41 protein-coding genes (1 of these 41 running past the window's edge) are annotated in these 57,671 nt (G+C 62.2%); 22 read left to right on the top strand and 19 right to left on the bottom strand.

Annotation, left to right across the window (positions count from 1 at the left end; genetic code table 11):
• The 3 genes from PMI24_RS19670 to gloB all read right to left on the bottom strand — a co-directional run.
• A protein-coding gene (locus PMI24_RS19670; RefSeq protein WP_007956941.1) for an extracellular solute-binding protein crosses the window boundary here: on the bottom strand, positions 1-1,512 show its 5' portion. It extends 321 nt beyond the left edge of the window; 1,512 of the gene's 1,833 nt are visible here — the first part of the coding sequence; its start codon is at positions 1,510-1,512; its stop codon lies beyond the left edge, outside the window.
• Positions 1,513-1,677: 165 nt separating this feature from the next.
• A complete protein-coding gene (locus PMI24_RS19665; RefSeq protein ID WP_007956939.1) occupies positions 1,678-3,156 on the bottom strand; it encodes a transglycosylase SLT domain-containing protein in 1,479 nt (492 codons plus the stop codon).
• A gap of 99 nt (positions 3,157-3,255) precedes the next feature.
• A complete protein-coding gene (gene gloB / locus PMI24_RS19660) occupies positions 3,256-4,023 on the bottom strand; it encodes a hydroxyacylglutathione hydrolase (RefSeq protein WP_007956937.1) in 768 nt (255 codons plus the stop codon).
• A 65-nt stretch (positions 4,024-4,088) separates the two neighbouring features.
• Between gloB and PMI24_RS19655 the strand changes: the two genes are divergently transcribed.
• The 5 genes from PMI24_RS19655 (at position 4,089) to PMI24_RS19635 (ending at position 9,284) form a co-directional block, all read left to right on the top strand.
• Positions 4,089-4,847 carry a methyltransferase domain-containing protein gene (locus PMI24_RS19655; protein WP_007956935.1) on the top strand — a complete coding sequence of 253 codons (759 nt, stop codon included), beginning with the start codon at positions 4,089-4,091 and terminating at the stop codon, positions 4,845-4,847.
• A 94-nt stretch (positions 4,848-4,941) separates the two neighbouring features.
• Positions 4,942-5,403: a ribonuclease HI gene (rnhA, locus tag PMI24_RS19650; RefSeq protein WP_003224162.1), complete on the top strand. Its 462-nt coding sequence runs from the start codon at positions 4,942-4,944 to the stop codon at positions 5,401-5,403.
• An 82-nt stretch (positions 5,404-5,485) separates the two neighbouring features.
• Positions 5,486-6,244: a DNA polymerase III subunit epsilon gene (gene dnaQ / locus PMI24_RS19645; protein ID WP_007956932.1), complete on the top strand. Its 759-nt coding sequence runs from the start codon at positions 5,486-5,488 to the stop codon at positions 6,242-6,244.
• 155 nt (positions 6,245-6,399) lie between these two features.
• Entirely contained in the window at positions 6,400-8,655 is a 2,256-nt protein-coding gene (locus tag PMI24_RS19640; RefSeq protein ID WP_007956930.1) for an Orn/Lys/Arg decarboxylase N-terminal domain-containing protein, read from the top strand.
• Between the two features lie 14 nt (positions 8,656-8,669).
• On the top strand, positions 8,670-9,284 hold the full coding sequence (locus PMI24_RS19635) for a GNAT family N-acetyltransferase (RefSeq protein ID WP_007956929.1): 615 nt from the start codon (positions 8,670-8,672) through the stop codon (positions 9,282-9,284).
• Here the strand turns inward: PMI24_RS19635 and PMI24_RS19630 are convergent.
• Both PMI24_RS19630 and PMI24_RS19625 read right to left on the bottom strand, forming a co-directional pair.
• On the bottom strand, positions 9,250-10,143 hold the full coding sequence (locus PMI24_RS19630) for a LysR family transcriptional regulator (RefSeq protein WP_007956928.1): 894 nt from the start codon (positions 10,141-10,143) through the stop codon (positions 9,250-9,252). The two genes, PMI24_RS19635 and PMI24_RS19630, sit on opposite strands and share 35 nt — an antisense overlap.
• Positions 10,144-10,228: 85 nt before the next feature.
• Positions 10,229-10,465 (bottom strand): hypothetical protein, encoded by a 237-nt coding sequence (locus tag PMI24_RS19625; protein ID WP_007956926.1) that lies wholly within the window; start codon positions 10,463-10,465, stop codon positions 10,229-10,231.
• A gap of 185 nt (positions 10,466-10,650) precedes the next feature.
• Between PMI24_RS19625 and PMI24_RS19620 the strand changes: the two genes are divergently transcribed.
• Together PMI24_RS19620 and PMI24_RS19615 are read left to right on the top strand one after the other, a co-directional pair.
• Positions 10,651-11,208, top strand: a complete 558-nt coding sequence (locus tag PMI24_RS19620; RefSeq protein WP_007956924.1) for an NADPH-dependent FMN reductase — start codon at positions 10,651-10,653, stop codon at positions 11,206-11,208.
• Between the two features lie 171 nt (positions 11,209-11,379).
• A complete protein-coding gene (locus PMI24_RS19615; protein ID WP_007956922.1) occupies positions 11,380-12,663 on the top strand; it encodes an arsenic transporter in 1,284 nt (427 codons plus the stop codon).
• Here PMI24_RS19615 and PMI24_RS19610 read toward each other — a convergent pair.
• The gene (locus PMI24_RS19610; protein WP_007956920.1) at positions 12,660-13,610 is read right to left on the bottom strand and encodes a DUF1853 family protein; all 951 of its coding nucleotides are present in this window, start codon (positions 13,608-13,610) and stop codon (positions 12,660-12,662) included. The two genes, PMI24_RS19615 and PMI24_RS19610, sit on opposite strands and share 4 nt — an antisense overlap.
• Positions 13,611-13,725: 115 nt before the next feature.
• On the opposite strand from PMI24_RS19610, the gene PMI24_RS19605 reads away from it, so the two are divergent.
• The 6 genes from PMI24_RS19605 to pepN are packed head-to-tail and all read left to right on the top strand — an operon-like array spanning position 13,726 to position 20,239.
• Positions 13,726-14,616, top strand: coding sequence for an NAD(+) kinase (locus PMI24_RS19605; protein WP_007956919.1), 891 nt, complete (start codon positions 13,726-13,728; stop codon positions 14,614-14,616).
• Positions 14,613-15,587, top strand: coding sequence for a metallophosphoesterase (locus PMI24_RS19600; protein WP_431768361.1), 975 nt, complete (start codon positions 14,613-14,615; stop codon positions 15,585-15,587). Before PMI24_RS19605 ends, PMI24_RS19600 begins: the two co-directional genes overlap by 4 nt.
• Entirely contained in the window at positions 15,584-16,453 is an 870-nt protein-coding gene (locus PMI24_RS19595; protein WP_007956915.1) for a rhomboid family intramembrane serine protease, read from the top strand. Before PMI24_RS19600 ends, PMI24_RS19595 begins: the two co-directional genes overlap by 4 nt.
• A gap of 30 nt (positions 16,454-16,483) precedes the next feature.
• Positions 16,484-16,744, top strand: coding sequence for a YeaC family protein (locus PMI24_RS19590; protein ID WP_007956913.1), 261 nt, complete (start codon positions 16,484-16,486; stop codon positions 16,742-16,744).
• On the top strand, positions 16,741-17,571 hold the full coding sequence (locus tag PMI24_RS19585; RefSeq protein ID WP_007956911.1) for a DUF2797 domain-containing protein: 831 nt from the start codon (positions 16,741-16,743) through the stop codon (positions 17,569-17,571). The genes PMI24_RS19590 and PMI24_RS19585 overlap by 4 nt, the downstream gene beginning before the upstream one ends.
• 10 nt (positions 17,572-17,581) lie before the next feature.
• Positions 17,582-20,239, top strand: coding sequence for an aminopeptidase N (pepN, locus tag PMI24_RS19580; RefSeq protein ID WP_007956910.1), 2,658 nt, complete (start codon positions 17,582-17,584; stop codon positions 20,237-20,239).
• A gap of 67 nt (positions 20,240-20,306) precedes the next feature.
• On the opposite strand, the gene katG is transcribed toward pepN, so the two are convergent.
• Positions 20,307-22,574 carry a catalase/peroxidase HPI gene (gene katG / locus PMI24_RS19575; RefSeq protein ID WP_007956908.1) on the bottom strand — a complete coding sequence of 756 codons (2,268 nt, stop codon included), beginning with the start codon at positions 22,572-22,574 and terminating at the stop codon, positions 20,307-20,309.
• Between the two features lie 326 nt (positions 22,575-22,900).
• Between katG and PMI24_RS19570 the strand changes: the two genes are divergently transcribed.
• Positions 22,901-24,937 carry a TonB-dependent receptor gene (locus tag PMI24_RS19570; protein WP_007956907.1) on the top strand — a complete coding sequence of 679 codons (2,037 nt, stop codon included), beginning with the start codon at positions 22,901-22,903 and terminating at the stop codon, positions 24,935-24,937.
• A 49-nt stretch (positions 24,938-24,986) separates the two neighbouring features.
• Here the strand turns inward: PMI24_RS19570 and PMI24_RS19565 are convergent, their stop codons facing one another.
• Positions 24,987-27,197: an LTA synthase family protein gene (locus PMI24_RS19565; RefSeq protein WP_007956906.1), complete on the bottom strand. Its 2,211-nt coding sequence runs from the start codon at positions 27,195-27,197 to the stop codon at positions 24,987-24,989.
• A 287-nt stretch (positions 27,198-27,484) separates the two neighbouring features.
• On the opposite strand from PMI24_RS19565, the gene PMI24_RS19560 reads away from it, so the two are divergent.
• On the top strand, positions 27,485-28,516 hold the full coding sequence (locus tag PMI24_RS19560; protein WP_007956905.1) for a sterol desaturase family protein: 1,032 nt from the start codon (positions 27,485-27,487) through the stop codon (positions 28,514-28,516).
• On the opposite strand, the gene PMI24_RS19555 is transcribed toward PMI24_RS19560, so the two are convergent.
• Positions 28,497-28,940, bottom strand: coding sequence for a GFA family protein (locus tag PMI24_RS19555; RefSeq protein ID WP_007956904.1), 444 nt, complete (start codon positions 28,938-28,940; stop codon positions 28,497-28,499). The genes PMI24_RS19560 and PMI24_RS19555 overlap by 20 nt on opposite strands.
• Positions 28,941-29,067: 127 nt before the next feature.
• On the opposite strand from PMI24_RS19555, the gene PMI24_RS19550 reads away from it, so the two are divergent.
• Both PMI24_RS19550 and PMI24_RS19545 read left to right on the top strand, forming a co-directional pair.
• Positions 29,068-29,958, top strand: a complete 891-nt coding sequence (locus PMI24_RS19550; protein WP_007956903.1) for a LysR family transcriptional regulator — start codon at positions 29,068-29,070, stop codon at positions 29,956-29,958.
• 103 nt (positions 29,959-30,061) lie between these two features.
• Positions 30,062-31,075: an ABC transporter substrate-binding protein gene (locus PMI24_RS19545; RefSeq protein WP_007956902.1), complete on the top strand. Its 1,014-nt coding sequence runs from the start codon at positions 30,062-30,064 to the stop codon at positions 31,073-31,075.
• 60 nt (positions 31,076-31,135) lie between these two features.
• On the opposite strand, the gene PMI24_RS19540 is transcribed toward PMI24_RS19545, so the two are convergent.
• From PMI24_RS19540 to PMI24_RS19525, 4 genes are all read right to left on the bottom strand, one after another.
• Positions 31,136-31,333, bottom strand: a complete 198-nt coding sequence (locus tag PMI24_RS19540) for a helix-turn-helix transcriptional regulator (protein ID WP_007956901.1) — start codon at positions 31,331-31,333, stop codon at positions 31,136-31,138.
• The gene (locus PMI24_RS19535) at positions 31,330-31,704 is read right to left on the bottom strand and encodes a hypothetical protein (RefSeq protein ID WP_007956899.1); all 375 of its coding nucleotides are present in this window, start codon (positions 31,702-31,704) and stop codon (positions 31,330-31,332) included. Before PMI24_RS19535 ends, PMI24_RS19540 begins: the two co-directional genes overlap by 4 nt.
• A gap of 82 nt (positions 31,705-31,786) precedes the next feature.
• Positions 31,787-32,248 carry a MarR family winged helix-turn-helix transcriptional regulator gene (locus PMI24_RS19530; RefSeq protein ID WP_007956897.1) on the bottom strand — a complete coding sequence of 154 codons (462 nt, stop codon included), beginning with the start codon at positions 32,246-32,248 and terminating at the stop codon, positions 31,787-31,789.
• A 180-nt stretch (positions 32,249-32,428) separates the two neighbouring features.
• A complete protein-coding gene (locus PMI24_RS19525) occupies positions 32,429-32,881 on the bottom strand; it encodes an Ohr family peroxiredoxin (protein ID WP_007956895.1) in 453 nt (150 codons plus the stop codon).
• A gap of 265 nt (positions 32,882-33,146) precedes the next feature.
• Between PMI24_RS19525 and PMI24_RS19520 the strand changes: the two genes are divergently transcribed.
• Positions 33,147-33,563 carry an organic hydroperoxide resistance protein gene (locus PMI24_RS19520; protein WP_007956881.1) on the top strand — a complete coding sequence of 139 codons (417 nt, stop codon included), beginning with the start codon at positions 33,147-33,149 and terminating at the stop codon, positions 33,561-33,563.
• An 83-nt stretch (positions 33,564-33,646) separates the two neighbouring features.
• Here PMI24_RS19520 and PMI24_RS19515 read toward each other — a convergent pair whose 3' ends face one another.
• From PMI24_RS19515 to PMI24_RS19500, 4 genes are all read right to left on the bottom strand, one after another.
• A complete protein-coding gene (locus PMI24_RS19515; protein ID WP_007956880.1) occupies positions 33,647-34,123 on the bottom strand; it encodes a copper chaperone PCu(A)C in 477 nt (158 codons plus the stop codon).
• Positions 34,123-34,728 carry an SCO family protein gene (locus PMI24_RS19510; RefSeq protein ID WP_007956879.1) on the bottom strand — a complete coding sequence of 202 codons (606 nt, stop codon included), beginning with the start codon at positions 34,726-34,728 and terminating at the stop codon, positions 34,123-34,125. The genes PMI24_RS19515 and PMI24_RS19510 overlap by 1 nt, the downstream gene beginning before the upstream one ends.
• A 151-nt stretch (positions 34,729-34,879) precedes the next feature.
• Entirely contained in the window at positions 34,880-36,298 is a 1,419-nt protein-coding gene (adeC, locus tag PMI24_RS19505; protein ID WP_007956877.1) for an AdeC/AdeK/OprM family multidrug efflux complex outer membrane factor, read from the bottom strand.
• Between the two features lie 62 nt (positions 36,299-36,360).
• Positions 36,361-37,155: a helix-turn-helix transcriptional regulator gene (locus PMI24_RS19500; RefSeq protein WP_007956875.1), complete on the bottom strand. Its 795-nt coding sequence runs from the start codon at positions 37,153-37,155 to the stop codon at positions 36,361-36,363.
• 492 nt (positions 37,156-37,647) lie between these two features.
• Here PMI24_RS19500 and PMI24_RS19495 point away from each other — a divergent pair, with 492 nt between their 5' ends.
• From PMI24_RS19495 to PMI24_RS19480, 4 genes are all read left to right on the top strand, one after another.
• Positions 37,648-44,058, top strand: a complete 6,411-nt coding sequence (locus tag PMI24_RS19495) for a non-ribosomal peptide synthetase (RefSeq protein WP_007956873.1) — start codon at positions 37,648-37,650, stop codon at positions 44,056-44,058.
• Between the two features lie 185 nt (positions 44,059-44,243).
• A complete protein-coding gene (locus tag PMI24_RS19490; RefSeq protein ID WP_007956871.1) occupies positions 44,244-52,577 on the top strand; it encodes a non-ribosomal peptide synthetase in 8,334 nt (2,777 codons plus the stop codon).
• Between the two features lie 66 nt (positions 52,578-52,643).
• The gene (gene macA, locus PMI24_RS19485; protein ID WP_007956869.1) at positions 52,644-53,792 is read left to right on the top strand and encodes a macrolide transporter subunit MacA; all 1,149 of its coding nucleotides are present in this window, start codon (positions 52,644-52,646) and stop codon (positions 53,790-53,792) included.
• Between the two features lie 2 nt (positions 53,793-53,794).
• Entirely contained in the window at positions 53,795-55,750 is a 1,956-nt protein-coding gene (locus tag PMI24_RS19480; protein WP_007956868.1) for a MacB family efflux pump subunit, read from the top strand.
• Between the two features lie 65 nt (positions 55,751-55,815).
• Here the strand turns inward: PMI24_RS19480 and PMI24_RS19475 are convergent, their stop codons facing one another.
• Both PMI24_RS19475 and PMI24_RS29530 read right to left on the bottom strand, forming a co-directional pair.
• Positions 55,816-56,586, bottom strand: coding sequence for a helix-turn-helix transcriptional regulator (locus PMI24_RS19475; RefSeq protein ID WP_007956866.1), 771 nt, complete (start codon positions 56,584-56,586; stop codon positions 55,816-55,818).
• 968 nt (positions 56,587-57,554) lie between these two features.
• Positions 57,555-57,671: hypothetical protein (locus tag PMI24_RS29530; protein ID WP_007956862.1), on the bottom strand; the 117-nt coding region annotated here is incomplete at its 5' end.

Below are 57,671 nucleotides of genomic sequence, written 5' to 3'. Positions count from 1 at the left end.
AGTCTGGTTGAGGGTCATCAGGATCATGTCGAAATCGAACTGATCCAGACGCTGTTTGTACTGGGCACGATCCACGGTGCGCAGGCGCGCGTCGATGCCGATGCTGTTGAGGTTTTCAATGTACGGCTGGAGGATTCGCTCCAGGTTCGGATTGACCAGCAGCAACTCGAAACGCAGCGGCTGGCCAGCGGCGTTTTGCAGGCGCGGGCCGTCAAGCTTCCAGCCGGCCTCGGCCAGCAGCGCCAGGGCCTTGCGCATGGTTTCCCGGGGAATGCCGCGCCCATCGGTCTGCGGCAGCGTGAACGGTTCGGTGAAGAGGCGCGCCGGCAGTTGATCCTTGTACGGCTTGAGCATCAGCCATTCATGACCGACCGGCAGGCCGACGGCGCTGAATTCGCTGTTGGGGTAGTAGCTGGTAGTGCGCTTGTAGGCATCGCTGAACAGCGCGCGATTGGTCCATTCGAAGTCGAACATCAGGCCCAGGGCTTCGCGCAGCTTGATATCGGCAAAGGCCGGGCGCCGGGTGTTCATGAACAGACCCTGGCTCTGGGTCGGGATCTGGTGCGGGATCTGCGCCTTGATCACGTCGCCGCGACGGATCGCCGGGAAGTTGTAGTCGTTGGCCCAGTTCTTCGCCTGATGCTCGATATAGATGTCGAACTCGCCGGCCTTGAACGCTTCGAAGGCTACATCGCTGTCGCGGTAGAACTCGACTTCCATGCGGTCGACGTTGTACTTGCCGCGATTGACCGGCAAGTCCTTGCCCCAGTAGTCCTTGACCCGCTCGAAAATCAACTGCCGCCCCGGCGTGACCGAGGTGATGCGGTACGGCCCGCTGCCCAGCGGCGGCTCGAAGGTAGTGGCCTTGAAGTCGCGGCCCTTCCAATAGTGCTGGGGCAGCACCGGCAACTCGCCCAGACGCAGGATCAGCAACGGATTGCCGCTGCGCTTGAGCACAAACCGGATGCGCTGCGGGTTGAGGATATCGACGCGGAGCACTTCCTGCAGGGCAGTGCGGTATAGCGGATGACCTTCCTTGAGCAGCAGGCGATAGGAGAACGCCACGTCGTACGCGGTGATCGGTGTGCCGTCGTGGAACCGCGCCTGCGGGCGCAGATTGAACACCACCCAGCTGCGATCTTCGCTGTACTCCACCGATTGGGCGATCAGGCCGTAACTGGAGGCAGGCTCGTCCCCCGACGGCGCGTACTGCCCGGTGCCGACCATCAATGGCTCGTTCAGCTCGTTGATGCCGTATTGCAGGAAATTCGCCGTGGTAACCGGGCTGGTGCCCTTGAAGGTGTAAGGATTGAGCGTATCGAAGGTGCCAAACGCCATCACCCGCAAGGTGCCGCCCTTGGGCGCTTGCGGGTTGACCCAGTCGAAGTGGGTAAATCTGGCCGGGTACTTGAGCGTGCCGAACTGCGCATAACCGTGGCTTTCGGTGATCGTCGCGCTGACGGGGGAGCTCAAGGCCAGGCTGATCAGGAGCAGGAGGAGGGGACGCTTCAAGTCAGATCCGATCCAGGCGGCTTGGGCTTTGTGGGCCGTACAGTAACAGCTTGTATGGACAGGAAAAAGACAGGGGCTTAATGCGCGGTTAATTGTGGGCGTTGCCTGATCCGAAGGTGAAAAATGACAGGCGAAAAAAAGCCCCTGAAATTCAGGGGCTCTTTGTCAGTGCGGCTGGTAGACCGTGAGCATCTGCCCGGGCTTGAGTGCCTTGCCGGCGCCCGGGTTCCAGCGCTTGAGATGTTGCATCTCGACGTTGAAGCGCTTGGCCACCACGTACAGCGTGTCGCCGCGTTTGACCTTGTACTGGGTCTGCTGCTTGCTGTCGTCCTTGTCTTTGGCCTTGCTGCTGGTCTTGCTGTTGGCAGCGACGACCGTATTGATGCGTCCGCCACTCTTGCGGGTAGGCGTGGGCTGGGTGGTGTCGCGCATGACCAGGGTCTGGCCGACTTTGAGGTTCTTGCCGGTCAGCTTGTTCCAGCGTTGCAGGTCCTTGACCTCGACCTTGTTGGCCTTGGCGATGGAGCCGAGGTTGTCGCCGCGCTTGACCCGATAGGCGCGCTTGGCCTGGGCGATCTCGCTCGGGTCGGCGCCTTCGAACACCGGTTTCAGCGAACGCGGGCTGATCAGCTCTTCAGGACGCATGGTCTGCAGGCTGGCGGTCAGCAGTTGCGCCTTCGAGGTCGGCACCAGCAGGTGCTGCGGGCCGTCGATGGTGGTGCGCTGCTTGAACGCCGGGTTGAGCTGGAACAGCTCGTCTTCGTCGATGTTGGCCACCGCCGCGACCTTGGACAGGTCCATGCGCTGGTTGATTTCGACGACCTGGAAGTAAGGTTCGTTGGCGATCGGGTTGAGGTTCACGCCATAGGCTTCAGGCGTCAGAACCACTTGCGAGAGCGCCAGCAGTTTTGGCACGTAAGCCTGGGTTTCCGCCGGCAGCGGCAGGTTCCAGTAGTCGGTCGGCAGGCCGAGCTTTTCGTTGCGCTCGATGGCGCGGCTGACCGTGCCTTCGCCGGCGTTGTACGCGGCCAGGGCCAGCAGCCAGTCACCGTTGAACATGTCGTGCAGGCGGGTCAGGTAGTCCATCGCTGCCGTGGTCGACGCGGTGATGTCACGACGGCCATCGTAGAAACGGGTCTGACGCAGGTTGAAGTAACGCCCGGTGGAAGGAATGAACTGCCAGAGGCCCACCGCGTCGGCCCGGGAATAGGCCATCGGGTTGTAGGCGCTTTCGATGACCGGCAGCAGTGCCAGTTCCAGCGGCATGTTGCGTTCTTCGAGGCGCTCGACGATGTAATGAATGTAGAGGCTGCCGCGTTCGCCGGCGTTCTCGAGGAAGGAAGGGTTACTGGCGAACCACAGGCGCTGTTGCTCGATGCGCGGGTTCACGCCCAGACCTTCCTGCAGCTGGAAACCGCCGCGCATGCGCTCCCAGATGTCCTGAGGCACCTGCGGGCTGGGCTTTTCCGACAACCAGATAGGCTTCTGCTTGGCTCGCGCAGCAATGTTCGGCGTATGTGTCGCTTCAGTCTGCGGAGCATGGCTGGAACAGCCCGCCAGTGTGGCGGAGACAGCCACCGCGATGGCTTGCGCCAGGCGGGTCAAAGCATCTGAATTGACGGACTTACGTATGGATGACGACATTGGCTGGAAGTAAGTTCCGGGCAAAAATGTCGGGCGATTCTAGAAAGCGCACCCCCTGCGGTCAACCATTCAGAATTTTTGTACCAGGCAGGGAGCCACTTAGAACGTATCTTTCCATGCCCGCAGAGCCGCAAAAACCTCACTCGGCGCCCGGTTTTGAGGGCCGTTCCGTTCGTCCACTTTTTGTGTAACTAATATTTCACCGGTGCGCAAAAACGGGTTTGTGAGCTTTTCCAGCGCGAGGGTCGAGGGCAGGGTCATCACGCCGCTGGCGCGTTGCTGGGTGACTTTTTCCAGACGGGCGGCGATGTCCCGGTTGCCCGGCTCCACGGCAGCGGCGAATTTCAGGTTGCTCAGGGTGTATTCGTGGGTGCAGTAGACCAGCGTGTCTTCCGGCAGCGCCGCTAGACGGCTCAACGATTGGTGCATCTGTTGCGGCGTGCCTTCGAACAGACGGCCGCAGCCGGCAGCGAACAGGGTGTCGCCACAGAACAGCAGGCCATGATGGTAGTAGGCGATGTGTCCCAGGGTGTGGCCGGGCACGGCGTAGACGTCGAAGTCCCAGCCGAGCACGCGCACTGTGTCGTTGTCCTTGAGGGCCACGTCGCGCCCCGGAATGCTTTCGCTGGCCGGTCCGTAGACCGTGGCGCCGGTGGCCTTTTTCAGCGTCTCGACGCCGCCGACATGGTCGTGGTGATGGTGAGTGATGAGGATGTCGCCGAGCACCCAGCCCGGATGCGCGTCGAGCCACGCCTGCACGGGGGCGGCATCCCCCGGATCGACCACTGCGCAACGCTGGGTGGCATGATCCTGTAACAACCAGATGTAGTTGTCGGTGAAGGCGGGCAGGGCACTGATCTGTATCATCGTCGAATTCGCCAAGCGGGTAACATTGGCGCATCTTAGAGGTTCCTGGCGTGTTGGAGAATGCAATGATCGATAAAGCGTTCGCTCAGGCCGATCCTGACTGGCTCGCGCTGATCGGTGCAGCCCGTGAATGGCTGTCCGGCCCCCTCGGGCAATTTCTGCTGGACGAAGAACGGCGCATGCTCGAAGACGAGCTGGGGCGGTTCTTCGGCGGCTATCTGGTGCATTACGGCCCGTCCGCCGAAACACCGCCGTCGGCGCCGCAGGTGCAGCGCAATGTGCGGCTCGGCGCGCCGTTGCCGGGCGTGGAGATCGTCTGCGAAGAGCAGGCCTGGCCGTTGAGCGAGCACGCCGCCGACGTGGTGGTGTTGCAGCACGGCCTGGATTTCTGTCTGTCGCCCCACGGCCTTTTGCGCGAAGCGGCCAGCAGCGTGCGCCCCGGCGGGCATCTGCTGATCGTCGGCATCAACCCCTGGAGCACCTGGGGGCTGCGCCATGTATTCGCCCATGATGCGTTGCGTCAGGCGCGCTGCATCTCGCCGTCACGGGTGGCGGACTGGCTCAACCTGCTGGGCTTCGCGCTGGAGAAACGCCGCTTCGGGTGCTATCGTCCGCCGCTCGCGTCACCCAAGTGGCAGGCCCGTCTGGCCGGCTGGGAACGCAAGGCCGGCGACTGGCAACTGTCGGGCGGCGGCTTCTATTTACTGGTCGCGCGCAAGATCGTGGTCGGCCTGCGTCCGGTGCGGCAGGAACGCCGCGAGCCGATGGGCAAGCTGATTCCGCTGCCGATGGCCAAGGTCAACCGCCGGCGCATCGAACCGTAAACCTTCTTTTATTGATGGCCGGGTTAATCCCCGGCCTCGGCCATTGTCGATCCGTGATCGGCGAGGCCACGCATTTTTTCTGGATAGACTGGCAATGAGCGAAAGCGTCGATAGCGTAGAACTGTTCACTGACGGCGCCTGCAAGGGCAATCCCGGCCCGGGCGGCTGGGGCGCCTTGCTGGTGTGCAAGGGCGTCGAAAAGGAACTGTGGGGCGGCGAAGCCAACACCACCAACAACCGCATGGAGCTGCTCGGCGCGATTCGCGGCCTTGAAGCTCTAAAGCGTCCGTGCGAAGTGCTGCTGGTGACCGACTCGCAATACGTGATGAAAGGCATCAACGAGTGGATGGCCAACTGGAAAAAGCGCGGCTGGAAAACCGCCGCCAAGGAGCCAGTCAAAAACGCCGACCTGTGGAAAGAGCTCGACGAGCAGGTCAACCGCCACAAGGTCACCTGGAAATGGGTCCGTGGCCACATCGGCCACCACGGCAACGAACGCGCCGACCAGTTGGCCAACCGTGGGGTGGATGAGGTTCGCGGTTACAAGCAGAGCTGAATCCTTCCCACTGAAACACTCCCGGCGAGCGTGTTAACATCGCCGCTTTTGCACGATTGACCCCGTTGAGAGCTGAACACTGATGGCCACCAGATCCGTTGTACTCGATACCGAAACCACCGGCATGCCGGTGACCGACGGCCACCGGATTATCGAAATCGGTTGTGTCGAGCTGATCGGTCGTCGCCTGACGGGGCGGCACTTTCACGTTTACCTGCAACCGGACCGCGAGAGTGACGAGGGCGCGATCGGCGTTCACGGCATTACCAACGAATTCCTGGTCGGCAAACCGCGTTTCGCCGAAGTGGCCGACGAGTTCTTCGAGTTCATCAACGGCGCGCAGCTGATCATCCATAACGCGGCGTTCGACGTTGGCTTCATCAACAACGAATTCGCCCTGATGGGCCAGCAGGATCGCGCGGACATCACGCAGCACTGCTCGATCCTCGATACCCTGATGATGGCCCGGGAGCGTCACCCGGGTCAGCGCAACAGCCTCGATGCCTTGTGCAAACGCTACGGCGTCGACAACTCCGGCCGTGAGCTGCACGGCGCATTGCTCGACTCGGAGATTCTCGCCGACGTCTACCTGACCATGACCGGCGGCCAGACCAGCCTGTCGCTGGCCGGCAACGCCTCCGACGGCAATGGCACGGGCGAAGGCGCGGACAACTCCGCCACCGAAATCCGTCGTCTGCCGGCAGATCGTCAGCCGGGGCGGATCATTCGCGCCACCGAAGCCGAGCTGGCCGAACACCAGGTGCGTCTGGAAATCATCGCCAAGTCCGCCGGCGCCCCGGCGCTGTGGACCCAGCTGCTGGAAGCCGAAGCCCAGGCGTAATACAAAAAAGGATCGTCCGGACACCCAAGCCGTGTCCGGACGATCCTTTGTTTTTGGCAGTACTGACAACTGGCCACCCTCGCCACATCGGCTCCGACCCTCTACCCTGAGGACATTGGCAGATCACTCTCCGCCGCCTCAGGACACTGAGCCCCATGTACAAAGATCTGAAGTTCCCGGTATTGATCGTCCACCGCGACATCAAGGCCGACACGGTTGCCGGTGACCGCATCCGCGGAATCGCCCGAGAGCTGGAGCTGGAAGGTTTCAGTATCGTTTCGGCCACCGACTACACCGAAGGCCGGCTGGTGGCGTCGACCCATCACGGTCTGGCGTGCATGCTGATCGCCGCCGAAGACGCCAGCACCAATTCCCATCTGTTGCAGAACATGGCCGAACTGATCGGTCTGGCCCGGGTGCGGGCGCCGGATCTGCCGATCTTTGCCCTTGGCGAGCAAGTCACCCTGGAGAATGCCCCGGCCGATGCCATGGCCGAGCTCAACCAGTTGCGCGGCATTCTCTACCTGTTTGAAGACACCGTGCCGTTTCTCGCCCGGCAAGTGGCGCGGGCGGCGCGTAAATATCTGGACGGCCTGTTGCCGCCATTCTTCAAGGCGCTGGTGCAGCACACCGCTGATTCCAACTATTCCTGGCACACTCCCGGCCACGGCGGCGGGGTGGCTTATCACAAGAGTCCGGTGGGGCAGGCGTTTCACCAGTTCTTCGGGGAAAACACCCTGCGCTCGGATCTGTCGGTCTCGGTGCCGGAGCTGGGTTCCTTGCTCGACCACACCGGGCCGCTGGCCGAGGCGGAAGCGCGAGCTGCGCGTAATTTCGGCGCCGATCACACCTTTTTCGTGATCAATGGCACCTCGACCGCCAACAAGATCGTCTGGCACTCGATGGTCGGGCGCGATGATCTGGTGCTGGTGGATCGCAACTGCCACAAGTCGGTGCTGCACGCGATCATCATGACCGGTGCGATTCCGCTGTACCTCTGTCCGGAACGCAATGAGCTGGGCATCATCGGCCCGATTCCGCTCAGTGAATTCAGTCGCGAATCGATCCAGGCCAAGATCGATGCGAGCCCGCTGACCAAGGGCCGCGAGCCGAAAGTCAAACTGGCGGTGATCACCAACTCGACCTACGACGGTCTTTGCTACAACGCCGAACTGATCAAACAGAGCCTGGGCAACAGCGTCGAAGTCCTGCATTTCGACGAAGCCTGGTACGCCTATGCGGCGTTTCACGAATTCTTTGCCGGCCGTTACGGCATGGCCACCTCGCGCAGCGAGGACAGTCCGCTGGTGTTCACCACCCATTCCACCCACAAACTGCTGGCGGCGTTCAGTCAGGCTTCGATGATCCATGTGCAGGACGGCGGCGCGCGGCAGCTGGATCGCGACCGGTTCAACGAAGCGTTCATGATGCACATCTCGACGTCGCCGCAGTACAGCATCATCGCCTCGCTGGACGTGGCGTCGGCCATGATGGAAGGCCCGGCCGGCCGCTCGCTGTTGCAGGAAACCTTCGACGAAGCCCTGAGTTTTCGTCGGGCGTTGGCCAATCTGCGCCAGCACATTGCCGCCGATGACTGGTGGTTCTCGATCTGGCAGCCGCCGGGCGTCGAGGGCATCGACCGGGTGCAGACCGAGGACTGGCTGCTGCAACCCGATGCGGACTGGCACGGTTTCGGCGAGGTCAGCGACGACTACGTACTGCTCGACCCGATCAAGGTCACCCTGGTCATGCCGGGCCTGACCGCCGGCGGCGCTTTAAGCGACAAGGGTATTCCGGCGGCAGTGGTCAGCCGTTTCCTGTGGGAGCGCGGATTGGTGGTGGAGAAAACCGGCCTGTATTCATTTCTGGTGCTGTTCTCCATGGGCATCACCAAGGGCAAGTGGAGCACGCTGCTGACCGAACTGCTGGAGTTCAAGCGCAGCTACGACGCCAACGTCAGCCTCGATACCTGCCTCAAGTGTGTCGCGCAGGAAGATCCTGTGCGCTATCGCGGCATGGGCCTGCGCGATCTATGCGATCAGCTTCACGCCTGCTATCGCACCAACGCCACCGCCAAACACCTCAAGCGCATGTACACCGTGCTGCCGGAAATCGCCATGAAACCGGCCCATGCCTACGACCAACTGGTGCGCGGCGAAGTCGAGGCGGTGCCGATCGACGAGCTGGAAGGCCGGGTGGCGGCGGTGATGCTGGTGCCGTACCCGCCGGGCATTCCGCTGATCATGCCCGGCGAACGTTTTACCGAATCCACGCGCTCGATCATCGAATACCTCAGGTTTGCCCGCACGTTCGACGCAACGTTTCCGGGGTTCGTGGTCGATGTGCACGGTCTGCAACACGAAGATGAGGGCAATGGGCGGCAATACACCGTCGATTGCGTCAAGGAATGAGGGCTTTTCCGAGTATGCAACCGGTCATGAATCCGAAATACCCGGGGCTGTCGGTGCGGGTCGCCGACGAGGGTTTTGCCGAATATATCTGGGGCAGCGATTTCAGCTTCGAGGTGGCTGCCTACGGCGCGGCTGAAATCGGCAAGCCCGTGGCGCAATGGGCCGTGACGTCCATCGTGCCGTATCGCAAGTGCTACGGCATCGATCCGGAGGAGTTCAGCAGTTTTCGCGACGCCGCCGACAGTGCGATTTTCATGGCGTATCTGGAGGACGAACCGGTCGGCCATCTGGTGATCAGCACCAACTGGAACGGCTTCGCCCATATCGATGAACTGGCGGTGCACGCCCCGGCGCGGCGCCATGGGGTGGCCAAGGCCTTGCTGGATGTGGCGCAGTTCTGGAGCCGCAAGAAAAAGCTGCCGGGGATCATGCTGGAAACCCAGAACAACAACCTCGGCGCCTGCCGCCTGTATGAGCGTTGCGGGTATGTGATCGGCGGCATCGACCATCTGCGTTATCGCGGCATCGATCCGAACACCGCCGAAGTGGCGCTGTTCTGGTATCGATTGTTCGATAACCCGCTGGAGCATCCGATCAGTTCGCCAGCATCGCCTCGGCTTGTTCCGTGACGATCCCGAGCAGCGTCTGAATCGCCGCTGACGGCGCGGTGTGTTTGAAGGTCAGGGCATAGAGGCTGACTGGTACCGCCGGCGACAGCGGGCAGACATCGAGACCGCCCGCCCGTGCGCCGAGGGCGGTAAACGGGTCGACGATCGCCAGGCCTTCGCCGGCCTCGACCATGCTGCGCATCATCTGGTGGGTCTGCACCCGGGTCTGGATGGTCGGCGCCGGGCGCAGGGCCTGGAGCTTGTTTTCCAGGGCCGGGCTCAGCGGATCCTGACCTTCGAGGCCGACCATCGCCTGGCCGGCCAGATCCTGCAGCGAAATGTACTTCTGTTTCGGTTGCAGCCAGCCGTGCGGCGCAAGCAATTGCAACTTGCCCTGGGCCAGTGGCTGGCAATCAATGTCGGGGTGTTGTGGGTCGTGCAGGCTCAGGCCCAGATCGCTGTCGCGCAGCAGCAGGTGGCGGACGATGTCGCGGGTCGGTTCGCTGAGCAGGGTGCAGGGCACGTCGGGCAAGCGACGGCGCAGGGCGGCGAGACTTTGCGGCAGCAGTTGCTGGGCCAGCGGCGGGGTGCCGATGATCCGCAGGGGTGGGGCGAGGTATTGCTTGAGGCTGCTGGCCAGCCGTTGCACCGGCTCCAGCGCTTCATAGATGTGGCCGATCTCGATTTGCAGCGCCCGGGCCTCCGGGGTTGGCTGAAGTCGTCCACGTACGCTGGCGAACAGCATGAACCCGAGCTGACTCTCGGCTTCGCGCAAACGCTCCTCGACCTCGGGCGCCGGTAGTTGCAGCCATTCGGCGGCGGTGCCCACGTGACCGGTCTGCAAAAGCGCCTGAATCACTTCGATATGACGTAAACGCATGCGTGAAGTCCATGTCCGGCCGTTGGGGTCAGTGGCTGAATCCTACCCCAACTCGGCGCGGATGACTTCTGCTCATAACGATCGGTTATGAAGCGACCGATGGCTCGGGTTCGCGGATCAGGGTGATGCCCGACTGGACCAGCAAAAACTCGTTGTCGTCGATCTTGTTGACGCGGTCGCCAATCGCCAGTTTGTAGGTGGTAACGGGCTCCGTGCCGGTGAAACCGTCTGCCGACGGGTTGGATTCCTGGAACTCATGCACGGAATAAACGCGGCCTTCCGCATCTCTTGCATGGAACTGACCGACGAGTACTGCTGCCATCTGCTTAGAACCTCTGGAGATAAAACGCTTGATTTGCGGCTTGGTAGACCTTCATCGAGCTTGGTAAGTTTTCCTACAGGAAAAAAATATTCCAGACGCGGGAAATAACCTTCGGCGTCTGGTGGAATCGTCGTCGGATCATCTATAACTACTGGCTCCTCCCACGGACAGTCGAGAGTCTTCCAATGAGCAATGTCTATAACGTCGCAGTAGTGGTCGGCAGCCTGCGCAAGGCGTCCATCAACCGCAAGGTCGCCCTGGCGCTGGCGGAACTGGCACCGGCCAATCTCAAGCTGAACATTGTCGAAATTGGCGATCTGCCACTCTACAACGAAGACATCGACGGCGATTCACCGCCGGCAGCCTACAGCACTTTCCGGCAAAAAGTGGGTTCATCCGACGCTCTGCTGTTTGTCACCCCGGAGTACAACCGCTCGGTGCCGGCGCCTTTGAAGAACGCGATCGACGTCGGTTCGCGGCCTTACGGCAAGAGTGTCTGGAGCGGCAAGCCGGGGGCGGTGATCAGCGTTTCGCCGGGCGCCATCGGCGGTTTTGGCGCCAACCAGCATCTGCGTCAGTCCTTTGTTTTCCTCAACGTGCCATGCATGCAGCAGCCGGAAGCCTACCTGGGCGGCGCGGGCACGGCGTTCGACGAGGCGGGCAAACTGAACGAATCGGTGAAGCCGTTCCTGCAAAGTTTCATCAATGCTTTTGGTGAGTGGGTGGCGCAGCACAAGAAGTGATCCACTGAGTTTTCTGACAAGATATCGACCCTGTGGGAGCGAGCCTGCTCGCGATGGCGGTGTATCAGCTGGCACATCAGTTGAATGACACACCGCAATCGCGAGCAGGCTCGCTCCCACAGGTTTTGTGGTGTGGCTCAATCTTTCCCCTTTTATTGAAGGCTGTCGCGAATGCTCGCTGCGTCACTGATTTTCCTGCTGACCATTACCCTGGTGATCTGGCAACCCAAAGGCCTCGGGGTCGGCTGGAGTGCAACGTTCGGCGCCATCATCGCGCTGATTTTCGGTGTGGTGCACCTGAGCGACATCCCGCTGGTGTGGCAAATCATCTGGAACGCCACCGGCACCTTTGTGGCGCTGATCATCATCAGTCTGTTGCTCGACGAAGCCGGGTTCTTCGCCTGGGCCGCCCTGCACGTAGCGCGGTGGGGGCGGGGCAGCGGGCGCAAGCTGTTTGCCTTCATGGTGCTGCTCGGCGCGCTGGTGTCGGCGCTGTTCGCCAATGACGGCGCGGCGCTGATCCTCACACCGATCGTGATTTCCATGCTGCTGGCCCTGCGCTTTTCCCCGGCGGCGACCCTGGCGTTCGTCATGGGCGCGGGGTTCATTGCCGACACCGCGAGCCTGCCGCTGGTGGTGTCGAACCTGGTGAACATCGTCTCGGCCGACTTCTTCCACATCGGTTTCAACCGCTATGCGGCGGTGATGGTGCCGGTCAACTTCGTCAGCGTCGCGGCCACGTTGGGCATGCTGCTGTGGTTCTTCCGCCGTGACATTCCCAAGAGCTACGACCCTGAACAGCTTGAACATCCGGAAACCGCCATCCACGACAAGGCCACGTTCTACGCCGGTTGGGCGGTGTTGCTGATTCTGTTGATCGGTTGTTTCGCGCTGGAACCGCTGGGGATTCCGATCAGTGCGATCTCGGCGGTGTGCGCGGCGCTGTTGCTGGCGATTGCCGCGCGCGGGCACAAGATCTCCACGCGCAAGGTGATGAAAGAGGCGCCGTGGCAGATCGTGATTTTCTCGCTGGGCATGTACCTGGTGGTCTACGGACTGCGCAACGCCGGGCTCACCGATTATCTGGCCGGGTGGCTGGATGTGTTCGCCGGTCACGGGGTGTGGGGCGCGGCGATGGGCACCGGTGTGCTGACGGCCTTGTTGTCGTCGATCATGAACAATCTGCCGACGGTGCTGGTCGGGTTGCTGTCGATCGATGCCAGCCAGGCCACGGGTGTGGTGAAGGAAGCGATGATCTACGCCAACGTGATCGGCAGCGACCTGGGGCCGAAAATCACCCCGATCGGCAGTCTCGCGACCTTGCTCTGGCTGCATGTGCTGGAGCGCAAGAATATCCGGATCGGCTGGGGGTATTACTTCAAGGTCGGGATCGTGCTGACGGTGCCGGTGTTGCTGGTGACGCTGGCCGCACTGGCTGTGCGGTTGTCGGTTTAATTCTGCCCCGGCACGTTCGGCCACAGATCCGACACCAGAAACAGCCGCTCGGCTTCTTCCCACTCACCCCGGGCATTTTCGGTCAGGCGCACCATCAGTTGCGCCGGGGCCAGCGGTTCGAGTTCATCGAGCCAGGCCTGCAAGTGCCCATTGCTCCACGTCTGGTCCGCCGGGTAGTGCGCCGGCGCCAGCCAGGCGTGGCGGGGCAGGGGTTGCCAGCGTCCGTCCGGGCGCTGGGCGACAAACGCCGGCCAGTCTTTCTGATGCAGCCAGCTGCCGCGCAAATGCTGCGGGTGGGCGCCGCTGGGCGGCACCGACTGACCGGGCCATGGATACAACAGATATCCGCCAAGCCACAGTTGCGCACTGAACGGCCCGACATCCAGCGCCGCCAGCACTTCGCGGCTTTCCGGGCGCGCGGAGATCGGCAGCTGATGTTCGCTCAAATGCGCCAGTTTGCGATCCAGCCGATCATGACAGCCCGGTCCCAGCCACGACGCCGGGTCATGGCCGTCGCCGTTCTGCGGGCCGAGGTAGAGCTTGATCGCCAGTTCCAGGTGATGCACGCCGTCGCGGTCGCGCAGCAGCATGTCCAGCTCGCCGAGGGTGTGGCCTTCGCGGCGGATCGGCAGGTTGGCGGCGATCAGTTCGATGCCTGGCGCGTGTTCCACCGCAAATTGCCACAACCGCTCGTAATACAGGCCCAGGCGCCGGGTGCGGGCCTGGGACAGCCAGTGCAGCAGGCCGTAACTGTCGCGGTCGAGCTGGCGCAGCCAGTGTTCCAGACGCTCGGGGTCGCTGACCCAGTCGCTGCCCGCCAGCGGATGGCGCTGCGGCCACGGGGTCGTGGCGAGCATCGGCGGGGCGAGGATCACCCACGCCAGATCGCGCACCTCGGGGTGGCGTAACTGGTGGGGCAGCTGAAGCAAATCGGGAAATAGGATCATCTTGCGAGCATAGCCTCAAACACCGGTGCATCCTCGGGGCTGAAAGGATTTTGTCTATCCGGCGCTTTCGCCCATAATCGTGCTTTTCGCCGTCTCAGTCCCCCGCAGGAGTCCCATGGAGCAATTTCGTAATATCGGCATCATCGGTCGCCTGGGCAGCTCCCAGGTGCTGGATACCGTCCGCCGACTGAAACGCTTCCTGCTCGATCGTCACCTGCATGTGATTCTCGAAGACACCATCGCCGAAGTCCTGCCGGGCCATGGCCTGCAAACCTCGTCGCGCAAGATGCTCGGCGAAGTCTGCGACATGGTCATCGTGGTCGGCGGTGACGGCAGCCTGCTCGGCGCGGCACGGGCACTGGCCAAGCACAATATTCCGGTGCTCGGGATCAACCGTGGCAGCCTCGGTTTCCTCACCGACATCCGCCCCGACGAACTGGAAATCAAGGTCGCCGAAGTGCTCGACGGCCATTATCTGGTGGAAAACCGCTTCCTGCTGCAAGCCGAAGTCCGTCGCCACGCCGAGGCCATCGGCCAGGGCGATGCGCTGAACGACGTGGTGCTGCACCCGGGCAAATCGACGCGGATGATCGAGTTCGAGCTGTACATCGACGGCCAGTTCGTCTGCAGCCAGAAGGCCGACGGCCTGATCGTGTCGACCCCGACCGGTTCCACCGCGTACGCGCTGTCCGCCGGTGGCCCGATCATGCATCCCAAGCTTGACGCTATTGTGATTGTGCCGATGTACCCCCATACCTTGTCGGGCAGACCGATCGTGGTCGATGGCAACAGTGAGCTGAAAATCGTCGTGTCCAAAGATATGCAGATCTACCCGCAGGTCTCCTGCGACGGGCAGAACCACTTCACCTGTGCGCCGGGTGACACCATCACCGTCAGCAAAAAAGCGCAGAAGCTGCGGCTGATCCATCCGCTCGATCACAACTACTACGAAGTCTGCCGCACCAAGCTCGGCTGGGGCAGCAAGTTGGGTGGTGGAGGCGACTGATGCTCGATCCCGCGCGCAGTTATGACCTGATTGGTGACGTGCACGGATGCGCCCTGACCCTGGAACACCTGCTGGACCGTCTCGGTTACCACAAGAAGGGCGGGGTCTGGCGGCATCCATCGCGCATGGCCGTGTTTGTCGGCGACATCATCGACCGTGGCCCGCGGATTCGCGAGGCGCTGCACATCGTTCATGACATGGTCGAGGCCCGTCAGGCGTTGTGCATCATGGGCAACCACGAATTCAACGCGCTCGGCTGGAGCACTCCGGCACCACCGGGCAGCGGCAAGCAGTTCGTCCGTGAACACACGCCGCGTCATGCCCGTCTGCTGCATGAAACCCTGACCCAGTTCGAAGACCATCCGGGCGACTGGCACGACTTCCAGCAGTGGTTCTACCAACTGCCGTTGTTCGTCGATGCCGGACGTTTCCGCGTGGTGCATGCCTGCTGGGATGCCGGCCTGATCGAGCCGCTGCGCGCGTTGTTCCCCGATGGCTGCATCGACGAGCACTTCCTTCAGGCCTCGGCCGTGCCCGGCAGTTTCGCCTGCACCGTGTTCGATCGCCTGCTGCGCGGCACCGACATGCGCCTGCCGGATGGCCTGACCATGACCAGCGGCGATGGCCTGGTGCGTTCGTTCTTCCGCACCAAGTTCTGGGAAGACGACCCGCAAACCTATGGCGACATCGTGTTCCAGCCCGATGCACTGCCCGAACCGGTGGCGCAAAAGCCGCTGACCTCCAGCGAAAAGAATTCCCTGCTGCGCTACGGCGTCGATGAGCCATTGCTGTTCGTCGGCCACTACTGGCGCAGCGGCAAACCGGCGCCGATCCGCCCGAACCTCGCGTGCCTGGATTACAGCGCCGTGCTGTACGGCAAACTGGTGGCCTATCGTCTGGATCAGGAAACCCGCCTCGATCCGCATAAATTTGTCTGGGTCGACGTCGAGCGGCCGGAGGTGCTGCGATGAGTGCCATAGCCGTCTTGCGTGTGCCGTTGGCGGCGGACCTGAGTGGTTTCGTCAAACTGCTGCAACGCATGCAAGTGCCTCATCGCGTCAGTGAAGAGGCGGGCGAGCAGGTGTTGTGGGTGCCCTCGGAAATCAGCGACGACGTACGTTCGCTGTACGAGCGTTTCCCGGCGGGCGACCCCGATCAGCAACTGGAAATTCCGGTGGCGCCGACGTTCAAGCGCCCGAGCTTTGCCGAGCAACTGAAACATGCCAAAGCCACCGGGTTCATTCTGCTGCTGAGCCTGATCGTCGGCGGGTTGACCTTTCTCGGCGACAACCTCGAGACGATGCGCTGGCTGACCTTCCTCGATTTTCGCGTGGTCGGCGACTACATCCACTTCACACCGCTGGCCGACAGCCTGGCGGCGGGGCAGTGGTGGCGCCTGTTTACGCCGATGCTGATTCACTTCGGCATCCTGCACCTGGCCATGAACGGCATGTGGTACTGGGAACTGGGGCGGCGCATCGAGTCGCGCCAGGGCAGCGTCAACCTGATCGGCCTGACGCTGCTGTTCGGCCTCGTTTCCAACTATGCGCAGTTCGCGTGGGGCGGCCCGAGCCTGTTCGGCGGCCTGTCCGGCGTACTTTACGGATTGCTCGGTCACTGCTGGATCTTCCAGCTGCTGGCGCCGAACCCGGCCTATCGCCTGCCGCGCGGCGTGCTGGTGATGATGCTGGTGTGGTTGCTGGTGTGCATGTCCGGGCTGATCTCGATGATCGGTTTCGGCGAAATCGCCAACGCCGCCCACGTCGGCGGGTTACTCATCGGATGCTTCACCGGTTTGTTGGGCGGTTTGTACAACCGCCGTAAACTGGCCGCCTGAATTTTTTGAATAAAGAGCACGGAGACCCTGATGTCCTCTTTTAACGATTTGATCAAGAACATCACCCCGGATATCTACCAGAGCCTGAAACTGGCCGTAGAGATCGGCAAATGGTCGGACGGTGGCAAACTCACCGCCGAACAGCGTGAACTGTCGTTGCAGGCGATGATCGCCTGGGAAATGCAGAACCTGCCCGAGGAAGAGCGCACCGGTTACATGGGCCCGCAGGAATGTGCGTCGAAGTCGATCGAAGTGCCGAACATCCTGTTCAAGTCGGACGCCATCCATTGATCGAGATCGGCCGCGGTGCAATCAGCAAAATGTCGGCGCGCCTGGACGGGCCGAACGTGCAGTACGCGTTTCGTCTGGATGACGTCGAGGTGCCGGTCAACCCGTTGATCGGCAGCACGGTGCGTCTGGAATACCTGGGGGCGATTCACTGCACCCATTGCGGGCGCAAGACCAAGACCAGTTTCAGTCAGGGTTATTGCTACCCGTGCATGACCAAACTGGCTCAGTGCGACATCTGCATCATGAGCCCGGAGCGCTGCCACTTCGAGGCCGGCACCTGCCGTGAGCCTGAGTGGGGCGAGAAATTCTGCATGACCGACCACGTCGTCTACCTGGCCAATTCGTCGGGGATCAAGGTCGGCATCACCCGAGCCACCCAGTTGCCGACCCGCTGGCTCGATCAGGGCGCCAGTCAGGCGTTGCCGATCATGCGCGTTTCCACGCGGCAGCAATCGGGTTTTGTAGAAGACCTGTTCCGCAGTCAGGTGGCGGACAAGACCAACTGGCGCGCCTTGCTCAAGGGTGACGCGGCGGCGGTGGATCTGGCGCAGGTGCGCGATCAGTTGTTCGACAGCTGCGCCGAAGGCCTGCAAGGCTTGCAGGAACGTTTCGGCCTCCAGGCCATTCAGACAATCGCCGACGTCGAGCCGCTGGAAATCCGTTACCCGGTCGAGCAGTACCCGGCCAAGATCGTCAGCTTCAACCTGGACAAGAACCCGATTGCCGAAGGCACGCTGCTGGGGATCAAGGGCCAGTACCTGATCTTCGACACCGGCGTGATCAACATTCGCAAGTACACGGCCTATCAGCTCGCCGTGCATCAATAAGGACTTCAGCATGCGCACCGAACAACCGAAGATGATTTACCTGAAGGACTATCAGGCGCCCGAGTACCTGATCGATGAAACACACCTGACCTTCGAGTTGTTCGAGGACCACAGTCTGGTCCACGCGCAACTGGTGATGCGCCGCAACCCGGCCCGTGGCCCGGGCCTGCCGCCGCTGGTGCTCGATGGCCAACAGCTGGAACTGCTCTCGGTGACCCTGGCAGACCAGGAACTGAGCGCCAGCGATTACCAGCTGACCGAGAACCACCTGACCCTGCAACCGGCCAGCGAAACCTTCACGGTCGACACCAGCGTCAAGATCCACCCGGAAACCAACACCGCACTGGAAGGCCTGTACAAGTCCGGCACGATGTTCTGCACCCAGTGCGAGGCCGAAGGTTTCCGCAAGATTACTTATTACCTCGACCGCCCGGACGTGATGAGCAAGTTCACCACCACCGTAGTGGCCGAGCAGCACAGCTATCCGGTGCTGCTGTCCAACGGCAACCCGATCGCCAGCGGCCCTGGCGAAGATGGCCGGCACTGGGCGACCTGGGAAGACCCGTTCATGAAACCGGCGTACCTGTTCGCGCTGGTGGCCGGTGACTTGTGGTGCGTTGAAGACTCTTTCACCACCATGACCAATCGCAACGTGGCACTGCGCATTTACGTCGAGCCGGAAAACATCGACAAGTGCCAGCACGCCATGAACAGCCTGAAGAAGTCGATGCGCTGGGACGAAGAGGTCTACGGTCGCGAGTACGATCTGGACATTTTCATGATCGTCGCCGTGAACGACTTCAACATGGGCGCGATGGAGAACAAGGGCCTCAACATCTTCAACTCCAGCGCCGTGCTGGCTCGCGCCGAAACCGCCACCGACGCCGCGCACCAGCGGGTCGAGGCGATCGTCGCTCACGAATACTTCCACAACTGGTCGGGCAACCGCGTGACCTGCCGCGACTGGTTCCAGCTGTCGCTGAAAGAAGGCTTCACCGTCTTCCGTGACGCTGGTTTCTCGTCCGACATGAACTCGGCCACGGTCAAGCGCATTCAGGACGTGGCGTACCTGCGAACCCACCAGTTCGCCGAAGATGCCGGCCCGATGGCCCACGCCGTGCGCCCGGACAGCTTCATCGAGATTTCCAACTTCTACACCCTGACCGTGTACGAAAAGGGTTCGGAAGTGGTCGGCATGATCCACACCCTGCTGGGCGCCGAAGGCTTCCGCAAGGGCAGCGACCTGTACTTTGAACGTCATGATGGTCAGGCCGTGACCTGCGATGACTTCATCAAGGCCATGGAAGATGCCAACGGCGTCGACCTGACCCAGTTCAAGCGCTGGTACAGCCAGGCCGGCACACCGCGTCTGGCGGTGAGCGAGTCGTACGACGTCGCTGCGAAAACCTACAGCCTGACCTTCCGTCAGAGCTGCCCGGAAACCCCGGACAAGGTTGAAAAACTACCGTTCGTGATTCCGGTGGAGCTGGGGCTGCTCGACAGCCAGGGCAACGAGATTGCCCTGCGTCTGGCCGGCGAAGCCTCGGCCCAGGGCACTAGCCGAGTGATCTCGGTGACCGAAGCCGAGCAGACGTTCACCTTCGTCGACATCGCCGAACAACCGCTGCCGTCGTTGCTGCGTGGCTTCTCGGCGCCGGTGAAACTGAGCTTCCCGTACAACCGCGATCAGTTGATGTTCCTGATGCAGCACGACAGCGACGGTTTCAACCGCTGGGATGCCGGCCAGCAACTGTCGGTGCAGGTGCTGCAAGAGTTGATCGGCCAGCAGCAGAAGGGCGAAAGCCTGGTGCTCGATCCGCGTCTGGTTTCCGCGCTGCGCACCGTGCTGTCGGACGAGTCGCTGGATCAGGCGATGGTCGCGGAAATGCTCTCGCTTCCGGGTGAAGCCTATCTGACGGAAATCAGCGAAACGGCTGACGTCGATGCGATCCATAACGCCCGCGAGTTCGCCCGCAAGCAACTTTCGGAAGGTTTGTTCGAAGCGCTGTGGTTGCGTTACCAGGCCAACCGTGACCTGTCCAAGCAAACTGCTTACGTGGCCGAGGCCGAGCACTTCGCCCGTCGCGCGTTGCAGAACATTGCCTTGTCGTACCTGATGCTCAGCGGCAAACCGGAAGTGTTGGCGGCGACGCTGGAGCAATTCGACAGCGCCGACAACATGACCGAACGCCTGACCGCACTCGCGGTGCTGGTCAACTCGCCGTTCGAAGACGAGAAGGCCAAGGCGCTGGCCAGTTTCGCCGAACACTTCAAGGACAATCCGCTGGTCATGGATCAGTGGTTCAGCGTGCAGGCGGGCAGCACCTTGCCGGGCGGTCTGGAGCGCGTGAAAGCGCTGATGCAGCACCCGGCGTTCAACATCAAGAACCCGAACAAGGTGCGCGCGCTGGTCGGTGCGTTCGCCGGGCAGAACTTGATCAACTTCCACGCGGCGGACGGTTCGGGTTATCGCTTCCTTGCGGATCTGGTGATCGAACTGAACGGCTTCAACCCGCAGATCGCGTCGCGTCAATTGGCGCCGCTGACTCGCTGGCGCAAGTATGACGGCGCTCGTCAGGCGCTGATGAAGGCGGAGCTGGAACGGATACTGGCTTCGGGGCAGCTGTCCAGTGATGTGTACGAAGTGGTCAGCAAAAGCCTTGCCTGACGTTGTTTCAGGGCAATAAAAAACGCCGCTCAATGAGCGGCGTTTTTTATGGCTGGATGAAAAAGGTTTACTGGCGCAGATCAAACCGATCCAGATCCATCACCTTCGCCCACGCAGCAACGAAGTCCGTGACGAACTGCTCCTTCGCATCGGAACTGGCATACACCTCGGCCAGCGCCCGCAGTATCGCGTTGGAACCGAACACCAGATCGACCCGGGTCGCCGTCCATTTCACGCTGCCGGTTTTGCGATCCCGGCCTTCGAACTCGGTTTTCGACGTTGGTTTCCATTCCACACCCATGTCCAGCAGGTTGCGGAAGAAGTCGTTGGTGAGGGAGCCGGGCTTGTCGGTAAACACCCCGTGCTTCGTCTTGCCGACGTTGGTGTCCAGCACCCGCAGGCCGCCGATCAGCACGGTCAGTTCCGGTGCAGAAAGGGTCAGCAGTTGCGCCTTGTCGATCAGCAACGCTTCGGCCGACACGCGATAGGTGCTGGCTGCGTAGTTGCGGAAGCCGTCGGTGTGCGGTTCAAGGAAACCGAACGACTCGACATCGGTTTGCTCCTGAGTCGCATCAGTGCGCCCCGGATTGAACGGCACGGCCACCGTGTGCCCGGCGTTTTTCGCCGCTTGCTCGACACCAGCATTACCGGCCAGCACGATCAGGTCCGCCAGCGAGACTTGCTTGCCTGCCGCCCCGGCGTTGAACTCGTTCTGAATGCCTTCGAGGACTTTCAGCACCTTGTCCAGTTGCTCCGGCTGGTTGGCCTGCCAGAACTTTTGCGGTGCCAGACGCAGACGTCCGCCATTGGCGCCGCCGCGTTTGTCCGAACCCCGGAAGGTCGACGCGGCCGCCCAGGCAGTGGAGACCAGTTCCGAAACAGACAGCCCCGACGCCAGTACTTTGCTTTTCAGCGCGGTTACATCAGCGTCGCCCACCAATGGGTGATTGGCCTCGGGAATCGGGTCTTGCCACAGAAGTTCTTCCTGGGGCAATTCCGGGCCGAGGTAGCGCGACAGCGGGCCCATGTCGCGGTGGATCAGCTTGTACCAGGCCCGGGCGAAGGCGTCCGCCAGTTGATCGGGATTGGCCAGGAAGCGCCGCGAAATCTTCTCGTAGGCCGGGTCGAAACGCAGGGCCAGGTCAGAGGTGAGCATGGTCGGGTCGATGCGTTTGTTCGGGTCGTGGGCGTGGGGAATGGTGCCGGCCCCGGCGCCGTTTTTCGGTTTCCACTGATGGGCACCGGCCGGACTTTTGGTCAGTTCCCACTCGAAGCCGAACAGGTTTTCCAGGTAGTTGTTGCTCCACTTGGTCGGGGTGGTGGTCCAGGTCACTTCCAGGCCGCTGGTGATGGTGTCGGCGCCCTTGCCGGTGCCGAAGGTGCTTTTCCAGCCCAGACCTTGCTCTTCTAGGCCGGCGGCTTCCGGTTCCGGGCCGACGTTATCGGCGGGGCCGGCGCCGTGGGTCTTGCCGAAGGCGTGGCCGCCGGCGATCAGGGCGACGGTTTCCTCGTCGTTCATGGCCATGCGGCCGAATGTTTCGCGGATGTCCTTGGCTGAGGCCACCGGGTCGGGATTGCCTTCCGGGCCTTCCGGGTTCACGTAGATCAGGCCCATCTGCACGGCGGCGAGCGGATTCTCGAGGTTGCGCTCGCCCTGGTTGGTGCGGCTTTCCTCATTGCCGTGTTCGGCGGGTTCTGCCACCAGCGTGCCTTCACCCGGCGGCTGCATGGATTCCGGATCCTTGCCGTAGCGGTTGTCGCCGCCCAGCCATTTGTTTTCCGAGCCCCAGTACACGTCTTCATCGGGTTCCCAGACATCCGCGCGGCCGCCGGAGAAACCGAAGGTCTTGAACCCCATGGATTCCAGCGCGACGTTGCCGGTGAGAACGATCAGGTCGGCCCAGGAAATGTTGCGGCCGTATTTCTGTTTGATCGGCCACAGCAGGCGGCGGGCCTTGTCGAGGCTGACGTTGTCCGGCCAGCTGTTGAGCGGGGCGAAGCGTTGCTGGCCGGAGCCTGCGCCGCCACGGCCATCAGCGGTGCGATAGGTGCCGGCGCTGTGCCAGGCCATGCGGATGAAGAGCGGGCCGTAGTGGCCGAAATCCGCTGGCCACCACTCCTGGGAGTCGGTCATCAGCGCCGTCAGATCGCGTTTGAGGGCCTGGAAGTCCAGGCTTTTGAAAGCCTTGGCGTAGTCGAAGTCCTTGCCCAGCGGATCGGATGCGGGCGAGTGCTGACTCAGGATTTTCAGGTTCAGTTGATTCGGCCACCAATCGCGGTTCGTCGTGCCACCGCCGGCGGCGTGATTGAACGGGCATTTCGATTCATTTGCCATGTTCGGGTCCTTATCAGGTCTTCTGCGGCCGGCTCGTGCCGACTTCGGAGTAGTAAGGCTAGACCCGACTCGGCGAGTCAGCTAATAGGCCGACTATTGGTGCCTGATAGGCGCAGTCTCTTACGCGAAGTCTCGTGATCCGGTGCCGGGCAGGGCGCTGAAATGCCCGTGCTTGAGCGATGGTTTGCAATTGTGTGGAAGAAACGTGATGGCCATTGGAAATGTTATTGTATAACATAAAAATGATTTCATCTGATCGATGCCGGCAACACACCCTCTGTAGCGCCGGCATCGATCCTCACTTTTCTGCCTGACGGATTTCTGAAATGCCTTCCCGTTTCCACACCTTCCAACCTCGCCTGACGCTCATGGCCTCGGCGCTGCTGATCGCTTCGCCCACATTCGCCGCCGACCCGCTGGAACTGCAACCGCAAGTCATCACCGGCAATCCGCTGGGCAGTCAGACCCTGGCCTCTCCCTCAACCGTGTTGAGCGGCGACAGCCTGACGCTGCAACAAAAGGGCAGCCTCGGCGAAACCCTGAACAAGCAGCCGGGTGTGTCGTCGTCCTACTTCGGCCCAGGTGCCAGTCGCCCGATCATTCGCGGGCAGGACGGCGATCGCATTCGCATCCTGCGCAACGGCGTCGGCGCGCTGGACGCTTCGTCGCTGTCCTACGATCACGCGGTGCCGCTGGATCCGGTCAACGTCGAGCGCATCGAAATCGTCCGTGGCCCGGCGGCTTTGCTGTACGGCGGCAGCGCCATCGGCGGGGTGGTCAACACCTTCGACAACCGCATCCCGACCGAAGCCATCGAAGGCATTCACGGTGCTGGAGAGTTGCGCTACGGCGGCGCCGACACCACTCGCAGCAGCGCCGGCAAACTCGAAGCCGGTAACGGCCAGTTCGCCTTGCACCTGGACGCCAGCGCCCGCGAGTTCAATGACCTGAAAATCCCCGGCTACGCCAAAACCGGCCGTGAACGGGCGAACGACGATGGCGATTCGAAAAAACATCGGCTGGCCAACAGCGACGGTCGTCAGGACGGCGGTGCGGTGGGCGGTTCCTACACCTGGGATGACGGTTACGCGGGGCTGTCGTACAGCAATTACGATTCGAATTACGGCTCGCCGGCCGAAGACGATGTGCGCATCCGCATGGAGCAGGAGCACTACGCGTTCGCCTCGGAAATCCGCAACCTCGAAGGTCCGTTCAGCTCGGTGAAGTTCGATGCTGGCTACACCGATTACCAGCACAGGGAAATCGAGGGCGGCGAGGTCGGCACCACGTTCAAGAACAAGGGCTACGAAGCGCGGGTCGAGGCCCGGCATCAGCCGCTGGGGCCGTTCAACGGGGTGATTGGCGCACAAGTCAGTCGCAACGAATTCTCGGCGCTGGGCGAAGAAGCCTTCGTGCCGCACACCGATACCGACGCCGGTGCACTGTTCATTCTCGAAGAGCTGCAAGCCACGGATCGTCTGCTGTTCACCCTCGGCGGACGCCTTGAACACACCACGGTCGACCCGGACGCCAAGGGCAACGAGCGTTTCGCCAATGCCGATCGCTCCAGCAGTTTCACCGCCGGCAGCCTGTCATCCGGTGCGGTGTACACGCTGACGCCGATCTGGTCGGTCGCAGCCACGCTGGGCTACACCGAACGCGCGCCGACGTTCTATGAGCTTTACGCCAACGGCGCCCACGTTGCCACGGGCACTTATGAAGTCGGGGATGCGGGACTGTCGAAAGAGAAAGCCGTCTCCAGCGACCTGGCCCTGCGTTTCGATAACGGCACCCACAAGGGCAGCGTCGGCGTGTTCTATAGCCATTTCTCCAACTACATCGGCCTGCTCGGGACAGGGCGCACGCTTAACGATGAAGGGGAGGAGGACGCCGACGGCATCCCCGAATACACCTACTCCGGCGTGCGGGCGCGCTTTAGCGGCATCGAAGCGCAGGATCGCTGGACCCTCGGCGAGAACGCCTACGGCAAGTTTGCGCTGGAGCTATCGGGCGACTACACCCGCGCCAAGAACCTCGACAACGGCCAGGACCTGCCGCGCATCGCACCGCTGCGGTTGAACACCGGGCTGTTGTGGGAGCTGGATCGCTGGCAGGCGCGCATCGATGTGGAACACGCCAGTTCCCAGCACCGTGTGCCGGACAACGAAAGCAGCACCGACGGCTACACCACGCTGGGTGCGAATGTGGGTTATCACTTTGATGTCGGCCAGAGCAAATGGCTGGCTTTCGTCAATGCCGAGAACCTGACCAACCAGACCGTGCGTTATGCCAGCTCGATCCTGCGGGATATTGCGCCGGCAGAAGGGCGCAGCATTCAGGTCGGACTGCGCACCACGTTCTGATCGTTCAGGCCGGACGGGCGCCAGCGTCGTTGCGACGCTGGCGTTGATCTCAACTCGATTGAGCGGTGTCTTCTTCCGGGATCTCGTCCAGCAGATCCTGTTGCCCCGGCAGTTCGGTGATCACGCTGAAATCACTGACTTCCACGGCGCCCAGGCCATACCCCAACAAGTGGAACGAGAACGCCTTGCGCGGTTGCGGGTTGTCGAAACTGAAATCCATCTCCAGCGGCTGATCCGCCGTGGCGACCATCTCGGTCGGCAGGCCCAGTTGCACGTCCTGCTCGAACTCCTTGGCCTTGAGCTGAATGTACGCCGCCTGCTGCGGATCCACCGAACGCACGGTCAGGCGCACGCGGGTGTGGGAGCCTTTTGGCATCTCCAGGTATTGCGCGCCGATCAGGTTGTCAGCCCAGTCATCCTTGATCTGCGCTTGCAGCGGAATGACGTTGGCGCTGCCGAACTGATAGCGCTGGTTGAGCGGAGTACGCAGCAGCGACAGATCCAGGGCCGAGGCGCGGGCGGCGATATCCCGGGCGTTCTGGCCGCTGGCGTTGCCCTTGAACGTGGCGCTTTCGGCGATGAAACCTTCACTGGCGTAATTGCGGCAACGGCGCGGCATGTCGCATTCGGTCAGCAGGCCGCGACCGTCGTGATAGCGCAGCTTGCCGTTGGTGAACGACATGATTTCGCGGCCCGAATCGTAATCGCGAAACAGCGAGCGACCGCTGAGGGCGGAAGGCACCGGAAAGTCGAAGTAATCCAGAATCGACGCACTCAGATCGACGTGACCGTAGACCCCGGCGTTCAGGCGCGGCAGTTGCGCCTGCTCCGGCGCCAGGGTCAGGTTGAAGCCCCAGGACGACGCGAGGCGGACACCGTCGATGCCGTGGGATTCGTCCGAGGTGATCACCACCAGCGTGTCTTTCAGCACGCCCTGGCGTTCGAGGCCACTGAGAAACTGTTCCAGCGCATCGTCCAGATAACCGACGGCGGCCTGCTTCGGCGTGTCGTAGCGTTGCAGGTATTCCTCCGGCGCGGAGTAGGGCTGGTGAGTGCCGACTGTGAGCAGCGTGAGCATCCACGGCTGTTTCTGTTTTTTCAGGTCGCCGACGTATTTCAGCGCGCCTTCGAAGAACGCCTTGTCATCCTTGCCCCACGGGAATTCCAGGTAGTTGGCGTTGGTGAACCACTCCAGGCCATGGGTCGCATCGAAACCGATGTGCGGCATGATCTTGTCTTTGGCCATAAATCGCAGCCCTGCGCCTTGCAGGTAATGCGTGGCGAAACCGTGCTGACGCAATTGCGCCGGCAGACAGGCCTGATTGCGCTCGTGCTGGGTCAGCATTTCCACGCCTTTGGGTGTGCCGTTGTCGAGCTTGTCGTAATCGCCGCAAAGCATGGCGTACAGACCGCGAATGGTCTGGTGGGTGTGCAGCACGTAATCCGGGGTGTTCATGCCGCGCTCGGCCCAGCGGCTGAGGTTGGGCATCAGGTCTTCCTGATAATGGCTGCCGATGGCCTGGCGATTGGCGCCGATGTAGGCGCCGGGAATGCCTTCGAGGGCGACGATCAGCACATTGCGCGCCTGGCCCTTGGCCGCCAGCAACGGGTGACCGTTCAGATCGACATCGGTGAGCCCGGCCATGGGTGGGGGAGCGAATTGAGTGTCGCCGTCCAGCCATTCTTCAGCCTGCATCTGCACGTCGGCGACCTGCGCGGCCAGCAACTGGTGGGGCAGGTTGTACAGACGCCACGGGTCGGCATCGCTCGGGGCCAGATGCTGAGCGCCCCAGTACGCGGAGAACAGCAGCACCGGCGTCGCCCAGGCTGCGCGGGGCAGAGCGGGGGCGGTTGTCGCGCGTCGAGTCCAGTGACTCAGCAACCACAAGACCAGAGCCACCAGCAGCGCAACCGCCACGCCGGGGTGGGCGAAGCCGCCGCCGGTAGAGTTTTCCACGAACTGCGGGTCGATCAGGTAATGCAGGTCCGCCACGGTCGGCAGGCGACCGACAGCGCTGACCAGCTCGGCGGTTGCTACGGCCAGCAGTCCCCAGAACAGCAGCAGCGGCAGCGCCAGCCACCAGGGACGACGATGCAACAGCACCACCAGCAGACTGCCGATGGCCAGATCCGACAGGTAACCGAACAGGCTCGACCAGCCGAGTGCCGCGCGAAGGCACACCGGCACGATCAGTACCAGGAAAACCAGAGAAAGAAGACGGGCATCCAGGCGCCGCAACCGTTGAAAAAGAGCGCTCACAAAAAGACCTTCCAGCCATCAAATCGTCATAAAAGTGTGGGCGATGATACCAAGGGTGGGCTGTCTGATCGCCTTTTTAAACGGCTGGGTGATCCGGTCCCGGAAGGCGTGGTTAGCAACCCGGATGAGCTGGGGCCTTGCTCGGCGACCGTCCTGGCGGTTTTCCGTCCCGAGCGCGGTGACGGTTTTATTGTTTCAGGCTGTTTAACCGGCCTTTGATCCGTTCGTGCTGCATTTGCGAACCACTGCGATTTACAATGCGCGACCTCTGATGGAGATCAAGCTCCGTGGATGTCCTCACGCAACTCTTTGCGCAGCTCAGCCGCTGGGTGATCGATCCGGTCACCGAGCAGTTCCTTGGCCTGTTCGATTTGAACGGTCGCCTGGGTGTGGTGTTCCTGCTCACGTCCTACGGCGTGGCTTACGGCCTTTATCGCCACCGAAAATCCCGACATCTGACGCAGGCCCGATCCTTCTGGCAATTTGTCGGCGGCGGTCGCGTTCACGGCCATCGTTCGGCCTGGCTGGATTACCGTTATTACTTCATCAAGGCGATTCTTCGGGTGACGCTGGTGTTGCCCGTGGTCGGCCTGGTCGATCCGCATATTCTGCGTTCGGGCGACTACGCGCAGTTTTTCACTCAGCTCTGGGGGGCGCGCGAGCAAGTGCCGGATCACCCGATGATCGCGCTGTTCTACGGACTTGGCGTGTTCCTGTTCAGGGATTTTCTGCATTACTGGATTCACCGCGCCTTCCACTCCCGCTATCTATGGGAATTTCACAAGGTTCACCATTCGGCGCCGGTGCTGGTGCCGGCCACGGCCAGCCGGATTCACATCGTCGAATCGATCGTTGAACGAATCGTCATCACCGCCGGCCTCGGCGCGTTTGCCGGTGTGGTCTGGTACGCCTGCGGCGGCGAAGTCAGCCGCTATACGCTGTTCGGCGTGACCTGGCTGGTGTTGATCATCAACAGCCTGGGTTCCAATCTGCGCCACAGCCATGTCTGGCTGTCGTTCGGGCCGACGGTCGAGCATGTGCTCAACAGCCCGGCCCAGCACCAGATTCACCACAGCGACGCACCGCGACATTTCAACAAGAACTTCGCGATCAATCTGTCACTGTGGGACTGGCTGTTCGGCACGCTGTACGTCACCACTTCAAAGCCCGAAGTGCTGCGCTTCGGCACGGGCGAGCAGGACCGCACGCGTTATCTGACGCTGTACAGCCTGATCGTCACGCCGTTCGTGGACACTGCCAAGCGCTTGTCGTCGAACGCTGACGGGCTCAGAACCCGGTTCAACCAGCGTACGCCATGAGGGCTTCGCCGAAGGCTTGCGGGGTGGGGCTCTGCGGCCAGCTCGGCAACCCCTCGGGCAACGTCAACCAGGTTTGTTTGTGACTGACCCAGATGTGCGCCATCGGTTGCAGTGAGCGACTTTCATCGAGCGTGCCGGCGCGCAGCACTATCATCCCCGGCGCGGCTGTCGTGGTGTTGCACAGACGCGTGTGACAGACGCTGCACACCTGATGTTCGGCGTGCTGGCCATTGAGATCGTAGGCGTAAGTAGTCATTGGCCCGGTCAACGTCAAGGCGTCGGCGGGTAGCAGAGCGTGCAGGGCAAAGGCGCTGCCGCTCCAGGTCTGGCAATCCGTGCAATGGCAGGCGTAGATCGCCGGCGGCACGTCGGTGTTCAACTGATAGCGGACGGCACTGCAGCGACATTGGCCGGTGAGTGTCATGGGCAAGGCTCCTTCAACTGCGGGTTCGATGCCGGGCGCAAGGCCCGTGCGGTATGCTCGCGCAGCATGCCGCAGACCCCGGTGAATGAACATCGGCCAAAACTGCCCAACCGCTCACAGGAAATGTATGAACGCTCCACAACTTCAATGGGAAACCCAGCGCGCCTTTCTCGCGGTACTGCGCACCGGCAGTCTGTCGGGCGCCGCGCGCTTGCTGGGAATCGCCCAGGCCACGGCGCGGCGGCGGATCGAGGCGCTGGAGCAGAGCGTCGGCGTCAGCCTGTTCATTCGCTCGCCGTCGGGGCTGTTGCCGACCGAGACTGCGAAGGAGTTGATCGGCCACGTCGAAGCCATGGCCTTGGCCGCCAACGCCTTCAACCGCGCTGCTTCCGCCGACGTGGCGCAAACCGGCGGCACGGTGCGCCTGACGGCCGGCAAACTGTTGGGCGTCGAGATCCTCCCGCCGATGTTGCGTCGCCTGCGTCAGCAACACCCGCAGTTGGCGCTGGAACTGAACGTGTCGAATCGTCTGCAAACCCTCTCACAGCAAGAGGCCGACGTCGCCGTGCGCATCCGCCGCCCGACCGAAGCCTCGGTGGTGGCGCGCAAGGTCGGTGATCTGCACGTCGGCCTGTACGCCACGCCCGAATTGCTGGCGGAGCAGGGCGTACCCGAAACGCCTGAGGATTTGCGCCGCTTTTCGCTGATCGGCCCGGATCGTCATGCAGGCGAGATCGAGTTTCTGCGCGAACGTGGCTTTGATTGTTCCGCCGAGCACACGGCCATCCGCACCGATGATCATCTGGCGCAATGGGCGGCGTTGCGTGCCGGGCTGGGGATTGGCGTGAGTTCCCGGCAACTGGCCGAGCGTCATGGTCTGATGCGAGTTCTGCCTGGAGACGTGGATTTTACGGTGGATGTGTGGATCGCCATGCATCAGGACATGCGCCGGGTGCAGCGGGTTTCAGCAGTGTTCGATGGCTTGGGCGCGGACTTGCAGGCGTTTCTGGAAGGCTGACGTTCAGGTGATATCAATATGCGATAACGGTATTTAAATTTCATTTTTTATAGCGATAGAGTCCGGCCTCACAGATTTCCCTGTAAATCCCTGCGAGGTTGTCATGGCCCTACCGTTCAAACGTTCTGCACTGACGCTGCTGGCGGCTTCGCTGGCTGGTTCGCTACTCGGCAACACCGCTCAAGCCGAAGGCAAGATCAGCATCGCCCAGCAATTCGGCATCGGTTATCTGATTCTGGATGTGGTGCGCGATCAGCACTTGATCGAGAAGCACGGCAAGGCCCAAGGACTGGACATCAAGGTCGACTGGAACAGCATTTCCGGCGCCACCGCCATGAACGAAGCGCTGCTCACCGGATCGCTGGACGTGGTCTCGGCCGGCGTGCCGCCGATGCTCACCGTGTGGGATCGCACTAAGGGCAAACAGAACGTCAAGGCCATCGCTTCGCTGGGCTCGATGCCCAACTACCTGCTGACCAATAACCCGAACGTGAAAACCCTCAAGGACTTCAGCGACAAGGATCGCATCGCCGTACCTGCGGCGGGTGTGGGCTTCCAGTCACGCACGCTGCAGATCGAAACGGCGAAAGAATTCGGCAATGACCAATACAAGAAATTCGACGACATCTCCGTCAGCCTGCCGCACCCGGATGCCACGGCTGCGTTGATCGCCGGCGGCTCGGAAATCAACGCGCATTTCTCCAGCCCGCCGTTCCAGTACCAGGCGTTGCAGAATCCCAACGTACATAAAGTGCTGAGTTCCTACGACGTGCTCGGCGGCCAGGCCACGTTCAACGTGCTGTACACCACGGAAAAATTCCACGACGAAAACCCGAAAACCTATAAGGCGTTCTACGACGCACTGGCCGAGGCCGAGAAGATCATCAAGGCCGACAAGCCTGCGGCGGCTCAGGCTTACATTCGTGTCGAGCAGTCGAAGTTGCCGCTGGCGCTGGTTGAGAAAATCGTCACCGACCCGGAAATCGATTTCACCGTGGTGCCGCAACGCACCTTTATCTATGCAGAGAAATTGCAGGAGCTGGGCGTGCTGAAAAACAAGGCGGACAGCTGGAAGGATTATTTCTTTGAAGAGGCGCATGGCGGGGCGGGGAGTTGAACACTCGTCTTTTCTGAACAGTCCGCCCGGCAGCCTGTGCTGACGGGCGGAGCTTTCGAATCAACTCACTGTGTCATCGAAGATGCTCTCAATTGGCATCTCGAACGCCCGGGCAATCTGGAATGCCAGAGGCAGGCTCGGGTCGTAGCGTTCGTTTTCAATCGCATTGATGGTCTGGCGCGAAACGTTCAAGCGTTCGGCCAGATCCACCTGCGACCACTTGCGCTCGGCGCGCAGTTCCTTGAGCCGGTTCTTCATTGGTAGCGGCGCCGCGCGATGCGCAGGCCGATCATCCACATCGCGCCCATCACCGGCCAGACCCAGAACCACGGGATATGGGGGGCGCCGACGTTCTCCAGAAAACCGTAGCTGAAGGTCAGCAAGGCCGAGGCAGCGAAGGCGAAGCCGAGGGCTTCGAACTGGATGCGCAGATACATTTCGTCCAGACGCCTCATGTCGCGTACCACGCTCCAGCACACCAGTGCGGCCGGAATCATCGGCGTCAGAACAATGAGCGTGCGCAGGTAAATGTTGGCGTCCTCCAACGACTGCAGCGCAACCGTCGAGGCAATCAGCACGACGGCATACAGCACCAGCGCGCCGCCCATTTCGAGATGGAATCGATTCATGCTTCACTTCCTGTGTAAAAGACCCTTTACATGGTCACTGAAGCCACTAGTTATGTAAAGCACGCTTTCCATCAGGACTCGATCAACCCTCGGCATTCATCGACCGGATCAGGTTGTTGCGCAACGTGACGATCGATTTCTGCATCTGCGTGAACTCTTCCGTGGTCAGCCCCGTCGCCTCGAACAGACTCGTGCCCGAGGACACGTTGCGCAGGTCGCGGCCGCTCTGGGTCAGGCTGATTCGCACCTGACGTTCATCCGCCGGGTCACGCTGGCGTTGCACGTAGCCCATGGCCTGAAGTTTTTTCAGGATCGGGGTGAGGGTGTTGGACTCCAGGAACAGCTTCTCGCCCAGGCCGCCGACGGTCTGGTTGTCCTGCTCCCACAGGGAAACGATGGTGATGTATTGGGTGTATGTCAGACCGAGTCGTTCGAGGATCGGTTTGTAGGCCTTGCCGAACGCCAGGTTGGTGGAGTAGACGGCAAAGCACAGGAAATCGCTGAGTTTGAGATCGGTTGGTGCGGTATTGACGGTGGAATTCATGTTCATCCTCGTGGGTCGGGTGACCGGTGAAACGTATGGGGCGAACTATACGTCGGATGCGATTCTATCGGGAGTGTTGATCATGTTGCCTGAGGTAACCGGTTCGCCATTCTCAGCGCGAACCGGTTAGTTATTCCTTTATGCGCCTAAATCGCATGCGATGAGTTTTGTACCAAAAAATTACTCGGTGATGACGTTCAGTGCCACCTCGATGTTGCCGCGGGTCGCCTTGGAGTACGGGCAGATCTGGTCAGCGGTGTGAGCCAGGTTTTTCGCGATGTCCTCGGCGATGCCCGGGACGCGCAGGGTCAGGCGAGCCTGAAGGAAATAGGCGGGGCCGGTCTGGCCCAGATCCACTTCGATGTCTACCGACATGTCGGCCGGCAGCACCACGCCCAGGTCATTGGCCACCAGGCCGACGGCGGCGGTGTAGCAGGACGACCAGGCACCGGCGAACAGTTGCTCGGCGGTCGGGTGGGGCAGGACGTTGGCAAACACGTGCGCCGGTTTGGCACTGCCGGGCGTCGAGAGCTGAATGTCGAGATTGCCGTTGTGACCACGGGAGGTGAGGCCGGCACTGCTGGCGGTGGTGTGGGTTTTGCCGGTGGCCAGGACTTTTTCGATTTTGCTCATGGGGGAATCCTCAAGGTGTTGTGATTGATTGTGATCGTATACGGTTAGATCGTATGCGATGTAATAATAATCCTCTCGCCCTCTGGTTCTGTCAACCCGCTTGGCGGTGCCAATACGACCGGCGGTTATCCGCACGTCCGCCGGTCGGGTAAGCGGCAAACCCGCGTCTATAGTGAGAGGGCTGTGTGAAACGGGTGGCGCACCTCAAGGCTGCGACGGGAGGCGCCGAGTGAACAATCTGCTGTTTTTCATTCAGGAGATCGCCATGAGTCAGATCGAAAAAGTCCTCTACACCGCGAAAACCCACACCACCGGCGGACGTGACGGCGCATCGCGCAGTTCCGACGGGATCCTCGATGTAAAACTGTCGTCGCCCGGTTCCAGTGGCGGCGGGACCAATCCGGAACAATTGTTCGCCGCAGGCTGGTCGGCGTGTTTCATTGGCGCGATGAAAGCGGTGGCGGGGCAGCAGAAAATCAGCCTGCCGGCAGACCTGGCGGTGGATGCCGAAGTGGACCTGGGCACTAATTCGGGAGGGTATCTCCTGCAGGCGCGACTGAATGTAAGCCTGCCGGGAATGGAGCGTGGCGCGGCGCAGCAGCTGGTGGATGCGGCGCATCAGGTGTGCCCGTACTCCAAGGCTACGCGCAACAATATCGAGGTCGAATTGAAACTGGTCTGATATCCAGATGCAAAAGGGGCGGCATGATCATCGATCATGCCGCCCCTTTTGTTTTTTGAAACCGTAGATCTGTCAGTCAGCGATCAATGCATCTTGCTGTGATCGTGGCCTTCCATGGTCAGCGCCTTGACCGGTGCTTTGACTTCAACGGTTTCTTTTTCGCCCTTGGCGTTTTCCACGGTCAGGGTCAGCGGCACGCTGTCGCCTTCCTTCAGCTGAGCGGTCAGGCCCATCAGCATCACGTGGTAGCCATTCGGGTCGAAGTTGACGGCCTTGCCCGCTGGCAGGTCGACCGATTTCACCGGGCCCATGCTCATCACGTCGTTCTTCATGGTCATCTCATGAATCTGCACGTCCTTGGCCGCAGGCGAGGCAACGCTGAGCAGCTTGCTGTCGCTGTCGGCGGTGACGGTCATGAACGCGCCGCTGGCCGACTGGTTTGGCACGGTCGCGCGCACCCAGGCGTCGTCGACCTTTGTCTGCGCCGATACCTGGAAAGCCAGGCCCAGCAGGGACAGGCCCAGTGCGGCACGTTTGATGTTGTTCAGAAAAGGGTTCATCAGCAGACCTCCATGACGGTAAGCAAATCTTCCGTGCACTCTTGTGCAGAAAGCGATTGAGACAGACCCACACGCAAGTTGCCCCGGGTGTCGTAGACATAGCTGGTGGCGGTGTGGGAAAGGGTATAGGTGTCGCCGGCCGGGACTTTTTCGTAGAACACGTCGAATTCCTTGGCGGTGGCCTTGGTTTCTTCGAGGGTGCCGTACAGCGCGACGAAGCTTGGATCGAAGGTCTTGACGTAGGCGTCGAGGATTTCCGGGGTGTCGCGTTCCGGGTCGAGGGTGATGAACACCACTTGCAGGATGTCGCCGTCCTTGCCCATCAGCTTCTTGATTTTCGCGGCGCGGGCCAGCGTCGTCGGGCAGATCGCCGGGCACTGGGTGAAACCGAAGAAGATCATCGGCATCAGGCCGCGAAAGCTCGACAGCGACACGGTGTTGCCTTCGGTGTCCTTGAGCTTGAAGGTGCGTCCGAGGATCTTGTCGCTCAGATCCTTGCCGTACTTGTACGACAGTTCGCCGCGGGTGTCGCAGCCGGCGAGCAGGCCGAGACCGAGTACGCCCATTCCCGCAAGCACCTTGCGGCGAGTCAACAAAGCCGTCATTTCATACCGCCCTTTGGAGCCCGCCAGTCGGCAGGACAGGCGGGCGGGTTAACCGTAAAAGCGGCGCATGATACCAAAATGATCCGCTGCGCCGGTTTTCGATCGCCGGGCAATGTGGGATCTGGCGACAAAAGGTGTAAGAAAAAATGACTCAAGGTGCTGGCGGAGGCGGTTCGACCGGGCTCCAGCCACCGCCCAGCGCGGTGTACAGGTTCACTTGCGCCACCAGTTGCGCCAACCGGTCGGTAATCAGTCCTTGCTGGGAACTGAACAGCGAACGCTGGGCATCGAGGAACGTCAGGCTGCTGTCGACGCCGCTTCGATAGCGGTGCTGCGCCATGTCGTAGTAGTCCTGGGTCGCCTGCACCAGATCGCGTTGGGCCTGGAGTTGTTGTTCGTAGGTCTGGCGCGCCGCGAGGCCGTCGGACACTTCCTGGAATGCCGTCTGAATGGTCTTTTCGTACTCGGCGACGGTGATGTCTTTTTGCAGCTTCGCGTAATCCAGGCTGGCGCGCAGACTGCCGGCGTTGAAGATCGGCAGGTTGATCTGCGGCTGGAACGTCCAGGCCCCGGAGCCGCCCTTGAACAGCCCGGACAGATCGCGGCTGGATGTCCCGGCATTGGCGGTCAGGCTGACACTCGGAAAAAACGCCGCCCGCGCCGCGCCGATGTTGGCATTGGCGGCCCGCAGTTTGTACTCGGCCTGGAGAATGTCCGGCCGGCGTTGTAACAGATCCGACGGTAACCCGGCCGGCACGGTTGCCACCAGATCACTGTCCAGCGGACGCGCCGGCAAGTGCTCGGGCACCGGCGCACCCACCAGCAGCGTCAGGCTGTTCAAGTCCTGGGCGACCTGACGCTGATAACGGGCCAGGCTCGCGCGGGTGCTGTCGACGCTGGTCTGCGCCTGAATCTGATCCAGTGCCGAAGACTTGCCGGCCTCGCGGTTGCGGGTGGTCAGGTGCAGGCTTCGCTCGTCGGCGGCCAGCGTCTCCTGGGTCAGCGCCAGCAACTCCTGATCGGCGCGCCACGTCAGGTAGGCGTTGGCGACGTTGGCCACCAGACTCAATTGCGCACTGCGCCGGGCCTCTTCGGTGGACAGCCAGCTCAGCAGCGCCTGCTCGCTGAGGCTGCGCACCCGGCCGAAGAAGTCCAGTTCATAGGCGCTGATGCCCAGATTCACCGAGTAGGTCGAGGTGATCGCCGCCTTGGTGCGGGTCACGCTGGACGGCACCCGCTGACGCAGTTCATTGGCGTTGGCCGACACCGCCGGCAGCAGATCGGCACGCTGGATGCGGTACTGCGCCTGAAACGCCTCGACGTTCAGCGCGGCCACCCGCAAATCACGGTTGTTGACCAGCGCACTTTCGATCAACTGCTGCAACGCCGGGTCATTGAACAGCGCGCGCCAGTCCTCGACGCGGGGTGTGACCGGGGATTGCGCGGCATAAGCCGGACCTTGCGGATACTGCGCAGCGCTCGGCGAGGCCGGTCGCTGATAATCGGGAATCAACGAACAACCGCCCAGCAGCAGCGCGGCGGACAGCAGGGAAATCGGCAACCTGGACATCAAACAGCCTCGTTCACGAATGAGAGCGGACGCCGGGCGCCCGTGATGAGAAAAACGCCGGATCAGGCCCCGGCCATCCATTTCGCCAGACCGTGTCGCCCGCTGACCCCAAGCTTGGCGGCTGCGCGCTTGAGGTAGGTCTCGATCGAGCTGTTCTTGACCCGCAGCTTTTCTGCCATTTGCGGCACGGTGCCGCCGGTCAGCAGGCCCAGGCAGACCTCTTTTTCGCGCACCGACAGGGTGATGTCGCCCAATGCCAGGCGTTCGTCGAACACCTGTTGCAACGGTGTTTGTGGTTGATCGGCTTGTGGCGCGCGGGGTTGGCGGGCGATGGCTTGTCGACTGATGTGCGCGTGGCGCTCGATCAGGGGCAACAGGGTGTCGGACAGGCGCTTGAGGAACGACAGCTCCGGCAGGGAAAACACCCGATGCGTGTGGGGACGGTAGAACGAGATGACGCAACGGCGGTTGGACGTGCGAGACACCAGATTGCATTGGTGGACGCTGTGGTGCGGGTGTCGATGCTGGAGCGAGGCTTTCAGTTGAATCAGTAGCGAGTCGTTCATCTCGATCATCTGTTGCAGCAGCGGATGGTCGTCCGGGTGCTGCAACGGATCCGGGGGCGGGAAGGTGTCCGGCAAACCGGCACTGCCCAACGCCTTGATCTCGACCACGCTGGCTTCCCGCTCATCCAGGGTCCACTCACTGAGATGGACGCGATTGACCGGCACGAGGTTGTCGACCAACTGGAACATGTTCGTGGCAAAACGCTCGTTGCCGGTGCTGGCGATCAGTTCACCCAGTTGCCAGTAGAAGTGCGGATTTTCCATGTTGCGAAGACTGCCGGTCAGATTCATATCCTTGTCATCCTTGATTTAGAGCCATTGCCGAATCGTCTGCCGTGCATGCACCCGTGAAACGCCCACCCAGTCTTTTCTCCTTGAAATCGATCTGGAGCGGGATTTAAGCCTATGCATTTGTCCTACGTCTGTAGGGGAAAACAGGGACACAAAGTGCCACCATTTCCGAAAAAATGGCGTCACGTTTCTGTCAGATCAATGTGCAAGCTCTCGTAGTCCATGACTGTACGGTCTAGTGCGAACCCCGAAATCCGGGGCTCGGACCGACGCGCCCTACAATTGCGAGGCGCTAGTCGGTAGCAGCGAGTGGCGATTGTCCTACAGAATTTTCAGCCATTTCTTTCCGAACTTTTAGGGGGATCGCTGACTTATCCGGCCCTGTTGGCTCGCAGGACGGTGCGAAGTGCGCAGGGTTGTCCGGGTTTCACGTGTCACGCCGGTTTCGGGGCCGATGCTTGAATACGCGCCAAATCACGTGAGATGGATCTTATGAACCAATTTGCTGCCGACGCGGCGGACGGTCTGTCCGCGATTTCCGAGGCTTTCCCGTTGACTGCCGCCCAGCGCGACATCTGGCTCGATCAACTGCGTCAGGGGAACTCGCCGATGTACAACATCGGTGGTTATGTCGAACTGACCGGGCCGCTGGATCCGGCGCTGATGCAGGCAGCGCTTGAAGGGCTCGTGGCCCGGCATGACGCCATGCGCACCAGTCTGCTGCCGGGGGCCGGCGAGCATGGGCTGCCGTTGCAGCGTTTCGCGCAATCGATGCCGGTGCCGATGCCGGTGCACGACTTTCGCAGCCATCCCGACCCTTATTCCGCCGCGCGCCAACTGACTCAGGAATGCATCGAGCAGCGGTTCACACTGGACGGCGGGCCGTTGTTCCGGTTTTGCCTGATCTGGCTCGATGACGACTGCCATTGGCTGTCACTCCAGGCCCATCACCTGATCGTCGATGGCTGGGGTTTCGGCGAGATGCTCAAATCCCTCGACGAGATTTACAACGCGCTGGCGCTCGGGCAACAGCCACCCGATTCGGCGCCGTCCTATGTCGATTTCATCCGTGACGATGCGCGGTATTTTCAGTCCGCTCGTTATGCCCGTGATCGTGCGTACTGGCTGGACAAATACCAGCACCGTCCCGAACCGCTGTTGTTGCCGCGCTATCAGGAACGCTTTGCCTGCGCTGCGGCACCGACCCGGATTTTCTCGCAGGTGTTTCCGGCACGTTTGCATGAACGCATGAAGCAGGTGGCCCGAGAATACGGCGCGTCGGCGTTTCACGTGTTGCTGGCCGCGATCCATGTGTACTTCAGCCGCAGCGCACAGCGTGACGAATGGGTGGTGGGCGTGCCGCTGCTCAACCGTTCCGGCGCCCGGTTCAAATCGACCCTGGGGCTGTTCACCCAGGTCAGCGCGGTGCGCATGGGGTTCGGCCGCGAGTTGTCGTTCAAGGCGCTGATCAAGGCGATTGGCGATGAGCTGAAACAGGATTTCCGCCATCAGCGTTTCCCCCTCAGCGAGATGAACCGCGCACTCGGTCTGTTGCGCGAAGATCGCTCGCAGCTGTTCGAGGTGACCGTGTCCTACGAGCGCGACGCGCATGAGTACCGCTATGGCGATGCGCAGGGGCGGGTGGTCAAAGTATCGAACCACGAAGAGGGCACGCCATTGTCCGTGCACCTGCTGAGCAGCCGGGGCGACGACGAGGACAGTCTTTACATGGTGTTCAACGAGGCCTACTTCGACGCCGATGAAATCGCGGCGCTGAGCGGGCGCTTGCTGTGGGTGCTGGAGCAGGGGCTTGAAGAACCCGCGCTGGCGGTGGGCGATTTCAGCCTGAGCCTGCCGGCCGAAACGGCGCTGTTGCAGCAGTGGAATGACACACGCGTTGAATTCCCCAATGACCTGACCATCCACCAGCGCATCGAAGCGCAAGCGGCGACGCGACCGGATGCGCTGGCGGCAGAGTTCCAGGACTTGCGGCTGACCTATGCCGAGCTGAACCGACAGGCCAACGCCCTGGCCCATCATTTGATCGGGCTCGGTGTACGACCGGATGACCGCGTGGCGCTGGTCGCCCGCCGAGGGCTGGACACACTGGTCGCGCTGCTGGCGATCCTCAAGTCCGGCGCCGGTTATGTGCCGGTCGACCCGGCCCATCCTGCGGAGCGGCTGAGCTATTTATTGCGCGACAGCGCTCCGGTCGTGGTCCTGACCCAGCACGATTTGCGCGAACGCTTGCCGGTGCTGGACGTGCCGCTGATCGAAATCGATTCGCGCGGCTGGCCGATCAACGATCTCAACCCCGACGTCCCGGGGCTGACCACCGCGCACCTGGCCTACGTGATCTACACCTCCGGCTCCACCGGCCAGCCCAAAGGCGTGATGGTCGAACATCACACGCTATCGCATCTGGTCGACTGGCATTGCGCAGCCTTCGATCTGTGTGCCGGTCGTCACACTTCAAGCCTCGCCGGCTTCGGCTTCGACGCCATGGCCTGGGAGGTCTGGCCGGCGCTGTGTGCCGGCGCGACCCTGCACCTGGCGCCGTCCCGTGACGGCGGCGAAGACATCGACGCGCTGCTCGACTGGTGGCGTGCGCAACCGCTGGACGTGAGTTTCCTGCCGACCCCGATTGCCGAGTACGCCTTTAGCCGCCACCTCGAACACCCGACCCTGCGCACACTGCTGATCGGCGGCGATCGCCTGCGCCAGTTCAATCGCGAGCAGACGTTCGCGGTGATCAACAACTACGGCCCGACCGAAGCCACAGTCGTCGCCACCTCGGGCCGAATCGAACCGGGCCGGACGCTGCACATCGGCAAACCCGTGAGCAATGCCACGGCCTATCTGCTGGATGACCGACAGCGTCCGGTGCCGATTGGCGTTCCCGGCGAGTTGTACGTCGGTGGCGCCGGTGTGGCGCGGGGTTACTTCAACCGCCCTGAGCTGACCGCCGAACGTTTCCTCGACGATCCATTCATCCGCCAGCCCAACGCACGGATGTACCGCACTGGCGACCTCGCACGCTGGCGCCCGGACGGCACTATCGAATACCTGGGCCGCAACGACGATCAGGTGAAAATCCGTGGCGTGCGCATCGAGCCCGGCGAAATCGAAGCGGCGTTGAGCAGCCATGAGTCGGTGCGCGATGCGGTGGTGCAGGTGCGCGACGGACAGTTGCTGGCCTGGTTCACCGAACGCCAGCCGCTGGATATCACGCAGCTGCATGCTCACCTCAAGACCCGTTTGCCCAGCGCGATGCTGCCGTCGGCCTACGTGCGTTTGACGGCGTTTCCCCTGACCGCCAACGGCAAACTGGATCGTCAGGCGTTGCCGGCGCCGGGGCCGGAGGCGTTGATCCGCCGCGAGTATGAAGCGCCGCAAGGCGACGTCGAAATCCTCCTCGCGCAGGTCTGGGCCGAGGTGCTGCAAGTCGAAAAGGTCGGGCGTCACGATCACTTCTTTGAACTGGGCGGGCACTCGTTGCTGGCGGTCAACTTGATCGAACGCATGCGCCAGCTCGGCATGAGCAGCGATGTGCGCGTGCTGTTCGGCCAGCCGACCCTGGCGGCACTGGCCGCATCGGTAGGCAGTGGTCGGGAGGTCGAAGTGCCGGCCAACCTTATTCCGCCAGGTTGCACGCAGATCACTCCGGACCTGTTGCCATTGGTAGAACTGGATCAGCCAACCCTCGACCGGATCATCGCCACGGTGCCGGGCGGAGCGGTCAACGTGCAGGACATTTATCCGCTGGCACCGTTGCAGGAAGGCATCCTTTATCACCACATCACCGCCGCGCAGGGCGATCCGTACCTGCTGCAATCGCAACTGGCGTTCGACAGCGTCGAGCGGGTCGAGGCCTATGCGGCGGCGCTGCGTCAGGTCATGGCGCGCCACGACATCCTGCGCACTGCGGTGGTCTGGGAAGGTTTGACCACACCGGTGCAGGTGGTCTGGCGCGAAGCCGAACTGCCGGTGCAGGAAATCACCCTTGATCCGGCGGAGGGCGATGTCCTCGCGCAACTGCACGCGCGTTTCGATGCTCGTCGCTATCGCATCGACATCAGTCAGGCGCCGCTGATCCGGCTGATGTATGCGCGCGATCCGGCTCACGGGCGGATCGTGGCGATTCTGTTGTTCCATCACCTGGCGCTGGATCACATCGCGCTGGAAGTCCTGCGACATGAAATGCGCGCCAACCTGCTGGGGCTCGATGAACCGCTGCCGCCAGCGGTGCCGTATCGCAATTACGTGACCCAGACCCGGCTTGGTGTCAGCGAGCAGGAACACGAAGCGTTCTTCCGCGAGATGCTCGCCGACATCGATGAGCCGACCTTGCCATTCGGTTTGCAGGACGTGCAGGGCGACGGGCGCGGTATCGACGAAGCCGTGCGCACGCTTGCGCCGGAACTGGATCGGCGTTTGCGCCTTCAGGCGCGGCAGGCGGGCGTCAGCGTGGCCAGCCTGATTCATCTGGCCTGGGCGCAGGTGCTGGCGGCGACGTCGGGGCAGGAGCACGTGGTGTTCGGCAGCGTTTTTATGGGCCGGATGCAGGGCGGCGAGGGCGCGGACCGGGCGCTGGGGGTGTTCATCAACACCTTGCCACTGCGAGTGGACATGGACCGCGGCGCGCACGATGCGGTGCTGCTCACCCACGCCCGACTGACCGATTTGCTCGGGCACGAACATGCGTCACTGGCGCTGGCCCAGCGTTGCAGCGGTGTTGCGTCACCGGCGCCGCTGTTCAGTGCGTTGCTCAACTATCGGCACACCGAACTTGAGGCGCAGGAGTCGGCGTCGGACCCAGCCTGGCAAGGCATTCAGACCCTGGAGAATGAAGAACGCACCAACTACCCGATGACCCTGAGCGTCGATGATCTGGGCAGCGCTTTACAGATCACCACGCGGACCCTGATGAGCATCGGTGCGCAGCGCATCGGCGACTACGTGCAAACCGCGTTGCAGGCACTGGTCGATGCCCTTGAGCAAACCCCGCAACAGCCGCTGAATCGCTTGCCGGTCCTGCCGGCGGCGGAGCTTGAGCAACTGCTGGTCGAGTTCAATGCCAGCGAAGTCGATTGCCCGCTCGATCAGCCGCTTCAGGTGTTGTTCGAGCAACAAGTGCAACGCAAGCCCGACGCCATCGCGTTGCAGGCTGGCGAGCAACAACTGACCTATCGCCAGCTGAACGAACAGGCCAACTGTCTGGCGCATCATCTACGCGAGCACGGTGTGCAGCCCGATTCGCGGGTGGCGATCTGTGTCGAGCGCAGCCTGGATCTGGTGGTCGGCCTGCTCGGCATTCTCAAGGCCGGCGGCGCGTACGTGCCGCTGGATCCCGACTATCCGCTGGATCGCCTGCATTACATGCTGCAGGACAGCGCCCCGGTGGCGGTGCTGGTCCATGACGCCACCCGCAATCTGTTGGGCGAGCCGGGTGTGCCGGTCTTCGATTTCGACCGTTGCACCTGGCAGGGCGCGTCCGCCGACAACCTGCAAATACCAGGTTTGAGCGCTGCAAATCTGGCCTACATGATCTACACCTCGGGCTCCACCGGCACGCCGAAAGGCGTGATGATCGAGCATCGAAGCGCCTGCAACATGGTCCACTGGGGCTCACAGATCAGCCCGCCGACCGAGCACGGCGCGCTGTTGCAGAAAGCGCCGTTCAGCTTCGACAGTTCGGTGTGGGAGATCTTCTGGCCGCTGTGTTCCGGCCTGCGGCTGGTGCTGGCGCGTCCCGACGGCAACCGCGATTCGGCCTATGTGACCCAGGTGATTCGTGAACGGCAGATCACCGTCGTCAAGTTCGTGCCGGCGCTGCTGCAACAGTTCATCGAACAGGACGATGTCAGCCAGTGCACCAGCCTGACCGACGTGCTCAACGGTGGCGGCGAACTGACCGCCACACTGGCCCGGCGCGTCCGCGAACGCCTGCCGTGGGTGCGTCTGCACAACGTCTATGGCCCGACCGAAACCACGGTCGACAGTACCGGCTGGACGCTGGAACCGGATCAACCGGTGCCGGAAGCCGTGGTGCCAATCGGCAAGGCGCTGAGCAACACCCGGCTCTATGTGCTGGACGCCCACGATCAACCGGTGCCATTCGGTGTCAGCGGTCACTTGCACATCGGCGGGGTCGGAGTTGCGCGCGGTTATCTGGGGTTACCGGGCATGCAGGCCGAGCGTTTCATCGACAGCCCGTTCGTGGCCGGTGATCGCCTGTACCGCACCGGCGATCTGGTGCGCTACCGGGCGGACGGCAACCTCGAATTCCTCGGTCGCAACGACTTCCAGATCAAGCTGCGCGGCCTGCGTCTGGAACCGGGGGAAATTGAAGCGCGGCTGATCGAGCACCCGGCGGTGCGTGAAGCGGTGGTGCTGGTGCGGGACGAGCGGCTGGTGGCGTATTTCACCGTGCGCGAAGGCTTCGACGCGCCTCCCATCGAAACCTTGCGTGCCCATGTGCTGGAGCGTTTGCCGGAGTACATGGCGCCGGGCGCTTACGTGAAACTCGAGGCATTGCCCCTGACCCCGAACGACAAGGTCGACCGCAAAGCCTTGCCGGCACCGGGGGCAGAGGCGGTGCTCAGTCGCCGCTACGAGGCGCCCGAGGGCGAAGTCGAAATCCGGCTGGCGCAGATCTGGGCCGAAGTGCTGCAACTGGAGCAGGTCGGGCGTAACGACCACTTCTTTGAACTCGGCGGGCATTCGTTGCTGGCGGTCAGTCTGGTGGCGCGCATGCGTCAGGCCGGGCTGCACGTCGATGCGCGGACGCTGTTCAGCCAGCCGACCCTGGCCGCGCTGGCGGCTCAGACTTCGGACCAGGCCAAACAGGTGGAAGTCCCGCAAACCACCATACCGACGCTCAACCGCAAACGTCGGCTCTGAGGCGACATCGGCGTCGATTCGCGGTTCCCGCGGATCGACGCCATGACTGTCCGGTCACGGGGCTTGTCCCCGCTTCCCATGTCAGACACCCAAGCCCCGATGTTTTAGCTTTTCCAGGCTGCGCGCGGCCGCACGGACTCGCCGCTGCGCGCTCCTTTTTCCCGAATTTACAGCAGGTTACCCCCATGCAATTTCGCGAGCTGATGGCTGTTATTTCCACCCATGCGATCCGCCTTCAACAGGACGATGAAGACCTGGTCATTCTGGGCAACGACGACGCGCTGGACGACGCGTTGTGGGACAGCCTCGCCAAGCACAAGGCGCAGTTGCTGGAACTGGTGGCGAGCCACGGCGGCGACTGGTCGAGCCCGGCGCTGCGCATCACCCCGGACATGCTGCCGCTGGTGCAACTGGATCAGCCGGCCATCTACCGCATCGTCGCCACCGTGCCGGGCGGCGTGGTGAATGTGCAGGACATCTATCCGCTGGCGCCGTTGCAGGAGGGCATGCTGTATCTGCACCTCGCGGCCGGCGAAGGCGATCTGTATGTGCAACAGGCGCAGTTCACCTTCGACAATCACCAGCGCCTCGATGCATTTGCCCAGGCACTGCAATGGGTGATCGACCGTCACGACATCCTGCGCACCTCGTTTGTCTGGAAGCGCCTGGACGAGCCGGTGCAAGTGGTCTGGCGTCAGGCGCCGCTGGTCTGCGAAGAGGTGCAGCTCGACACCTCCACGGATGTGTTCAGTCAGTTGCAGGCGCGTTACGACGCCCGTCATTTGCGCCTCGATCTGCAACAGGCACCGCTGCTGCGGCTGGTGTACGCCCGGGATCCGGCGCAGGGGCGAATCGTCGCGCTGCTGCTGTTCCACCACATGATCATCGACCACGTTGCGCTGGACGTGGTGCGCCGGGAAATCCAGGCCTGGCTGCAAGGGCAGACCGAACAGGTCGCGGCGGCGGTGCCGTTTCGCAATCACCTGGCCCGGGCGCGTATGGCCCTCGACGAGCAGGCCCACGAAGCGTTCTTCCGCGAGATGCTCGGCGATATCGACGAGCCGACGTTGCCGTGGGGCTTGCAGGATGTTCACGGCGGCGGACAGGACTTCGAAGACGCGCAATTGACGCTCAGCGACGCACTGAACCTGCGACTGCGCACGCAGGCGCGGCAACTCGGTGTGAGCGTGGCGAGCCTGATGCACCTGGCGCTGGCGCGGGTGTTGGGCCAGTTGTCCGGGCGCACCTCGGTGGTGTTCGGCACGGTGTTGCTAGGGCGGATGGAGGCGGGCGACGGTGGCGAGCAGGCGTTGGGCATGTTCATCAACACCTTGCCGCTGCGGGTCGACGTCGGTGCGCAAAGCGTTTACGACGGCGTACTCGCCACGCACCGTCGGCTGAGCGCCTTGCTCGCCCACGAACAGGCCTCGTTGGCATTGGCCCAGCGTTGCAGCGCGTTGAGCGCGCAGACGCCGTTGTTCAGCGCCATGCTCAATTACCGTCACAGTGCTGTCGGTGACGTTGCCGCGGTGATCGAACTGGCGCCCGGCGTCCAGGTCTTGAGTGGCAAGGAACCGACCAACTACCCGCTGACCTTGAGTGTCGATGATCTGGGCAGTGGTTTCCGGTTGTCCGCCATCGCTCCGAGCGGCATCGGTGCCGAACGGGTTTGCGCCTATGTGCAGACCGCACTCGACGCCTTGCTGAATGCCCTCGAACAATCGCCTGAGACGCTGATCAACCAGTTGCCGATTTTGCCGGCGCACGAGCGTCAGCAATTGCTGGTGGCTTTCAATGACAGTCATGTCGATCTCGACCTGGAGCAGACCGTTCACAGTCTGTTCGAGGCTCAGGTCGAGCGCACGCCGCAGGCCGTCGCGTTGCAGTCCGGCGCGCAGTCACTGACGTATGTTGAACTCAATGTGCGGGCCAATCGCCTGGCTCATCGGCTGCGTGAGCTGGGTGTCGGGCCGGATACGCCGGTGGCGATCTGTGTCGAGCGCGGACCTGAACTGGTGATCGGCCTGCTGGGCATTCTCAAGGCTGGCGGCGCTTACGTGCCGCTGGATCCGGCGTACCCGGCGGAACGCCTGAACTACATGCTCAAGGACAGCGCGCCGATGGCGCTGCTGGCGCACGGCGCGACCCGGGCGATGTTCGAGGCGGGCGGCGTGCCGTTGCTCGATTTCGATCAGGATCACTGGCAGGACTATCCCGAGCACAATCCTCAGGTGCCGGGCCTGAACGCTTCGAACCTGGCCTACGTGATCTACACCTCCGGCTCCACCGGCACGCCGAAAGGGGTGATGGTCGAGCACCGGGGCCTGGGCAATCTGCTTCATTGGAGCTCGCAGGTTTGCCCGCCCGTGGCGGACGGCGCCCTGTTGCAGAAAACCCCTTACAGTTTCGACGCCTCGGTCTGGGAGCTGTTCTGGCCGCTGACCGCAGGCCTGCGTCTGGTGCTGGCGCGTCCCGATGCGCACTTCGAACCGGCGTATCTGACGCAAGTGGTGCGCGAGCAGCGCATCAGCGTGATCCAGTTCGTCCCGGCGTTGCTGCAGCAATTCCTCGACGTGGAAGACGTCCGCCAATGCATCAGCCTCACGGATGTTTTCTGTGGCGGCGGCGAGCTGACGCCAGAGCTGGCCCGCCAGGTGCGCGAGCATCTGCCGCAGGTTCGCTTGCACAACGTCTACGGCCCGACCGAAACCACCGTCGACAGCACGGTGGGGACGCTGGAGCCATCGATGCCGGTGCCAGAAGCGCTGTTGCCTATCGGCCGGCCGTTCTGCAACACCCGTTTGTATATTCTCGATGAACAACTGCAACCACTGCCGCTGGGCGTGGCCGGTGAGCTGTACATCGGCGGGGTGCAAGTGGCGCGGGGTTACTTGAACCTTGCGTCGCTCACCGCCGAACGCTTCCTCGACGATCCGTTCAGCGATCAGCCGAACGCGCGGCTGTACCGCACGGGCGACCTTTGCCGCTACCGGGCCGACGGCACCCTTGAATACCTCGGTCGCAATGACGATCAGGTGAAGATTCGCGGCTTGCGTATCGAACTCGGGGAAATCCAGACGCGCCTGACTCAACTCGCCACCGTGCTTGCGGCCGAAGTGCTGGTGCGCGAAGACGTGGCCGGCGATCCTCGGCTGGTGGCGTACTACATCGGTGAATCGCTGGAGATCGGCGAACTGCGCAGCCATCTGCTGGAGCAGCTGCCGGATTACATGGTGCCGACGGCGTTCGTCCATCTCGACGCCATGCCGCTGAGCCCCAACGGCAAACTCGATCGCAAGGCCTTGCCGGCGCCGGATCAAAGCGGCCAGTTGCTGCGTGGGTATGAGGCGCCGGTCGGCGATGTGGAATGTCGCATCGCCGGAATCTGGCAGACCTTGCTGAACGTCGAGCAGGTCGGGCGGCATGACAATTTCTTCGAACTGGGCGGTCATTCCCTGTTGGCCGTGAAGCTGGTCGAGCGCATGCGCCAGCAGGAATTGAGCTGCGACGTGCGGGTTCTGTTCGGGCGGCCAACCGTGGCAGAGCTGGCGGCGACCCTGGGCGCGTCGTCCGGCGTTCAAGTGCCGGTCAATCGCATCACTCCTGACTGCAAACACATCACACCAGACATGCTGCCCCTGGCCTCTCTGGATCAGGCCGGCATCGACCGGGTACTGGAAAGCGTCCCCGGTGGCGTCGCCAACGTGCAGGACATCTATGCGCTGGCGCCGTTGCAGGCGGGGATTCTGTATCACCACATGGCCGCGACTGCCGGTGATCCTTACGTGTTGCAGGCGCAGTTCGTGTTTGACGGGATCAAGTCGATCAAGGCGTTTGTGCGCGCCGTCAACGTGGTGATCGCGCGCCACGACATCCTGCGTTCAAGCGTGGTCTGGGAAGGTCTCGAAGAGCCGGTGCAAGTGGTCTGGCGTGCGGCGCCACTGGCGCTTGAACGAATAGATCACGAGGCACTGGAAGGTGATGTGCTGCGACAGATGCAGGCGCTTTTCGACCCGCGTCACTACCGTCTGAACCTGGGCCGCGCACCGATGATGCGTTTCGCCTACACCGAGGACCCGCAGCAAAAGCGCTGGGTCGGCATCCTGCTGATGCACCACCTGATGCTCGATCACACCGCGCTGGAAGTGCTGGTGAGCGAGATGAACAGCGTGCTCCACGGCCACGCCGCCGAACTGGCGACCCCGGTGCAGTATCGCAACTATGTCGCGCAGGCACGGCTCGGCGCGGATGCCGAAGCGCACGAAGGATTCTTCCGCGACATGCTCGGCGACATCGACGAGCCGACCCTGGCGTTCGGCGTGCAGGACGTGCACGGCGATGGCAGCGCGGTGGTCGATAGCCAACTCACGCTGGACACCGCATTGGCCCTGCGTCTGCGCGAGCAGGCGCGGCGGCTCGGCATCAGCGTGGCAAGTCTGGCGCACCAGGCCTGGGCGCAGGTGCTGGCGCAGATCAGTGGCCGTGACGAGGTGGTATTCGGCACGGTGTTGCTGGGGCGGATGCAGGGCGGCGAGGGTGCCGACCGGGCGTTGGGCCTGTTCATCAACACCTTGCCGCTGCGGGTCAGCGTGACCGCCACAGCGGTGCGCGACAGCGTGCTCGCCACCCATGAACGGCTGGCGCAGTTGCTCGCGCATGAACAAGCGTCACTGGCACTGGCCCAGCGTTGCAGCGGGGTTTGCGGCTCGCTGCCGCTGTTCGGCACGTTGCTCAACTATCGCCATAGCGCGCCGCAGGCTGCGGGGCTGACGCTGGATGGCATTGAATTGCTCAGCTCCCGCGAGCGCAGCAACTATCCGCTGGTGGTCAGCGTCGATGACCTTGGCGAAGGCTTGCGTCTGAGTGTGCAAGCGGTGCCGGGCATCGACGGTGCGCGGGTCTGCGAGTACATCAATGTTGCGTTCGACAGTCTGGTGCAGGCGCTGGAGCAGGCGCCGCAACTGGGCGTGGACCAGTTGTCGATTTTGCCGCCGGATGAGCGTCGGGAGTTGCTGGTCGGGTTCAATGCGACTCAGCGGGAATACCCGTCGGGGTCGACGGTTCACGGTCTGTTTGAGCAGCAAGTGAAACTGCATCCGCAAGCCGTGGCGGCGGTGCATGGCAATGCAGCGTTGACCTATGAAGAGCTGAATCAACGGGCCAACCGACTGGCCCATCATCTGATCGGGCAGGGCGTGCAACCGGGTGATCATGTGGCGATTCTGCTGCCGCGTTCGCTGGATCTGCTGGTCGCGCAACTGGCCATCGGCAAGTGTGCGGCGGCTTATGTGCCGCTGGATATCAACGCGCCGGCCGAGCGTCAGGCGTTCATGGTTGAGGACAGCTCGGCGAAAGCGCTGTTGACCTTGAGCACCGAGACGGTTGATTACGCGGTGCGCCGGATCGATCTGGATACGCTGCCGCTGGACGCGCAACCGGTCCACAACCCGGACTTGCCGCAGTCCTCCGAATCCGTGGCCTACATCATGTACACCTCCGGTTCCACCGGCACGCCGAAGGGTGTGATGGTGCCGCACCGGGCCATCGGTCGACTGGTGATCAACAACGGTTACGCCGATTTCAACCCGCAGGATCGCGTGGCGTTTGCCTCCAACCCGGCGTTTGACGCGAGCACCATGGATGTCTGGGGGCCGTTGCTCAACGGCGGGCGAGTGGTAGTGATCGATCACGCGACCTTGCTTGATCTGCAGGCATTCGGACAGGAGTTGGCGGCTTCTGGTGTCACTATCCTGTTTGTCACTACCGCATTGTTCAACCAGTACGTGCAGCTGATTCCCGAAGCCCTCAAAGGCCTGCGCATCGTGCTCTGCGGCGGCGAACGCGCCGATCCCGCCGCTTTCCGCCGCTTGCTGGCCGAAGCGCCAAACCTGCGCATCGTCCACTGCTACGGCCCGACCGAAACCACCACCTACGCCACAACCTTCGAAGTGCGCGAAGTGGCGGAGGACGCCGACAGCGTGCCAATCGGCGGCCCGATCTCCAACACGCAGGTCTATGTGCTCGACGCCCGTCAGCAACCGGTACCGATGGGCGTGACCGGCGAGCTGTACATCGGCGGGCAAGGCGTGGCGCTGGGGTATCTGAATCGCCCGGATCTGACCGCCGAGAAATTCCTGCAAGATCCTTTCAGTGACCAACCGGGTGCGCTGCTGTACCGCACCGGCGACTTGGCCCGCTGGCTCGCACCGGGCCAGCTGGAATGCATCGGCCGTAACGACGATCAGGTGAAAATCCGTGGCTTCCGCATCGAATTGGGGGAAATCGAAAACCGTCTGCTGAACTGCGAAGGGGTCAAGGAAGCCATCGTGCTGGCCCGTCAGGACGGCCAGGAACCGCTGCGCCTCGTGGCGTATTTCACGGCCGAAGAGGGCGTCGACAGCGCCAGCCTGCGCAGTCAGTTGCAGGCACGTCTGCCGGAATACATGGTGCCCTCGGCCTGGGTACAGCTCGACGTTTTGCCGTTGAACAACAACGGCAAAGTCGACCGCAAAGCCTTGCCGATCCCGGCGCAGGACGCACTGCTCAGCCGTGTCTACGAAGCCCCGGCCAATCCGCTGGAGGAAAAACTGGCGCAGATGTGGGCCGAGGTGTTGCAGGTCGAACAGGTCGGTCGTCACGACAACTTCTTCGAACTGGGTGGCCATTCTTTGCTGGCGATTCGTCTGGTCAATCTGATGCAGCAGAACGGGCTGGAAGTGACGCTGGCCGAGCTATTCCAGCACGCCAGCATCGAGTCGCTCGGCACCTTGCTCAGTCAGCGTACGGACGCCGAGCCGCAGGATGACGGGCTGGTCGTGGTGCGTGCCGGTGGCACAGGCGCACCGTTGTTCCTGGTCCATGAGTTCAGCGGACTGGACGCCTACTTCCCGGCGCTGGGTTTGCACATCGACGGCGATTTCCCGATCTACGGCCTGCCGGGCATTCCGTTCGGCAAGGCACCGCTGCGCACCATGGAATGCCTCGCCGCACGCATGGTGGAAATCATCCGTTCGGTGCAGCCGCAAGGGCCTTATCGCCTGGCCGGCTGGTCGTTCGGCGGGGTGCTGGCCTATGAAGTGACGATGCAGTTGCTGGGCATGGATGAGGTGGTGTCCTTTGTCGGTCTGATCGACAGTTTCGTGCCGCGCCTGACCGATCAGGGCAAGGCGCGCTGGAGCGACGAGCACGCGCACAAGCGCCAGTTGCTGCAGCACTGCACGATGTACTGGGCCACGCGCGGCGAGGCGGGACAAACCGCGCTGGCGCATCTGGCGCTGTTGCAGACCGAGCTGGAACAGATCGACTTCCAGCCGCTGTTGAGCCGTTGCCGGGAAGAACAACTGCTGCACCCGGACATGGCCGCCGCCGCGCCTCAAGACCTCTGGTACTACCTCGACCGCGAGGTCGCCCACGGGCATGCGCTGGCGCATTACCGGATCAATCCATTGGGCTTGCCGCTGCACCTGTTCCGGGCGCAGGAGCATCCGACGGAGTTGTCTCGTCGTCACCCGACTCTGGGCTGGTCGGACGAGATTCCGGCCACGCTGCTGCGCTGCATCGATGTGCCGGGCGATCACCAGAGCATGATGCAGGCGCCGAATGTGCACGTGCTCGGTCAGGCACTCAGCCAGGCATTGCAGGCTTCGACTGCCATCGAATCCCGAGCCTATCAGCCGTTACTGACAATCCAGACCGGTCACGCCGGGCATGCGCCGATTTTCTGTGTACCGGGGGCTGGCGACAGTGTCACCGGGTTCATCCATCTGACCGAGGCGCTGGGGCCGGAGTGGCCGATTTACGGGTTGCAACCCCGAGGCCTCGACGGCGCGACCGTGCCGCACAGCCGGGTCGAAAGTGCGGCCACGTTCTACCTGCGGGCACTTGAGCAGTTGTATCCGCAAGGACCGGTGCATCTGATCGGGCATTCGTTCGGTGGTTGGGTAGCTTACGCCATGGCGGCGCAGTTGCAGGCGGCGGGGCGCGAGGTGGCGTCCCTGACCCTGATCGACAGCGAATCACCGGGCGGCAACAGCGTCGTGGGCAAGCCTTACACCACAACGGCGGCGTTGTTGCGGCTGATCGAGTCGCTGCAACTGTCCAGCGGCAAGTCTCTGGGCATCGATGCGCTGGACTTTGCCGAAGCCGACGACACCACGCAAATGCGCCTGCTGCATGACGGGATGGTGCACGCGGGTGTGCTGTCCGAACGCGCGTCATTCGGCGCGATGCAGGGCCCGGTGCGCACCTTCGCCACCGCGCTGCGCACGGTCTATCGGCCGACTCTGGCCTACACCGGGCCGGTGCGTCTGGCGCTGGTAGACGACCCGACGCTGGACGCGTCAGGCAACCAGCGCGAACAGGCGGCAATGCTCGAAGGCTGGCAGCGCGAGGCCAGGGATCTGGCGGTGTGGTACGGCCCCGGCAACCACTTCACGATTCTCAAGGCGCCCAACGTCTTCAGTCTCGCGGCGTGGTGGCATGACGGGCTGACGGTGGCGGCGGGTCAAGTGTTGTCCTGATTGAAGTTTTTATCCTGGAACCCGGCCGCTGGCCGGGCTCAACCCTGAACGGAATTGTGGTCATTTATGGAACAGTCGAAGTTGCGCAAAGTCGGTCTGGGTATCGCGTTGACGCTGGTGGCCGGGTTGGTGTTCTACACGGTGCAGGCGCCGGCCGAGGCACCGCAATACCTGACCGCCACGGTCGAACGCGGTGATATTGAAAACGCAGTGCTGGCCACCGGTTTGCTGGAGGGCATCAAGCAGGTGGACGTCGGTGCCCAGGTTTCGGGGCAGTTGAAGTCGCTCAAGGTCAAGGTTGGCGACAAGGTCAAGAAAGGCCAGTGGCTGGCGGAAATCGACCCTCTGGTGCTGCAGAACACCCTGCGTCAGGCTCAGGTCGATGAGGAAAATCTGCAAGCCCAGCGCCGGGCGACTCAGGCTCAGCTGCGCCAGACCAAGGCGATCTACGAGCGTTATCAAAATCTGCAGGAAGACGCCTCGATTTCGCGGCAGGATTTCGAAACCGCGCAATCGAACTACGAAGTGCAGCAGGCCAACCTGTTGTCGCTGGACGCGCAGATCAAGAGTGCGCATATCCAGATCGACACGGCCAAGGTCAACCTGGCTTACACGCGGATCGTCGCGCCCATCGACGGCGATGTGGTGGGCATCGTGACTCAGGAAGGCCAGACCGTGATCGCCAACCAGCTGGCGCCGATCCTGCTCAAACTGGCGGACCTGGACACCATGACCGTCAAGGCTCAGGTGTCGGAGGCCGACGTCATTCACATCGCGCCGGGGCAGGAGGTTTACTTCACCATTCTGGGCGAGGACAAGCGCTATTACGGCAAGCTGCGCGGCACTGAGCCGGCGCCGCAGAACTTCCTGGAAACCCCGCCCGCCGGCACGCCGAAGCAGAACACGGCGGTGTTCTATAACGCGCTGTTCGAGGTGCCCAACCCCGATCACCGTTTGCGCATTTCCATGACGGCTCAGGTGCGGGTGGTGCTCGACACCGCCAAATCGGTGCTGACGATTCCGGTGGCCGCGCTGGGCCCGCGTAACAACGACGGCAGTTTCCCGGTGCGGGTGCTGGACGCCAAGGGCCAGGCGCAATCGCGCAATGTGCAGACCGGGATCAACAACAACGTCAAGGTGCAGGTCAACGACGGTCTGGCCGAAGGCGACCGGGTGGTGATCGGTGATCCGGTGACGAAAGTGGCAGGGACATGAACATGAGCGAACCTCTGCTGCAACTGACCGACATCAGCCGCAGTTTCACTGCGGGCGATCGCGAATTTCTCGCGCTGAAAAACATCAACCTGACGATTCATGCCGGGGAAATGGTGGCGATCATCGGTGCCTCGGGCTCCGGCAAATCGACCCTGATGAACATTCTCGGCTGCCTCGATTACGCCACCGCCGGCAGCTACAAGATCAATGGCCGGGAAACCCGGGATCTGGACAATCAGGCGCTGGCCGAACTGCGCCGCGACTATTTCGGCTTCATCTTCCAGCGCTACCACTTGCTGCCGCATCTGAGCGCGATGCACAACGTCGAGATGCCGGCGATCTACGCCGGCACGCCGGAACCACAACGGCATGCCCGGGCTCGTGAATTGTTGGCGCGCCTTGGGCTGGAAGGGCACCTGACGCATCGTCCTAGTCAACTCTCGGGCGGTCAGCAGCAGCGGGTGAGTATCGCCCGGGCGCTGATGAATGGCGGGGAAGTGATCCTCGCGGATGAGCCCACTGGCGCCCTCGATACCACCAGCGGCAAGGAGGTGATGCGGATTCTGCTGGAACTGCACGCGGCCGGGCACACGGTGATTCTGGTGACCCACGACCCCAAGGTCGCGGCCAACGCCGAGCGCATCATCGAAGTCAGCGACGGCGAAATCCTCAGCGACCGGCGCAACGAGCGCGACACCACGGCATTGAGCAATGAGGACGCGGTGCCCAAGTCCACGGCAGCGCGGCGTCTGGTGGCCAGCCTCGGGTTGTTCAAGGAAGCGTTCAACATGGCCTGGGTCGCGCTGATTTCCCATCGGATGCGCACCTTGCTGACCATGCTCGGGATCGTCATCGGCATCACCTCGGTGGTGTCGATCTCGGCCATCGGCGAAGGGGCCAAGCGCTATGTGCTCAAGGACATCCAGGCCATCGGCAGCAACACCATCGATATCTATTCCGGCACCAGTTTCGGCGACAGTCGTTCGGCCGCCATCGAAACCCTGGTGCCGGCGGATGTGACGGCGCTTAATCAGCTGTATTACGTCGACAGCGCCACGCCGGTGGTTGGGCGCAATCTGTTGCTGCGCTATCGCAATATCGACCTCGATGCCCAGGTCAATGGCGTCAGCGATCTGTACTTTCAGGTGCGCGGAATCAAGATGGAGTCGGGCATTGCATTCAGCGAAAGCGATGCCCGGCGCCAGGCGCAGGTGGTGGTGATCGATCACAACACCCGCCATCGATTGTTCGGCGAAGGAGTCGATCCGCTGGGGCAGGTGATCCTGATCGGCAACCTGCCGTGCACCGTGATTGGCGTGGCGGCGGAGAACAAGAACATCTTCTCGTCGAGCAAGTCGCTCAACGTCTGGGTGCCCTATGAAACAGCAGCCGGGCGGCTGTTGGGCCAGCGTTACCTGGACAGCATCAGTGTGCGGATCAAGGACGGTCAGCCGAGCAAGGTGGTGGAAGACAACGTCAACAAACTGATGCTGCAGCGTCACGGCACCAAGGATTTCTTCACCAACAACCTCGACAGCGTGATGCAGACCGTGCAGAAAACCAGCCGCTCGCTGGCGCTGTTGCTGTCGCTGATTGCAGTGATTTCGCTGGTGGTGGGCGGCATCGGGGTGATGAACATCATGCTGGTGTCGGTCACTGAGCGTACCCGTGAAATCGGCATTCGCATGGCGGTGGGGGCGCGGCAGTCGGACATTCGTCAGCAGTTTCTGGTGGAGGCGGTGATGGTCTGTCTGTTGGGCGGCGCCATCGGTATTTCGCTGAGTTACGCCATCGGCCATCTGTTCTCGTTGTTCATCAAGGAATGGGAAATGGTGTTCTCGCTGGCCTCTGTGCTGACTGCGGTGATCTGCTCGACGCTGATCGGCATCGTGTTCGGCTTCGTGCCGGCACGTAATGCGTCGCGGCTCGACCCGATCGAGGCGTTGGCGCGCGACTGAAAGGTGGATATGAAAAAACCGCCGTCCCTGGCAGGGCGGCGGTTTTTTTACAGACGTGCGAACGATCAGGCCGCGTTGGACGGGTCGCAGGCGGCCGGGCAGTCTTCAGGTGAATACATCCAGCGCATCAGCGAATGGCGGCCGCTGATCCCCAGTTTGATGGCGGCACGCTTGAGATAGCTCTCGACGGTGTTGACCTTCAACTGCAACTGCTCGGCCAGTTCGGGCGCGGTACGCCCGGCAAGCAGGCCGACGCACACTTCCATCTCACGGTTTGACAGGCTCAGGCCCAGCTGCTGCACGCGCTCGCAGAAGCGCAATCGCAGGGTTTTCAGGCCTTGCAGCGATGCTTCGGTCGCTGCAGCTTGCGCCTCGGGATCCGCATTCGCCGGTTGCAGCGCGTGGATGTGCTTTTCCACCATCGGCAGCAATACCGGGGAGATGTCCTGCAACAGGCTGCGCTCCCGGGCGGAAAACCGCTTCGACGGGCCGCAGCGGTACACGGAAATCACATAACGGTAACCGTCCTTGCGCCGGGTCAGGTGCAACTGCGAAGCATCGGTGACCGTGGAGGGTTCGGGGGCGGGCACGTCGCTGCCGCCGGGATCGGTGCTCAATTCGGAATACACCGTCTCGGCCGTCAGTGTCGCCTCTCTGGGGCATTCAGGATCCGTGCGTGGCTGCGCACGTCCGACCGGCTCCACGCGCATCTGCCGGATATGTGTGGCATCCACGGCCAGTTGGGTGAGGATCAGGTCATGCAGCATCCGCGGAAAATGCCGGCTGCCGGTGCTGGCGATGACCTTGCCGATGTGAGGGAACAGATGTGAGTTCATGTGTTTCATCCATGAGTAGCAATGGGGGAATTGCGTTTTCCCGACTCTCCGGCTGATGTCCTTGGCCGGCGACCACAAATCGGGAAATTGGATCCTATCCTAGTACAACGTTTGAGCGACGGTTTAATGAAGGGGCTATTAGCTCATAACCAGTGTGAGTGGCGTGGCGCGAAGGGTGCTGCCCGTGTCGCGGTAATAAGTTCGTAGGTCTTCGAAGTGAGTAATGAAATGTCCTACAGGGGTCTTCAGAGAAGTCCTACTTATGACAGCTATTTATAGGCATAAAAAAAGCCCGTTTCAGCCGAAACTGAAACGGGCTTTTCCCGCATCAACGACCGGTTATTTCAGGTCGTTGAAATGGTCTCGCAGGAATTCGTAGAAGCGGAACGCTTGAAACGATCTCCATACGAGGCTCAGCGTACGCAGCAACAGCTTCATACGTTTTGGCCTCCAGGTCGGGGGCCAAACCTCCAGCGCACTTACCGGATCATGTGTGCCTTGGGTCTGCACGTCAGCGTGACCAGTGAGGCGGCCGGTTGATGTCCCCCCGAAACATCATTCCGGCACGGGTGCAAAAACCGTGTCGGAGGGCGTAAACCTGTAGGGTCACCGACCAGACCTCGCTGCTTCGCTGCAATGTGAGCGCCCGCATACTAACCCAGAAAACAGCCTATCCATGACTGACTTTGCTGTTTCGGATGAAGTGAGGCTGCATACTTTGTTAATTGTTATTTCTGCCATTTTTTATGGTTGGTGCCGTGCGTCGAAGAATATTTCTCGGATTTTCATGGCTGGTATTTCAAGTAGGCAAAAGGTGTTGCAGGAACCGATAAAGATAAATACCATCCGTTTACGTCAGTGTGGCCAGTGAGGCACACCGAGCCCCAGCCGCAAACTGAGGCTTGTCGAAAAAACCGCCCCGCAAAGGCGGTTTTTTTTCGCCCGTCGTTTGGCCCTCGCCAGCGATCCTATGCCTCGGTCAGCGAAGGCAACGCGGCATCCACCAATTCGATCCAGTGCCGGACCGGCGTGCGCCCCGCACCGTCGAGGTGCGCCTGGCAGCCGATATTGGCGGTGGCGATGAC

It is taken from the genome of Pseudomonas sp. GM25 (assembly GCF_000282255.1).
In the GTDB taxonomy this organism is placed as follows: Bacteria; Pseudomonadota; Gammaproteobacteria; order Pseudomonadales; family Pseudomonadaceae; genus Aquipseudomonas; species Aquipseudomonas aphyarum.
This window is presented reverse-complemented; position numbering and strand designations above follow the sequence as displayed.

What these genes read in the sequence shown, in the direction of transcription:
- PMI24_RS19520 (WP_007956881.1), top strand. Translation starts at nt 33,147, where the DNA reads ATGAGTCAGATCGAAAAAGTCCTCTACACCGCGAAAACCCACACCACC.
- PMI24_RS19475 (WP_007956866.1), bottom strand. Translation starts at nt 56,586, where the DNA reads ATGAACTCACATCTGTTCCCTCACATCGGCAAGGTCATCGCCAGCACC.
- PMI24_RS19610 (WP_007956920.1), bottom strand. Translation starts at nt 13,610, where the DNA reads ATGATCCTATTTCCCGATTTGCTTCAGCTGCCCCACCAGTTACGCCAC.
- PMI24_RS19630 (WP_007956928.1), bottom strand. Translation starts at nt 10,143, where the DNA reads ATGCGTTTACGTCATATCGAAGTGATTCAGGCGCTTTTGCAGACCGGT.
- PMI24_RS19510 (WP_007956879.1), bottom strand. Translation starts at nt 34,728, where the DNA reads ATGACGGCTTTGTTGACTCGCCGCAAGGTGCTTGCGGGAATGGGCGTA.
- pepN (WP_007956910.1), top strand. Translation starts at nt 17,582, where the DNA reads ATGCGCACCGAACAACCGAAGATGATTTACCTGAAGGACTATCAGGCG.
- katG (WP_007956908.1), bottom strand. Translation starts at nt 22,574, where the DNA reads ATGGCAAATGAATCGAAATGCCCGTTCAATCACGCCGCCGGCGGTGGC.
- PMI24_RS19665 (WP_007956939.1), bottom strand. Translation starts at nt 3,156, where the DNA reads ATGTCGTCATCCATACGTAAGTCCGTCAATTCAGATGCTTTGACCCGC.
- PMI24_RS19490 (WP_007956871.1), top strand. Translation starts at nt 44,244, where the DNA reads ATGCAATTTCGCGAGCTGATGGCTGTTATTTCCACCCATGCGATCCGC.
- PMI24_RS19615 (WP_007956922.1), top strand. Translation starts at nt 11,380, where the DNA reads ATGCTCGCTGCGTCACTGATTTTCCTGCTGACCATTACCCTGGTGATC.
- PMI24_RS19555 (WP_007956904.1), bottom strand. Translation starts at nt 28,940, where the DNA reads ATGACACTCACCGGCCAATGTCGCTGCAGTGCCGTCCGCTATCAGTTG.
- PMI24_RS19605 (WP_007956919.1), top strand. Translation starts at nt 13,726, where the DNA reads ATGGAGCAATTTCGTAATATCGGCATCATCGGTCGCCTGGGCAGCTCC.
- macA (WP_007956869.1), top strand. Translation starts at nt 52,644, where the DNA reads ATGGAACAGTCGAAGTTGCGCAAAGTCGGTCTGGGTATCGCGTTGACG.
- rnhA (WP_003224162.1), top strand. Translation starts at nt 4,942, where the DNA reads ATGAGCGAAAGCGTCGATAGCGTAGAACTGTTCACTGACGGCGCCTGC.
- PMI24_RS19595 (WP_007956915.1), top strand. Translation starts at nt 15,584, where the DNA reads ATGAGTGCCATAGCCGTCTTGCGTGTGCCGTTGGCGGCGGACCTGAGT.
- PMI24_RS19655 (WP_007956935.1), top strand. Translation starts at nt 4,089, where the DNA reads ATGATCGATAAAGCGTTCGCTCAGGCCGATCCTGACTGGCTCGCGCTG.
- PMI24_RS19640 (WP_007956930.1), top strand. Translation starts at nt 6,400, where the DNA reads ATGTACAAAGATCTGAAGTTCCCGGTATTGATCGTCCACCGCGACATC.
- PMI24_RS19590 (WP_007956913.1), top strand. Translation starts at nt 16,484, where the DNA reads ATGTCCTCTTTTAACGATTTGATCAAGAACATCACCCCGGATATCTAC.
- PMI24_RS19550 (WP_007956903.1), top strand. Translation starts at nt 29,068, where the DNA reads ATGAACGCTCCACAACTTCAATGGGAAACCCAGCGCGCCTTTCTCGCG.
- gloB (WP_007956937.1), bottom strand. Translation starts at nt 4,023, where the DNA reads ATGATACAGATCAGTGCCCTGCCCGCCTTCACCGACAACTACATCTGG.
- PMI24_RS19480 (WP_007956868.1), top strand. Translation starts at nt 53,795, where the DNA reads ATGAGCGAACCTCTGCTGCAACTGACCGACATCAGCCGCAGTTTCACT.
- PMI24_RS19495 (WP_007956873.1), top strand. Translation starts at nt 37,648, where the DNA reads ATGAACCAATTTGCTGCCGACGCGGCGGACGGTCTGTCCGCGATTTCC.
- adeC (WP_007956877.1), bottom strand. Translation starts at nt 36,298, where the DNA reads ATGTCCAGGTTGCCGATTTCCCTGCTGTCCGCCGCGCTGCTGCTGGGC.
- PMI24_RS19620 (WP_007956924.1), top strand. Translation starts at nt 10,651, where the DNA reads ATGAGCAATGTCTATAACGTCGCAGTAGTGGTCGGCAGCCTGCGCAAG.
- dnaQ (WP_007956932.1), top strand. Translation starts at nt 5,486, where the DNA reads ATGGCCACCAGATCCGTTGTACTCGATACCGAAACCACCGGCATGCCG.
- PMI24_RS19530 (WP_007956897.1), bottom strand. Translation starts at nt 32,248, where the DNA reads ATGAATTCCACCGTCAATACCGCACCAACCGATCTCAAACTCAGCGAT.
- PMI24_RS19635 (WP_007956929.1), top strand. Translation starts at nt 8,670, where the DNA reads ATGCAACCGGTCATGAATCCGAAATACCCGGGGCTGTCGGTGCGGGTC.
- PMI24_RS19545 (WP_007956902.1), top strand. Translation starts at nt 30,062, where the DNA reads ATGGCCCTACCGTTCAAACGTTCTGCACTGACGCTGCTGGCGGCTTCG.
- PMI24_RS19540 (WP_007956901.1), bottom strand. Translation starts at nt 31,333, where the DNA reads ATGAAGAACCGGCTCAAGGAACTGCGCGCCGAGCGCAAGTGGTCGCAG.
- PMI24_RS19500 (WP_007956875.1), bottom strand. Translation starts at nt 37,155, where the DNA reads ATGAATCTGACCGGCAGTCTTCGCAACATGGAAAATCCGCACTTCTAC.
- PMI24_RS19535 (WP_007956899.1), bottom strand. Translation starts at nt 31,704, where the DNA reads ATGAATCGATTCCATCTCGAAATGGGCGGCGCGCTGGTGCTGTATGCC.
- PMI24_RS19625 (WP_007956926.1), bottom strand. Translation starts at nt 10,465, where the DNA reads ATGGCAGCAGTACTCGTCGGTCAGTTCCATGCAAGAGATGCGGAAGGC.
- PMI24_RS19570 (WP_007956907.1), top strand. Translation starts at nt 22,901, where the DNA reads ATGCCTTCCCGTTTCCACACCTTCCAACCTCGCCTGACGCTCATGGCC.
- PMI24_RS19515 (WP_007956880.1), bottom strand. Translation starts at nt 34,123, where the DNA reads ATGAACCCTTTTCTGAACAACATCAAACGTGCCGCACTGGGCCTGTCC.
- PMI24_RS19525 (WP_007956895.1), bottom strand. Translation starts at nt 32,881, where the DNA reads ATGAGCAAAATCGAAAAAGTCCTGGCCACCGGCAAAACCCACACCACC.